52 protein-coding genes (1 of these 52 only partly in view) are annotated in these 55926 nt (G+C 64.6%); 26 read left to right on the plus strand and 26 right to left on the minus strand.

Translation table 11 applies throughout. The features are described 5' to 3' along the window. The first annotated feature begins 276 nt into the window (after positions 1–276). Together DK261_RS00130 and DK261_RS00135 are read left to right on the plus strand one after the other, a co-directional pair. Positions 277–1338, plus strand: coding sequence for an aromatic ring-hydroxylating dioxygenase subunit alpha (locus DK261_RS00130; protein WP_110175116.1), 1062 nt, complete (start codon positions 277–279; stop codon positions 1336–1338). Between the two features lie 108 nt (positions 1339–1446). Then, entirely contained in the window at positions 1447–2397 is a 951-nt protein-coding gene (locus DK261_RS00135; protein WP_110175117.1) for a PDR/VanB family oxidoreductase, read from the plus strand. A 6-nt stretch (positions 2398–2403) separates the two neighbouring features. Here DK261_RS00135 and DK261_RS00140 read toward each other — a convergent pair whose 3' ends face one another. From DK261_RS00140 to mdlC, 6 genes are all read right to left on the minus strand, one after another. After that, positions 2404–3117, minus strand: a complete 714-nt coding sequence (locus tag DK261_RS00140) for a GntR family transcriptional regulator (RefSeq protein WP_009048558.1) — start codon at positions 3115–3117, stop codon at positions 2404–2406. Between the two features lie 757 nt (positions 3118–3874). Next, positions 3875–5128 (minus strand): OprD family porin, encoded by a 1254-nt coding sequence (locus DK261_RS00145; protein ID WP_110175118.1) that lies wholly within the window; start codon positions 5126–5128, stop codon positions 3875–3877. Positions 5129–5254: 126 nt separating this feature from the next. After that, a complete protein-coding gene (locus DK261_RS00150) occupies positions 5255–6730 on the minus strand; it encodes an aldehyde dehydrogenase family protein (protein ID WP_009048556.1) in 1476 nt (491 codons plus the stop codon). 75 nt (positions 6731–6805) lie between these two features. After that, positions 6806–7744 carry a ketopantoate reductase family protein gene (locus tag DK261_RS00155; RefSeq protein WP_009048555.1) on the minus strand — a complete coding sequence of 313 codons (939 nt, stop codon included), beginning with the start codon at positions 7742–7744 and terminating at the stop codon, positions 6806–6808. A 9-nt stretch (positions 7745–7753) separates the two neighbouring features. Beyond that, complete coding sequence (locus DK261_RS00160; RefSeq protein WP_009048554.1) at positions 7754–9187, minus strand: MFS transporter; 1434 nt, start codon at positions 9185–9187, stop codon at positions 7754–7756. A gap of 91 nt (positions 9188–9278) precedes the next feature. Next, entirely contained in the window at positions 9279–10865 is a 1587-nt protein-coding gene (gene mdlC / locus DK261_RS00165; protein ID WP_110175119.1) for a benzoylformate decarboxylase, read from the minus strand. A gap of 108 nt (positions 10866–10973) precedes the next feature. Between mdlC and DK261_RS00170 the strand changes: the two genes are divergently transcribed. Continuing rightward, the gene (locus DK261_RS00170) at positions 10974–11876 is read left to right on the plus strand and encodes a LysR family transcriptional regulator (protein ID WP_016702624.1); all 903 of its coding nucleotides are present in this window, start codon (positions 10974–10976) and stop codon (positions 11874–11876) included. Here DK261_RS00170 and DK261_RS00175 read toward each other — a convergent pair. Next, complete coding sequence (locus DK261_RS00175; protein WP_016702625.1) at positions 11873–13204, minus strand: MFS transporter; 1332 nt, start codon at positions 13202–13204, stop codon at positions 11873–11875. The two genes, DK261_RS00170 and DK261_RS00175, sit on opposite strands and share 4 nt — an antisense overlap. 542 nt (positions 13205–13746) lie before the next feature. On the opposite strand from DK261_RS00175, the gene DK261_RS00180 reads away from it, so the two are divergent. The 7 genes from DK261_RS00180 to DK261_RS00205 all read left to right on the plus strand — a co-directional run bounded on the left by DK261_RS00180 (position 13747) and on the right by DK261_RS00205 (position 20175). Beyond that, the gene (locus tag DK261_RS00180; RefSeq protein ID WP_009048550.1) at positions 13747–14328 is read left to right on the plus strand and encodes a hypothetical protein; all 582 of its coding nucleotides are present in this window, start codon (positions 13747–13749) and stop codon (positions 14326–14328) included. 201 nt (positions 14329–14529) lie between these two features. After that, positions 14530–14664, plus strand: a complete 135-nt coding sequence (locus DK261_RS33445) for a hypothetical protein (protein WP_016702627.1) — start codon at positions 14530–14532, stop codon at positions 14662–14664. A gap of 191 nt (positions 14665–14855) precedes the next feature. Continuing rightward, positions 14856–15173, plus strand: coding sequence for a hypothetical protein (locus DK261_RS00185; RefSeq protein WP_110175120.1), 318 nt, complete (start codon positions 14856–14858; stop codon positions 15171–15173). A 265-nt stretch (positions 15174–15438) separates the two neighbouring features. Continuing rightward, positions 15439–16923 carry a tyrosinase family protein gene (locus DK261_RS00190; protein ID WP_110175121.1) on the plus strand — a complete coding sequence of 495 codons (1485 nt, stop codon included), beginning with the start codon at positions 15439–15441 and terminating at the stop codon, positions 16921–16923. 10 nt (positions 16924–16933) lie between these two features. Beyond that, the gene (locus DK261_RS00195) at positions 16934–17707 is read left to right on the plus strand and encodes a DUF2182 domain-containing protein (protein WP_016702630.1); all 774 of its coding nucleotides are present in this window, start codon (positions 16934–16936) and stop codon (positions 17705–17707) included. After that, a complete protein-coding gene (locus DK261_RS00200) occupies positions 17700–19781 on the plus strand; it encodes a hypothetical protein (RefSeq protein ID WP_110175122.1) in 2082 nt (693 codons plus the stop codon). Before DK261_RS00195 ends, DK261_RS00200 begins: the two co-directional genes overlap by 8 nt. A 58-nt stretch (positions 19782–19839) precedes the next feature. Further along, the gene (locus tag DK261_RS00205) at positions 19840–20175 is read left to right on the plus strand and encodes a hypothetical protein (RefSeq protein WP_009048545.1); all 336 of its coding nucleotides are present in this window, start codon (positions 19840–19842) and stop codon (positions 20173–20175) included. A 36-nt stretch (positions 20176–20211) separates the two neighbouring features. On the opposite strand, the gene DK261_RS00210 is transcribed toward DK261_RS00205, so the two are convergent. Further along, complete coding sequence (locus tag DK261_RS00210; RefSeq protein WP_110175123.1) at positions 20212–20880, minus strand: isoprenylcysteine carboxylmethyltransferase family protein; 669 nt, start codon at positions 20878–20880, stop codon at positions 20212–20214. Positions 20881–21185: 305 nt separating this feature from the next. On the opposite strand from DK261_RS00210, the gene DK261_RS00215 reads away from it, so the two are divergent. From DK261_RS00215 to DK261_RS00225, 3 genes are all read left to right on the plus strand, one after another. Further along, positions 21186–21656, plus strand: coding sequence for an arsenate reductase ArsC (locus tag DK261_RS00215; protein WP_038579708.1), 471 nt, complete (start codon positions 21186–21188; stop codon positions 21654–21656). Beyond that, the gene (gene arsH, locus DK261_RS00220; RefSeq protein ID WP_110175124.1) at positions 21656–22390 is read left to right on the plus strand and encodes an arsenical resistance protein ArsH; all 735 of its coding nucleotides are present in this window, start codon (positions 21656–21658) and stop codon (positions 22388–22390) included. The genes DK261_RS00215 and arsH overlap by 1 nt, the downstream gene beginning before the upstream one ends. Before the next feature lie 86 nt (positions 22391–22476). After that, positions 22477–23094, plus strand: coding sequence for a DNA-3-methyladenine glycosylase (locus DK261_RS00225; RefSeq protein WP_016702634.1), 618 nt, complete (start codon positions 22477–22479; stop codon positions 23092–23094). Positions 23095–23270: 176 nt separating this feature from the next. Here the strand turns inward: DK261_RS00225 and dctM are convergent, their stop codons facing one another. The 3 genes from dctM to dctP all read right to left on the minus strand — a co-directional run bounded on the left by dctM (position 23271) and on the right by dctP (position 26265). Further along, positions 23271–24554 carry a C4-dicarboxylate TRAP transporter large permease protein DctM gene (gene dctM / locus DK261_RS00230; protein ID WP_025809386.1) on the minus strand — a complete coding sequence of 428 codons (1284 nt, stop codon included), beginning with the start codon at positions 24552–24554 and terminating at the stop codon, positions 23271–23273. Then, complete coding sequence (locus DK261_RS00235) at positions 24554–25186, minus strand: TRAP transporter small permease (RefSeq protein ID WP_092418314.1); 633 nt, start codon at positions 25184–25186, stop codon at positions 24554–24556. Before DK261_RS00235 ends, dctM begins: the two co-directional genes overlap by 1 nt. A gap of 89 nt (positions 25187–25275) precedes the next feature. After that, entirely contained in the window at positions 25276–26265 is a 990-nt protein-coding gene (gene dctP, locus DK261_RS00240; RefSeq protein WP_110175125.1) for a C4-dicarboxylate TRAP substrate-binding protein DctP, read from the minus strand. 252 nt (positions 26266–26517) lie between these two features. Between dctP and DK261_RS00245 the strand changes: the two genes are divergently transcribed. The 3 genes from DK261_RS00245 (at position 26518) to DK261_RS00255 (ending at position 29486) form a co-directional block, all read left to right on the plus strand. Then, the gene (locus DK261_RS00245) at positions 26518–28092 is read left to right on the plus strand and encodes a DUF2235 domain-containing protein (protein ID WP_110175126.1); all 1575 of its coding nucleotides are present in this window, start codon (positions 26518–26520) and stop codon (positions 28090–28092) included. Then, on the plus strand, positions 28092–28751 hold the full coding sequence (locus tag DK261_RS00250; protein WP_009048536.1) for a DUF2931 family protein: 660 nt from the start codon (positions 28092–28094) through the stop codon (positions 28749–28751). Before DK261_RS00245 ends, DK261_RS00250 begins: the two co-directional genes overlap by 1 nt. Before the next feature lie 78 nt (positions 28752–28829). Next, positions 28830–29486: a DUF2931 family protein gene (locus DK261_RS00255; protein WP_110175127.1), complete on the plus strand. Its 657-nt coding sequence runs from the start codon at positions 28830–28832 to the stop codon at positions 29484–29486. Between the two features lie 22 nt (positions 29487–29508). On the opposite strand, the gene DK261_RS00260 is transcribed toward DK261_RS00255, so the two are convergent. From DK261_RS00260 to DK261_RS00280, 5 genes are all read right to left on the minus strand, one after another. Then, positions 29509–30324: a CoA ester lyase gene (locus DK261_RS00260; protein ID WP_110175128.1), complete on the minus strand. Its 816-nt coding sequence runs from the start codon at positions 30322–30324 to the stop codon at positions 29509–29511. Positions 30325–30541: 217 nt separating this feature from the next. Next, positions 30542–31747, minus strand: a complete 1206-nt coding sequence (locus DK261_RS00265; RefSeq protein WP_110175129.1) for a CaiB/BaiF CoA-transferase family protein — start codon at positions 31745–31747, stop codon at positions 30542–30544. 20 nt (positions 31748–31767) lie between these two features. Continuing rightward, the gene (locus tag DK261_RS00270) at positions 31768–33117 is read right to left on the minus strand and encodes an MmgE/PrpD family protein (protein WP_110175130.1); all 1350 of its coding nucleotides are present in this window, start codon (positions 33115–33117) and stop codon (positions 31768–31770) included. A gap of 10 nt (positions 33118–33127) precedes the next feature. Then, a complete protein-coding gene (locus DK261_RS00275) occupies positions 33128–34291 on the minus strand; it encodes an acyl-CoA dehydrogenase family protein (RefSeq protein WP_110175131.1) in 1164 nt (387 codons plus the stop codon). Between the two features lie 21 nt (positions 34292–34312). Further along, complete coding sequence (locus tag DK261_RS00280; RefSeq protein ID WP_177411698.1) at positions 34313–35155, minus strand: MaoC family dehydratase N-terminal domain-containing protein; 843 nt, start codon at positions 35153–35155, stop codon at positions 34313–34315. A gap of 136 nt (positions 35156–35291) precedes the next feature. Between DK261_RS00280 and DK261_RS00285 the strand changes: the two genes are divergently transcribed. Then, entirely contained in the window at positions 35292–36179 is an 888-nt protein-coding gene (locus tag DK261_RS00285) for a LysR family transcriptional regulator (RefSeq protein WP_110175132.1), read from the plus strand. Positions 36180–36311: 132 nt separating this feature from the next. Beyond that, positions 36312–36878: a GNAT family N-acetyltransferase gene (locus DK261_RS00290; protein WP_110175133.1), complete on the plus strand. Its 567-nt coding sequence runs from the start codon at positions 36312–36314 to the stop codon at positions 36876–36878. A gap of 6 nt (positions 36879–36884) precedes the next feature. On the opposite strand, the gene DK261_RS00295 is transcribed toward DK261_RS00290, so the two are convergent. After that, positions 36885–37175: a zinc ribbon domain-containing protein gene (locus tag DK261_RS00295; RefSeq protein ID WP_110175134.1), complete on the minus strand. Its 291-nt coding sequence runs from the start codon at positions 37173–37175 to the stop codon at positions 36885–36887. Positions 37176–37322: 147 nt separating this feature from the next. Between DK261_RS00295 and DK261_RS00300 the strand changes: the two genes are divergently transcribed. From DK261_RS00300 to DK261_RS00310, 3 genes are all read left to right on the plus strand, one after another. Beyond that, positions 37323–37808 (plus strand): GFA family protein, encoded by a 486-nt coding sequence (locus DK261_RS00300; protein ID WP_110175135.1) that lies wholly within the window; start codon positions 37323–37325, stop codon positions 37806–37808. 104 nt (positions 37809–37912) lie between these two features. Continuing rightward, positions 37913–38164, plus strand: a complete 252-nt coding sequence (locus tag DK261_RS00305; protein ID WP_016701832.1) for a hypothetical protein — start codon at positions 37913–37915, stop codon at positions 38162–38164. A 6-nt stretch (positions 38165–38170) separates the two neighbouring features. Continuing rightward, a complete protein-coding gene (locus tag DK261_RS00310; protein WP_110175136.1) occupies positions 38171–38986 on the plus strand; it encodes a MipA/OmpV family protein in 816 nt (271 codons plus the stop codon). Between the two features lie 166 nt (positions 38987–39152). On the opposite strand, the gene DK261_RS00315 is transcribed toward DK261_RS00310, so the two are convergent. The 3 genes from DK261_RS00315 to DK261_RS00325 all read right to left on the minus strand — a co-directional run bounded on the left by DK261_RS00315 (position 39153) and on the right by DK261_RS00325 (position 41922). Next, the gene (locus DK261_RS00315; protein WP_110175137.1) at positions 39153–40436 is read right to left on the minus strand and encodes an ATP-binding protein; all 1284 of its coding nucleotides are present in this window, start codon (positions 40434–40436) and stop codon (positions 39153–39155) included. After that, the gene (locus DK261_RS00320; protein WP_009048522.1) at positions 40437–41144 is read right to left on the minus strand and encodes a winged helix-turn-helix domain-containing protein; all 708 of its coding nucleotides are present in this window, start codon (positions 41142–41144) and stop codon (positions 40437–40439) included. It lies immediately after the preceding gene. 172 nt (positions 41145–41316) lie between these two features. After that, positions 41317–41922, minus strand: a complete 606-nt coding sequence (locus tag DK261_RS00325) for a tRNA-(ms[2]io[6]A)-hydroxylase (RefSeq protein WP_110175138.1) — start codon at positions 41920–41922, stop codon at positions 41317–41319. Between the two features lie 227 nt (positions 41923–42149). Here DK261_RS00325 and DK261_RS00330 point away from each other — a divergent pair, with 227 nt between their 5' ends. Next, on the plus strand, positions 42150–43013 hold the full coding sequence (locus tag DK261_RS00330; protein WP_009048520.1) for a universal stress protein: 864 nt from the start codon (positions 42150–42152) through the stop codon (positions 43011–43013). A gap of 100 nt (positions 43014–43113) precedes the next feature. Here DK261_RS00330 and DK261_RS00335 read toward each other — a convergent pair whose 3' ends face one another. After that, on the minus strand, positions 43114–43584 hold the full coding sequence (locus DK261_RS00335; protein ID WP_009043436.1) for a DUF1289 domain-containing protein: 471 nt from the start codon (positions 43582–43584) through the stop codon (positions 43114–43116). A 470-nt stretch (positions 43585–44054) separates the two neighbouring features. On the opposite strand from DK261_RS00335, the gene acnB reads away from it, so the two are divergent. From acnB to DK261_RS00355, 4 genes are all read left to right on the plus strand, one after another. Beyond that, positions 44055–46655 (plus strand): bifunctional aconitate hydratase 2/2-methylisocitrate dehydratase, encoded by a 2601-nt coding sequence (gene acnB, locus DK261_RS00340; protein WP_009048519.1) that lies wholly within the window; start codon positions 44055–44057, stop codon positions 46653–46655. A gap of 357 nt (positions 46656–47012) precedes the next feature. Further along, positions 47013–47894, plus strand: coding sequence for an alpha/beta fold hydrolase (locus DK261_RS00345; protein ID WP_110175139.1), 882 nt, complete (start codon positions 47013–47015; stop codon positions 47892–47894). Between the two features lie 340 nt (positions 47895–48234). Continuing rightward, positions 48235–48960, plus strand: a complete 726-nt coding sequence (locus tag DK261_RS00350) for an autoinducer binding domain-containing protein (RefSeq protein WP_009048517.1) — start codon at positions 48235–48237, stop codon at positions 48958–48960. Positions 48961–48990: 30 nt separating this feature from the next. Next, positions 48991–49650 carry an acyl-homoserine-lactone synthase gene (locus DK261_RS00355; RefSeq protein ID WP_110175140.1) on the plus strand — a complete coding sequence of 220 codons (660 nt, stop codon included), beginning with the start codon at positions 48991–48993 and terminating at the stop codon, positions 49648–49650. Here DK261_RS00355 and DK261_RS00360 read toward each other — a convergent pair. The 5 genes from DK261_RS00360 to DK261_RS00380 form a co-directional block, all read right to left on the minus strand. Further along, positions 49632–50912: a serine/threonine transporter gene (locus DK261_RS00360; RefSeq protein WP_009048515.1), complete on the minus strand. Its 1281-nt coding sequence runs from the start codon at positions 50910–50912 to the stop codon at positions 49632–49634. The two genes, DK261_RS00355 and DK261_RS00360, sit on opposite strands and share 19 nt — an antisense overlap. 334 nt (positions 50913–51246) lie before the next feature. Further along, on the minus strand, positions 51247–51474 hold the full coding sequence (locus tag DK261_RS00365) for a formate dehydrogenase subunit delta (RefSeq protein WP_009048514.1): 228 nt from the start codon (positions 51472–51474) through the stop codon (positions 51247–51249). Then, positions 51471–54347, minus strand: coding sequence for a formate dehydrogenase subunit alpha (gene fdhF, locus DK261_RS00370; RefSeq protein WP_038631833.1), 2877 nt, complete (start codon positions 54345–54347; stop codon positions 51471–51473). The genes DK261_RS00365 and fdhF overlap by 4 nt, the downstream gene beginning before the upstream one ends. Continuing rightward, on the minus strand, positions 54344–55903 hold the full coding sequence (locus tag DK261_RS00375; RefSeq protein WP_103331362.1) for an NADH-quinone oxidoreductase subunit NuoF: 1560 nt from the start codon (positions 55901–55903) through the stop codon (positions 54344–54346). Before DK261_RS00375 ends, fdhF begins: the two co-directional genes overlap by 4 nt. After that, positions 55897–55926, minus strand: partial view of a formate dehydrogenase subunit gamma gene (locus DK261_RS00380; RefSeq protein WP_009048511.1) — the final stretch only. The gene runs 453 nt beyond the window's last position; only the last 30 of its 483 coding nucleotides appear in the window; its start codon lies beyond the right edge, outside the window — the gene reads right to left on this strand; the stop codon is at positions 55897–55899. Before DK261_RS00380 ends, DK261_RS00375 begins: the two co-directional genes overlap by 7 nt.

Below are 55926 nucleotides of genomic sequence, written 5' to 3' on the forward strand. Positions count from 1 at the left end.
CCCCAAGAGATGCCCGCCGCATGAGCGGCTTCCCGCTCGCCAGTTCGGGTCGACGAACGTCGACATCCCCCACCTTTATCGCTGACGTTTTTTTGCCATTGGGAGTGTTTTACAACACTTACAAATGGATCCATTAAAAACGAAGACTACAACTAGAAGTCCGATAATCGCCCATAAATCCACCTAAAATCGCGCTTTTATCGTTGACACTCAAACACCACCGCCTCTCTAATGGATCCATTAAATAAAAACAATCACTCGCCTGGAGAGCCTTCCATGTACCCCAAGAACACTTGGTACGTTGCCTGCACCCCCGATGAAATCGCCGACAAGCCCCTGGGGCGGCAGATCTGCGGGGAGAAGATGGTGTTTTATCGTGGCCTGGAGGGCCGGGTCGCGGCGGTCGAGGACTTCTGCCCCCATCGCGGTGCGCCGCTGTCGCTGGGTTATGTGGAAAACGGCAACCTGGTGTGCGGTTATCACGGCCTGGTGATGGGCTGCGATGGCAAGACCGTGGAAATGCCCGGGCAACGGGTGCGCGGCTTCCCCTGCAACAAGACCTTTGCCGTGGTCGAGCGCTACGGCTTTATCTGGGTCTGGCCCGGCGACCAGGCGCTGGCCGACCCGGCGCTGATCCATCATCTGGAGTGGGCGGTCAGCGATGAGTGGGCCTACGGTGGCGGGCTGTTCCACATCCAGTGCGACTACCGCCTGATGATCGACAACCTGATGGACCTGACCCACGAAACCTACGTCCACGCCTCCAGCATCGGCCAGAAGGAAATCGACGAGGCGCCGCCGACCACCAGGGTCGAAGGCAACGAAGTAGTCACCGCGCGGCATATGGAAAACATCATGGCCCCGCCGTTCTGGCGCATGGCCCTGCGCGGCAACGGCCTGGCCGACGACGTGCCGGTGGACCGCTGGCAGATCTGCCGCTTCACCCCGCCCAGCCATGTGCTGATCGAAGTCGGCGTGGCCCATGCCGGCCAGGGCGGCTATGACGCGCCGGCGCAGTTCAAGGCGTCGAGCATAGTGGTGGATTTCATCACCCCGGAAAGCGACACCTCGATCTGGTACTTCTGGGGCATGGCGCGCAACTTCAATCCGCGGGACGAGGCGCTGACCGCGAGCATTCGCGAAGGCCAGGGCAAAATCTTCAGCGAAGACCTGGAGATGCTCGAACGCCAGCAACAGAACCTGCTCGCCCATCCCACGCGTAACCTGCTCAAGCTGAATATCGACGCCGGCGGCGTGCAGTCGCGGCGGGTGCTGGAGCGCCTGATCGCCCAGGAACGCGCCGGCGAAACGCAGCTGATCGCCACGGCCACGGCCTGATCCTGCGCGGCATTTCACCGGTGCCGCGCCCTGCCCTTTACCCAGCCTTTTACCCAACAAAAGAAACAGAAGTGACCGCCACGGGCGGCAGCACTCGGAGGACCGACGATGATCGATGTGGTGGTGGTATCCCGTAACGACGAAGCCCAGGACATCTGCAGCTACGAGCTGGCCAGTGCCGATGACAGCCCGCTGCCGGCCTTCAGCGCCGGCGCGCATATCGATGTGCACCTGCCCGGCGGCTTGATCCGCCAATACTCCCTGTGCAACCACCCCGAAGAACGCCATCGCTACCTGATCGGCGTGCTCAAGGACCCGGCCTCACGGGGCGGCTCGCTGGCCATGCACGAGCAGATCCACCCCGGCACACGGCTGACTATCAGCGAACCGCGCAATCTGTTTCCGCTGGCCCACGAAGCCCGGCGCCGCCTGCTGTTCGCCGGCGGCATCGGCATCACCCCGATCCTGTGCATGGCCGAACGCCTGGCCCACAGCGGCGCGGATTTCGAGCTGCACTACTGCGCCCGTTCGCGGGAGCGCGCAGCCTTTGTCCAGCGTCTATGCAGCTCGCCTTTTGCCGACCGGGTGTTCCTGCATTTCGACCAGGAACCCGAGACAACGCTGGACGCAGCCAAGGTCCTGGCCACGCCGCGCAACGACGTTCATCTATATGTGTGTGGTCCCGGCGGCTTTATGCAGCACGTGTTGGACACGGCCAAGGCTGCGGGCTGGCAGGAGCCCTGCCTGCATCGCGAGTACTTCGCCGCCACCCCCGTCGACACCCGCGCCGATGGCAGTTTCTCGGTAAAGGTCGCCAGCAGCGGCCAGGTCTTTGCGGTGCCAGCGGACAAGAGCGTGGTGCACGTCCTGGAGAGCCATGGCATCGACATTGCCATGTCCTGCGAGCAAGGGATTTGCGGCACCTGCCTGACCCGGGTGCTGGAGGGGGTGCCGGAGCACCGCGACCTGTTCCTCACCGAGGACGAACAGGCGCGCAACGACCAGTTCACCCCCTGCTGCTCGCGCTCGAAAACGCCGCTGCTGGTGCTGGATATCTGAAGGGATTCAGGCGGGGCGGAGAATGACCTTCATCCGCTCGTCCGCCGCCGCGCTGCTGAAGATCTCGGCATAGCGCAGGGTGGCGTTGGCGTGCTCGCGCATGATCGCCTCGGCCCGCGCGCCCTGGCGATTGACCAGGGCATCGAACACCGAATGGTGCTGCATATGGGCGTAGTTGAAGCGCCGGTATTCGCGGGCCATGTCCTGGCGATCCACCGCCAGAGCGGTCACCGAGGCGAACGGCAGATGATCGTTGCGCGCCAGGGCATCGGCGATCGCCGGGTTGTGGCTGCCTTCGACAATCACCTGGTGAAAACGCATGTTGAGGTCGTGATAGACCTCCAGGTCGTCCTCGGTCACATAACCCTTGGCGAACAGCTGGTCGCCCTGGGCCAGGCACAACTCAAGGGCCGCCCGCGCCTCCTGCGACAAACCGCGCTCGGCGGTCTGGCGCGCCGCCAGCCCCTCGAGCACACCCCGCACCTCGACCGCGCCGGCGATGTCCTCGGCACTCACCGAACGCACCTGGAACCCACGCCCGCCAAACCGCACCAGCAGGCCTTCCTGCTCCAGGGTACGAAACGCCATGCGCACCGGCATCCGCGACACCCCGAACAGCTCCGCCGTGGGAATCTCCATCAACCGCTCCCCCGCCGCCAGCTCGCCCGAGGCGATCATCTTGCGCAGCGCGACCAGCACCAATTGACCGGGCTTACTCATCCAGGCAACTTCCAGAAAACGTGGGCCGCCATAGTACCGCAAGCCTTGCGCCGACGGCATGCCGATACCGGCGTGGCGACCTCACCAACACCATCGCGGGCAAGCCTCGCTCCTACAGAAAATACGTAACCTACTGCCTCACAGCACACGCCTTCCTGTAGCCGTTGCCGAAGGCTGCGATAAGGCCGCAGGCCTTCAGCGACCTCAAGATCCTGCGCCCCCTTCGGGGTCGATCGCAGCCTCGCAGGCTCGGCAGCGGCTACAGGGAGCGACTCAGCCCCAGGCCGGCCGGTAGGCCGCCGTCTTGCTTTTGATCTGAAAGCCCCGTTAACCACGATGGCCGAACGCAGGCATTGAGCCGTGGGTAACCCGGCAGGGATGCCGGGTTAGCCGCCCCAGGCCATGGATGGCCTGTGGCGGCGGCCCACGGATCAATGCCTTCGTTCGGGCATGCCGAGCCTAGGCGAGGCACCGAGTGGTGGGGCAAGAGCGTTTTGCTTACTTTTGCGCTTTTCAAAAGTGAGCCGCCGTAAGGGCGGAACCCTAAGCCGCCGTTACCGCAGGAATGGATATGTACACCGTCCAAAAAATGCAGCGCCAGCACGGACGCCATCGCGGGCAAGCCTCGCTCCTACAGAAGCCTGCAAACGTGCCTGCCATGACATGTACGCCATCAAAACGGCAGCGCCAAAACAGACATCATCGCGGACAATCGAGCGTCGACCGGCCGCGCCTACCCGCGACGGAGCTGGAAGGTTCAGAACGACAACGGATAGCTGACAATCACCCGAGTCTGATCAAAGTCGCTGTTAAAGCTGCGCCGATTGGTAGCGTTATTCACCCGCACACTGAGATTCTTCAGACTCCCACTCTGAAAGGTATACCCCACCTCCGTATCCCGCTCCCACTCCTTGCCATTGCTCCCGGCCTTGGTCGTGGCATTCTCGCCATGCCCATAGCGCACCATGGCCAACAACCCCGGCACGCCCATGGCGGCAAAGTTGTAGTCATAACGCACCTGCCAGGAACGCTCGTCGGCATTGCTGAAGTTGCCGTTGAACATATCGTTGCCCAGGGTCCGGCCGCTGCTGCCGTACACCGACATCCACGGGCTGTCGCCACTGACCTTCTGCAAGCCCAGGTACAGGGTATGCCCGGCGGTTGAGGCCGAGAGCAAGGCATAGGCAGTGCGGCTCCGGATCTCGCCGATGCGCGCCTGGCCGTCATCCTTGTCGATGAAATAACCAAGGTTCGCCCCCAGCACCCAGTCGCCCACCGACTGCTTGTGCAGCAGGTTGAAGTAGCTTTGCTGATAGATGTCTTCCAACTGCGCATGCCAGGCACCGACCAGCGTGCGCTGCTGGTTGAAGCGGTACTCGGCGCCGGCATAGGTGAAGCCGTCGGAGGCCACCCCGGGCGCGGCCCAGGCCGAGAGGTCCTGCATGTCCGAGGAGTTGCGCAGGCTCACCGAACGGTACTGCCCGGCCTGCAACCCCAGCCCGGCGATTTCCCGCGAATCGAGCATCGCCCCGCGGAAGGTCTGCGGCAGCAGCCGGCCGTCGTCGTAGCGCAGCAGCGGAATGTCCGGCAGCAACTCGCCAACCTTCAATTCAGTGGCGGAAATACGCATTTTCGCCGCCACGCCGGCGCGGCCGTAGTTGTCCGCCGCGCGCCCATCGTCGTGCACTGGCAACAGCTCCGAACCACTGGTGCCGCGCCCGCTGTCGAGCTTGACGCCAAACATGGCGATGCCGTCCAGGCCGAACCCGACAAGGCCCGGGGTGTAGCCGGAATTGAACTTGAGGATAAAACCCTGGGCCCATTCCTCGACCTTGCTCTTGGCCGCCCCGGGATCGCGAAAGTCCCGATTGAAGTAATAGTTGCGCAGCACCAGGTCAGTCTTGGCGTCGTCGAAAAAGCCGCCTTCTTCGGCCCAGGCCGGCAGGCCCGTGCCCAGTGCCAATGAAGCCGCGGCCAGCGAGCGCGCGAGGATGCAGTGAGGGGTGTTCATTATTATTGTTCTCCGCTTTGCATAGGCGCAGCCGTTCCCCGACAGGCCGCTCCAGGCCCGCCTCCTATCGGCTGCAAGAATGCCCGGCCTTGTTCAGGGGCCGGGCGAGATCGTCAGCTCAACGCATCAGAAGGGATAACGACGCGCCGAGTGCTGCACGCTGATCCAGTGATCGCGGGTGAACTCATCGATCGCCCAGTCGCCGTTGAAGCGCCCGAGCCCCGAGTTCTTTTCCCCACCGAAGGGCGCGTTGGCCTCGTCGTTCACCGGGATATCGTTGATATGGGTCATGCCCGCGCGAATCTGCCGGGCGAAGTTCACCCCACGCTCCAGGTTGCGAGTGAACACCGCGCTGGACAGACCGAATTCGCTGGCGTTGGCCAGCTCCAGGGCATGGGTCTCGTCCCGCGCGCGCAGCAGCCCCACCAGCGGGCCGAAGATTTCATTGCGCGCCAGGTCCATGTCGGCTGTGACCTCGCCGTAGACATGGGGCGCCAGCAGGTTGCCCTGGGCCCCGCCCTCGTAGAGCGGCTCGGCGCCTTCGCGGCGGGCCAGCTCGATCTTCTCCCGCAGGCCTTGCAACTGCCGCTCATTGATCACCGGGCCGATGACCGTCTCGATCGATTGCGGATCGCCGACCTTGAGGCCCTTGACCCGTTCGACGAAGCGCGCGGCAAAGGCGTCGTAGAGGCTGTCGTCGACAATGATCCGGTTGACCGCCATGCAGATCTGCCCCTGGTGCAGGAACTTGCCGAACACCGCCGCGTTCACCGCCTGTTCGAGATCGGCGTCGGCCAGGACCACGAACGGGCTGTTGCCGCCCAGCTCCAGGGCCACATGCTTGAGGTGTGCGCCGCCACTGGCGATACGGCCGATGCCACGCCCCACCGGGGTCGAACCGGTGAAGGTGATCAACGAGGGAGTCGGATGCTCGACAAAGGCATCGCCGATCTCGCTGCCCGCCCCCACCACCACGCTGAGCACGCCCGCCGGCAGGCCGGCCTCCTCGAAGATCTTCGCCAGCAGCAGGCCGCCGCACACCGGCGTATCGCTGGCCGGCTTGACCACCACCGCGTTGCCCAAAGCCAGCGCCGGGGCGATGGAGCGCTGGGTCAGGTGCAGCGGGAAGTTCCACGGGCTGATGACCCCGACCACCCCCAGGGCACTGCGATAGACCCGGCTCTCCTTGCCCGGCACATCGGACTCGAGAATGCGCCCGTGAACCCGCGCCGGGAACGACGCCGACTCCAGGGCGATGGCCCGCGCCGCGCCCCACTCCAATTGCGCCTTGAGCCGGGTGCTGCCGGACTCGCGAATGATCCAGTCGACGATTTCCTCGCGGCGCCGGTCGAACACCGCCACCACCTGATGCAGCACCGCCGCCCGCGCCGACGGCCCGAGCGCCGCCCATTGCGGCTGCACTTCGGCGGCCTTGGCATAGGCGGCATCCAGGTCCGCGCGGTTGGCCTGGGCCAGTTCCAGCAACAGCGCGCCATCGAACGGGTTGCTCACCGCCAGGGTTTTGCCGGCGGCGCCGGCGCGCCACTCCCCGGCGATGGGTTGCAGGTGCAGATCGCTGTAGACAGCTGGGGACTCATTCATGACAAAACTCCTCGAAGGCAGGACTCACAGGAAAAATGGGCTCGCGACTCAGGCCGCCGAACCGGGTTTGCGTGGCTATTCATGACCGCCTCCGGTGGCCGCCCGCGCCTCGATCAGGCGCAGCAGCCCCAGCAGGGTTTCGGTGTACGGCACGGCGATGCCGGCCTGGCGCGCCCTGGCCAGGACCTCGCCATTGATCGCGCCGATTTCCGTGGGCCGTCCGGCCAGCACGTCTTGCAGCATCGACGGCTTGTGCGTCCGGTGGTGGGCGATGGCATAGGCCACCGTCTCCAGGCAGCGCTGCGCATCCGTTGCCACCCCCACCGACTGCGCGACGCTGAGCACCTCCAGCACGATGGCCCGGGCCAGCGCCACGCCTTCCGGCGCGGCATCCAGTTGCCCCACCGTGCAGCCGGTGACGGCGCACAGGCTGTTCAAGGCCGCGTTGAACGCCACCTTCTCCCAGATCGAGGTCCAGACCTGCGGGTCCACCGCGCATTGCAGCCCCGCCGCCTCCAGCACCGCGGCCACCTGGTTGCTGGCCTGGCGTTCGACACCCTCCAGCGACATCAGCCGGACCACGCCCTGGCCATGGGAGCGGACGTGGGCCGGCCCGGCCATGTCGGCGGGCCAGGTGGTCATGCCGATCATCACCCGTTGCGGGGCGACGTGGCGGCACAGCGCTTCGGCGTTGCCCAGGCCGTTCTGCAAAGTCAGCACCCGCGTGTGCTCGCCGATATGGCCGGCAACACTGCGCAGCGCACTGTCGGTGTGCTGGGCCTTGGTGAAGACCAGCAGCAGGTCAGGCTGGCCCGTTACCTGCTCTGGCCGGCAGGCGCTCAGGCCGCCGATGCGTCGGTCGCCGCTGTCGGTCTCCAGGCGCAATCCCTGGCGGCGGATCGCCTCCAGGTGCGCGTCGTTGATGTCCAGCAGCGTGACCTGCTGCCCGCTTTCCGCCAGCAGGCCGCCAAACAGCGAGCCCATGGCGCCTGCTCCGAGAATGCTGATGTTCATCGAACCTCCTTATGGCTGTGAGGGTTGATCGGCAAGGTGCTGCTTGTCGGCCCGGGCTGATCCAGGCACCCGCCGGGGAATATGGCGGCGCACCAGCACCAGGGCGATCAGCGCCAAGACCATCACCGTTCCGAGCAACGTCAGGTAAGCGTGGGCGCCGCCCTGGGTGATCACCGTGGCGCCGACGAAGGCGCTGAGGATCGCGCCCATGCGCCCGAAGGCCAGGGCCGATGCGGTGCCGGTGGCGCGCACGGCGGTGGGATAAATGAAGGCGCACAGCGCATAGAGGGTGGACTGCACGGCGTTGACGAACAGGCCATGTACACCAAAGCCGAAGATCAGCAGGCTGGTGTTCTGGTCGACGTCCACCGCCTGCATGGCGAAGGCGCTGGCTGCGCCGCCGGCGCAGCAGATCAGCAGCGGCCAGAACGAACCCCAGCGGGTCATGGCGACCGCACAGACCAGCGCGCCGATCACCCCGCCCAGGTTGTAGGCGGTAAGGCCCGAACTGGCCAGCGCCAGCGGCAAGCCTTCGGCCAGGAGCATGGTCGGCAGCCAGCTGAAGGCGCTGTAGACGGCGGTCAGGCACATGAAGAACGCCACCCAGACCGCCACCGTATCGCGCCCGTAGCCGGGGGCGAACAAGGCACGGAAGCCGCCCTGCTGCTCGCTCTTCTGCTCCAGCGCATCGGTGTAGCGCACGCCCTCGGGCATGGGTCGGCCCATGCGTCCCAGCAGCGCGGTCAACTCGCCCCAACGCTGCGGCCGGCGCGCCAGGAAACGCGGCGACTCCGGCAAGGTCGCCAGCAGCAACAGGCCCAGGACGATGGGCAGGCTGCCGCCGATAAAGAACAAGGTGCGCCAGCCATACAGCGGCAGTACGTGGGAGGCGAACAGCCCCGCCAGCATCCCGCCCAGGGGCACACAGACGATGGTCGCCGTGACCGCCAGGGTGCGGCGGCGCGCCGGGGTGAATTCGGCGGTCATGGTGGTGGCGCTGGGCAAGGCACCACCGATGCCCAGCCCGGCGATAAAGCGCAGCGCCGCTACGGTCAGGGCATCCGGCGCCAGGCCGATGGCGCAGGTCGCGGTGCCGAACAGGATCACGCTGGCGATGACCGCCATGCGCCGGCCGAAACGGTCGGCGAACAGCCCGGCGCAGGCACTGCCGATGCCCATGCCGATCAGCCCGGCGGCCACCGCGGGGGCGAAGGCCTCGCGGGTGATCCCCCATTCCTTGATCATCAGCGGTATGGCGAAACCGATGAGCTGACCGTCGAAACCGTCCATCACGATCGACAGCGCGGCCAGCAACACCACGATCTTCTGCATCCCGGTGTAGGGCCCGTCATCGAGCAAGGTGCCGATATCGGCACTGCCGGCAACAGGCCGCGATTGCCGGGGCGTCCCCTCCATCACTTCACTGACCGAAGTCGTGTTCATAGCCACCTCTTTTTATTGTTGTGGTGAGTGTGCGCAAGGCGCGGTTGGCATTGCCGGGCCTGCAGCCCGGCGCAAGCTCAGTCCTTGAGAATCAGGGTTCGATGGTCAGGGTCGGCACCTCGATCAGTACCGGGCGATCGCCGGCCAGGGCCGCGCTGAAGGCGGCGGCGAACTCGGCGCCGGTGGCGGCATGCACCGCCTGCACGCCGTAGCCCTGGGCGATGGCGCAGAAATCCAGGCCCGGCACGTCCAGCCCCGGCGCATCGCTGACCTGTAGCACATCGGCGAACCAGCGCAGTGCGCCGTAGGTGCCGTTCTTGAGAATGATGAACACCACCGGGATGCCGTACTGGGCAGCGGTCCACAGCGCGGTGATGCCGTAGTTGGCCGAGCCGTCGCCGATGATCGCCACCACCCGCCGCCCGGGCGTCGCCAGTTGCACGCCGACCGCGGCCGGCAAGCCGAAGCCCAGACCGCCGGCGGCGGGAAAGAAGTAACTGCCGGGCTCGCTCATCTCCACCCGCTGCCAGAACGCGCCGACGGTGGAGGTGGATTCCTTGACGTAGATCGCGTCCCGCGGCGCCAACTGGTCGATCAGGTCGAACACCGTTTCCGGGCGCAGCAGGCCGCCCTCCTCGCGCACCGGCGCCGGCAGCGGCAAGGCGCTCGGCAGCGGCCGTTCGCTCTGTGGCAGCACGTTGACCAGGGCTTCGAGGGTCAGGGCGATGTCGCCCACCAGCGCATCACCCATGGGCGCCCGCGCCGCCTCGCCCGGATCGCAAGTCAGGTGCACCAGTTCACAGTTCGCCGGCAGGTAATCGCCCGGGGCGTATTGGTGGTAGCGGAACACCGGGGCGCCCACCACCAGGATCAGATCGTGCTCGGCCAGGCAGCGGCTGATCCCGGCGATGGCCGCCGGCAGCACGCCACGGAAACACGGATGACGGGTGGGGAACGGGCAACGCGAAGCGGAAGGCGCGACCCAGGCCGGCATCCGCAGTTTTTCCGCCAGCTGCACCGCCAGGCCGTTGCTGCCGCTGCCGTCGACATCCGGGCCGAGCACCAGCACCGGACTGCGTGCCGCCGCCAGGCGCTCGGCCAGCGCTTGCAGTTGCGCCGCCGAAGGCAGGCCGGCGTTGGCCACCTGGCGCCGCGCCAGATGCTCGACCCCGGCCGGCGCCGCGCAGGCCCAGTCGTCATAGGGAATCGACACATACACCGGCCCGCGTGGCGCCAGGCTGGCCATATGGATCGCCTGGCTCAGGGTGCGCGGCACGTCCTGGGCCGAGGCCGGCTCGTGGCTCCACTTGACCAGGGGCTTGGGCAGTTGCGCCGCATCGACGTTGGCCAGCATCGCTTCCACGCCGACCATCGAGCGCACCTGCTGCCCGGCGGTGATCACCAGCGGGCTGTGGGAGTACCAGGCATTGGTCAGCGCGCCCATGCCGTTGCCGGTACCGGCGGCGGCATGCAGGTTGACGAAGGTCGGCTTGCCAGTGGCCAGGGCATAACCGTCGGCCATGCCGACCACCGCGCCTTCGTGCAGGCCGAGGATGTAGCGGAAGTCCTCGGGAAACCCCTTGAGAAACGGCAGCTCGTTGGAGCCAGGATTGCCGAAGATGGTGGTCAGGCCTTGCTCGCGAAGAATCTCGTAGGACGCAGAGTGAACGGTTTTCATAAGGACCCTTGTTATTGGATTTCGGGTTACTCTTGCAGCCGCTACAAAATTGATCAAATCGATACTATCTCTATCAAAAATAAGACCTGTCTATATCCCAGGGGCACCATGAGCCACATCGATCTGAACCTGATCCGCACCTTCGTCACCCTCTACGAAGCCCGCAGCGTGACCCTGGCCGCCGAGCGCCTGTTCGTCACCCAGCCCTCGGTCAGCTATGGCCTGGCGCGCCTGCGCGAGCTGTTCGACGACGCCCTGTTCAGCCGCACCCGCGACGGCATCCAGCCAACCTTTGTCGCCGAGCAGTTGTATGGCCCCTTGCGCGAATCCCTGACCCGCATCGAAAGCACCGTGCAGGGCTGTCGCCACTTCGACCCGGCGAGCACCGAGCGGCGCTTTCGCATCGCCCTCTCCGACCTCGGCGAAATCGGCTTTCTGCCGCTGATCCTCGCGCGCTTGAACCAGGACGCGCCGCTGGCCGAAGTCGAGGTCCTGCCCCTGCAGGTGGACCAGGTCGGCGAGTGGCTGGCCAGCGGCAAGGTCGATGCCGCGATCTGCCGCCAGCCGGTCCCCGGCGTCCGCAGCCGAGTGCTGATGCACGAGCGTTATGTGTGCCTGCTCAGCACCGGCCACCCGCGCATCGACCAGCAGTTGAGCCTGGAACAGTTCCTCGCCGAACGGCACGTCGCCGTGACCCGCACCACCGGCCACGGCAATGTCGAAGACGTGCTGAAAAACATGAACGTGGAACGGCGCATCAGCCTGCATGTGCCGCACTTCTCGGTGCTGCCGAAAATCATTCCCGGCACCGACCTGCTGGCGGTGCTGCCGGCACAGATCGCCCGGCTGTTCATCCACGAAGGCGAGCTGAAGCTGCTCGAACTGCCGTTCCCGGTGGCCGAGTTCGCCGTGTCCCTGAACTGGCATCCCAACAGCGACAGCTCCGCCGCCTTGCGCTGGTTCTGCGACACCATCGCCGACGCCATCATCAGCGGCCAGGGCCAGAACTAGACGCCGGCCATCGCCGGCTGCGCCCGGGCCCGGGCCGGCTTGAGCAGCAACAGGCAGCCGGCGGCGATCACGAACACGCTGGCAAACACCCCGTACAGATGCAGCGGCTGCCAGCCACCATCCAGCAGGAAGCCGGCCACGGTCGGCGAAAGGATCGCGCCGATGCGGCCGATACCGATGCCCCAACCAACGCCCGTGGCGCGCACCGAGGCGTCATAGACCACTGGCGACAGCGCATAGAGACCGGCCACGCAGCCATTGGAAAACAGCCCGATCAGCAACCCCAGGCCGAGCGCCGCGGCAATCGACGAGGCCGAGCCGACGAACAGCACCAGCAGGCCGGCGGTGATCAGCATGAACAGCGCCAGCACCCGGCCCAGCGGCCAGCGCGAGGCCAGGCCGCCGATCAGCGCCGCGCCGAAGATCCCGCCGACGCTGAGCAGCACCCCGCCGGTGATCCCCTGCTGCGCCGAGAGCCCAGCGGCCACCAGCAGTTTCGGGGTCCAGCTCATGACGAAGTAGAAGCCGAACATCACCAGGAAAAACAGCAGCCAGATCAGCAAGGTGGTGCGGCGCATGGCCGGCGCCAGCAACTGGCCGAAACCGCTGGGCGCGCCGGGTTGCCTGGGCACCTCTGGCGGCAACTGTTCAAGCTCGGGCTGCTCCAGGCGCCGGGCCAGGCGATTGACCCGCGCCAGGGCATTGCCGGGGCGACGGGCAAGCAGGAAGTCCAGGGATTCGGGCAGCCACAGCAGCACCAGGGGAATCACCAGCCAGGTCACCGCACCGCCGAACAGGAACACCGAGCGCCAGCCCCAATGGCCCAGCAACCACACCGCCAACAGCCCGCCCAGGGTGGCGCCCAGGGCATAACCGGTGGATTGCAGGCTGACCGCCAGGCCGCGCCAGCGCTTGCTGGAATACTCGCTGGCGATCACGTTGCTGCTGGCCAGGATGCCGCCAATACCGAGTCCGGTCAGGCCGCGCAACAGCGCCAGTTGCAAGGGAGTCTGGCTCAGGGCCGAGAGCAGCATGCCGAGCCCGGACAGCGCCAGGCAGAACAGGATCAGCGGACGCCGGCCGAACCGGTCGGCCCAGGGCGCGATAAACAGCGAACCCGCCGCCATGCCGAACAATCCGGCGCTGAGCAGCAGGCCGACCTGCGCCCCGTTCAGCCCCCACTCGGCCGAGACCGAGGCCGCGGTGAAAGCCATCACCAGCACGTCGAAACCGTCGATCATGTTCAAGACAATGCAGATGCCGATGGCCAGGCATTGGAAGGCGCTCATCGGGCCGCTGTCCACGCGGCTCTTCAGGTCGAGCGTCATGACCGCACCTCCCCAGCGCATAGCGGCGACAGCGAGAGGGAAAACAGCAGCGTGCACACAGACAGACGGCGGACGGAACCCAGGCAGTTCCGCGCCCTTGATAAGCCATTCATGACGAGACCCTTCTTGTAGTTTTTATCGGGGACGGTCGGGAGGGACCCGCCATCGCCAGGTGGCTAATCAACCATCCAATGGATCCATTAACAATAGGTGAGATTGAACCAATCCCTGGAAAGACGACTGAAATCCATGGAGAAATTCTGAGGTTTTTTATTTACTCAATAGAAATCAATCATTTATTAAAACAATCATCTATAGATTTTTTCGGGCGATTATCGACCAGACTCAGCCGGCACAGACTGTTGATGATCTTGTGGCTGTGTGCGGCTAAAGAATCCCGATTTATTGGATCCAATAACCTCAACGTTATGTAGGCAACCCGCACAATCCGTCATCTACCGAATGACAGTCCGCCCGAGGTGCGCGACCATGCCCATCGCTGCTCCCAGGCGCATCATCCACTGAAAGGAATCTCCCGCCCCATGACTAGCCGTCCGCTGTTCGCCCTGCTGCTTGCCCTGCCCATGTTGCTGCTTGGCGGTTGCGACCGCCCCATCCGCTGGATGCACCCCGATCCGTCCAAGGAGCTGCTGATCCGGGCCATGACCGAGCTCAACGGCTTTCACGCCTACGACAGTAGCGGTCATGAAGACAACAGCCTGATCACGGGTGTCGAAGCCATGCGATTGCTGGAAGACAGCACGAAAATCACCGAGAAGACCCCGGACTTCATGTTTGTCGAGATCAAGGGCCGGACCCTGACCATCATCGGCTACTCGCAGACCTACCGCCCCCGGGGCCAGGACCACCAGACCCCGATGATCTACAGCTATGTCGGCGAGCTGAAGCGGGCACGTTATGCTCTGCCCCATATGGCACCGAACATTGACGACCTGAAGTTCACCTCCAGCCCGCAAGAGAAACTCAAGGTGGCGCTGCTGCCGCTGTCCAGCGGGCGAGTGATCTATCCCGATTTCAATGGCGACCTGAACATCGGCTCCGAAGGTGGCCGCTACAGCCAGATCAGCGCCTTTACCCGCAAGGACTGGGACGTGATCTTCTGACATCCTCGGCCGGGATTGGCGAGTCGACGCCGCAGCACCGGCCCGGGTGCCGACCAGCTGAACCCCGAACCAGCACCGTTGCCGTTACGCCCTCCTGCATCAGCAGGATGACCTCGTCCTTAGACAACCTGTAACAACTCCGGCTGGCCCCGGCACCGCTTAAATGAGATGGTCCGCTGTTGATTGTTTTGGAGGCATGTCATGACTACATTTCAATTCATCGCAGGCATGGTCTTTTGTCTGGCGGGACTGGGCGTGAGGGCCTACCTGACCGTGCAGCATCCAGGGGAAGAAAAGGCCTGGCGTTCGTCCAGCGTGCGAAAGTCCGCCAAGTAAGCCTTGCCCCCTTCTTTGAATACCGCTGATGGCCTTCCGGCCAGCCCCGCCTGGACCAGGTGGAGGCCCATGAAAAATGCCCGTCTCTCGCGATACGGGCATTTTTTTCCGCTCAAGAAATCAGTCATCCCGCCCGATGCTGGCCGGCAACAATGGCAAAATAGCCGCCGTCCATGCCCGAGATCGTCTCTATGCAAAGCACTCCCACCCTCACCGCCCGGGAAATCTGTCAGGTACTCAGGGAACTGGCGCTCGGCACCCGCACCCTGGGTCCATCGAGCCACCGCGTTTTGCTGGCGGACGATATCTGGCAGGTGCGGCTCGATATCGAAGGCTGGACCCTGACCCTGGTCAACCATGGCCAGACCCTGAGCCATTGCGAGCAATGCCATTCGCCGGATGGCCGGGTCGAGATGCTCGACGCCTGGCAGCGCTACGGCACCGACCCGGTCAAGCTGCTGAGCATCTGGGAACACCAGCAGTTGCAGCGCCTGCTGCAGGCGTTGTGAACAAAGGTTCCTTCCATTACACCCAGGCCAATCCCCCGCCCGTCTGCTTAAGGAGCCAAAACCCGTGTCGTTCATCGGGATAACGGGAATCGGCCATGGCGTTTTTGCCGGGCTTCTATACTCATTTTCGCAGAGGCGCGCACCAGCACAGCGGGCCTCATGAGCGCAGTTCCGCCGTGAACATGAAGTCGCCAGCGGCAAAGGATTGCGAGGGGTGTGGCGCCACACGCGCCACCTGGCCTGATGCTGCAAGGAAGGTGCATTCATGAACACGATTCGACAGGATGTGGCAACACTCGGCTCCGGATGGAACAACAAGGTCCTGCTCAATTACGCGCTGGCCATGCGCGAACTGGACAAACTACCGATCACCAACCGCAACAGCTGGAAGTTTCTCGGCGCCATCCACGGCTTCGATCGGCAGTTGTGGGTCGAGGTCAATGTCCTGGGCGATTCCGATCCGGTTCCCAAGGACCTGACCAACTTCACCTACGGCAGCCAGTGCCAGCACGGCAGCTGGTACTTCCTGTCCTGGCACCGCGGTTACCTGGCGGCCTTCGAGGCGATCGTCGCGGCCAAGGTCAAGGAACTGACGGGCGACGACTGGGCGCTTCCGTACTGGAACTACCTCAATAGCAAAAACCCGGACGCGCGGCGGGCTCCGGAGGCGTTCCTGGCGGACACCCTGCCGGACGGCAGCCCCAACCCGCTGAAGAAATACCCTCGCCGGCAGGGCTTTACCACGCTGCGGCCGAACTCCCTCGATGCCTTCAGCCTGGCGGCGATGCAGGAGAACGATTTCCAGGTCGGCAATGACGGCAGCATCGGCTTCGGTGGCGGGGTCACCGGCAATTTCGCCCAGTTCGCCCGCTGGACCGGCGACCTGGAGAACAACCCGCACAACACCGTGCATCGCCTGATCGGCGGTGGCGAAGGCTTCATGGCCGATCCGTACCTCGCCGCCCTGGACCCGATCTTCTGGTTGCACCATTGCAACGTCGACCGGCTCTGGGAAGCCTGGATGAACACCCCGGGCAAGACCATGGTCCGCGATCCGCGCTGGCTCGACGGTCCGGCCGACCGCCGTTTCATCATGCCGGCGGTCGGTGGCAGTGACCCTGGCATGAAATTCACCGGCCGCGACACGTTGAAGGATGGCAAATTGCATCCGCGTTATGCCGACTTGAGCATCGGCACGGGCGTGAAACCAGGAGTAGAGGCTGTGACACGGGTCAAGATGGGTGCGCCGGAACAACAGAACATCGAACCGATCGGCGCCAACCGATCGGTGGTCACGGTCGGCGGCTCGCCAGTACGCACCCAGGTCGACCTCGACCGCCAGGCCACCAGCACCGGCATCGCCGCGATGGGCGCGACGGACCTGGGCCAGCCGGTGACCCGGCTCTACCTGGCGCTGGAATCGGTGCGCGGCTCCGCGCCCTCGCCGCAGCTTGCGGTCTACATCAACCTGCCGAAAGACAGCGATCCGCAGCAGCATCCCGAGTGCCATGCCGGCAGCCTGACGCTGTTCGGGCTGAACGTCGCCTCGCGCCCGGACGGTGGGCACGGCGGCCACGGCCTCGGCTATACCATCGACATCACCGACCTGGCCCAGCGCCTGACCGATGCCGGCGACTTCAACCCGGACTATCTGCGGGTGACCCTGGTCCCGGGCGAGCAGGTCTCGGCGGATAAACCGGTGACCGTGGAGCGGATCAGCGTGCTCAAGCGCAGTGGTATCGTCAGCTGAGTAACGCCTCATGCAACCCGGACCGGTCTTGCTCAGCTTCACCCGGGCGCCCTGGCCGTTGCTGTTCGCGACGGCCGGGCTGGGCCTGGCCCTGTGCCTCTACACCGCCGGGCACCGCAGCCTTCCCGCCTTCTGCAGTGCTGTAGGTGGGCTGTCCATCGTCACCAGCTGGCCCACCGCGCTGAAAGCGGAACTGGCGCTGAACCCGGCGCAGCAGATGCTGGCGGACTGGGCCCTGATGCTGCTGGCGATGATGCCGCCCCTGCTGGCGATGCCGCTCCTGCATGTCTGGCACTCCAGCCTGCCGCGCCGGCGCATCCGTGCGGCGCTCGGCTTCCTGCTCGGTTACACGATCTTATGGATGGCCGCCGGGCCGCTGCTGATGGGGCTCGCCTTGCTGCTGCAACTGAGCGTCGCCGGCGCGGCGCTGGCCACGGCCCTGCTGGTTGCCCTGCTGTGGAGTGCCAGCCCGTGGCAACGCGCGGCGCTCAACCGTGGCCACCGCCTGCGCCGGATCGGCCTGTTCGGCTGGGCCGCCGACCGCGATTGCCTGGTGTTCGGCGCAACCCACGGGGCCTTGTGCATCGCTTCGTGCTGGGCCTGGATGCTGGTGCCGCTGCTGGGCGGGGCCTGGCACATTCCACTGATGCTGGTGGCCGGGGCCATCATGCTGGTCGAACGCCTGGCACCGGGCGATCGGCCGCGCTGGCACTGGCCAGCGATTCTCCCTCGACTCGATCTCTGGCTCCTTATGACGCGCAAGGTGGCGCACGCCCATGACTAGACGGACCTGCCTGACGATCGGCGTGAGCACGCTGACGCCGCTACCCAACCAGACACTGCGTTTCGCCTACCTGGACGGCGCCGTGCTTGCCGCCCGTTCGATCGGCGACTGGGCGTTGCGCTCGGGCTTCGGCGCCGACAACGTCAGGATCGTCGACGACGGCCCCATAGACGGCCAGGGCAATCCGGTCACCCGCGAGCGGGTGCAGCAAGCGGTGGACGAGCTGTTCCCCGCGGGCGCCGAAGTGGTCGAGCAATTGATCCTGGCGTTTTGCGGCCATGGCCTGACCGACGCGAATATCGGCTCGATCTCCTGGCTGTTCAGCGACTCGCTGCGCCAGAAATACCGGGTCCTGGCCGACTCGTTCTACACCGAGTTGCTGCTGCACGGCGTGCAGCGCATCACCCTGATCACCGATGCCTGCCGCGAAGCGCCGAAGAACCTCGACCTGACGCGACTGGATGCGGTGCGCGGGATCGTCGTGCAAGGCACGCAAGTGGAAAACCCCAGGTTCGATCGCCTCGCTGCCTGCCAGGACGGGCAGCTGGGTTACATGGTGTCCGAGCCGATGTCCGGCGCTCCGGGCAAATGCGTGTTCTCCGGGGTGATCGCCGATGCGCTGTGGGGCATCGAGCCGACCGCCATCAGCAATGGCCTGATCACCACCGCGACCCTCGGCATGTGCGTGCGCTCGCGCACCACCGAGCGGGCGAAAGAATATCGCCTCAAGCTCAACCCGCAGTGCCTGGTCGATCCGGAACCGGCCGTGCTCTACAACACCGCCCAGCCGTTGCCGGGCCCCGCCGGGTTGCAGCCCTGGCCAGCCGCGGGCAACGCCGCCACCATGGGGCCGTCCCCGGCGGCCGGCCCGGTGGATTCCGCCGAGCATAACCTTGAGCGGGTCCACAGCGACGCGGCCTTTCGCGAGCGCATGCTCGGCGCCGATTTCGGGCTCAAGCAGCACGACCTGACAGTTCCCGCCGACCAGATAATCAGCATTCCCGACTCCAGCAAGGAGCTGCTGCAGGACCTGGTGGTGCTCCGCCAGCAGAGCCCGCGCTTTCCCGAGAAGAGACAGAAGGTCAAGGCGCTGGTCCAGCGCCTGGAAGCGGATGCCGCCGCCGAGATGCGCCAGTCCGCGGCCACCGAGGTTCGCCGCAGGATGAAACAGATCGGCGACCCCGGCGAGGCCAACCTGATCATCTACGGCGAGGGCGCGAAGCTCTTGTCCCGCAACCCGATCGAGCGACTGGACAGCACTTCGCTGTTCGAGACGTTCCACGCCCCCAGCGATCCCCAGGGGATGCCGGTCCTGGTGGCGCTGGCCGACGGCACCTTCACGCCGGTGGTGCCTTATGCGGGTCAGTACGCCGTGGTGATGCCCAGCCCCCTCGGCGATATTTTCCAGGCCTACGGAATGCCCAAGGCCCCCGACAGATACCTGGCGATGCTCGGCGCGATCGACGATTTCGCCGCTGGCCGGCTACAGGCCGAAGACATCGACCAGTTCGCCGCCGGCGTGTGCCATAAAAAGCATGCCGACCCCATGCTGGGGGTGATCTGCGCCTACCTGTACCGCGCCGTTGCCGACTACGACAGCATCCGGCGCCTGGCGTATTTCTATGCCGCCCAGGGCCAGCCGGTGCCTTTCGACATCGCCTTGCTCGGGGCCATGCGGGTGACCCGGGAGCCAGACCGCACCCCACAGCTGCAAATACCGGCCGTCAAGGCGCGCGCGCTCCGGCCCAAGGCGGCCAAGGCCCCCGACTATATCCGGCGCGCGACACCCGCGGTGCAGGCCTGGATCGGTGGGCGTTGCCCCTGGCTGGGGCTGGGCTGGGACTATGTCAACGACCCACGGCCGGAATGGGCCGCACTGGTCGAAGGGCTTGCCGAGCATGCCAAGGCGGTGCGGCACAGCGGATCCACGGTGCTGCCAGAAAAGGCTGCCCGCAAGCTGGCAAAAGCCTGGCGCCTGCAGCCATCGGCCTGCGAAGACCTGACGCGACCCGCGGTAGCCCGCCAGGCGCCCGCCAAGGAAACGAACCGGCCCGCGCGGCGGTCTGAACAGTGATGGCATTGAGAATGGGGCAGCGCCACAAAGCCCCGACATTCACAATGGAGGTCTCGTCATGAGCGCCCTGACGATCGAAGGCTGGTGCAAGTCCAGCGATGGGCAAAAATCCATGCCGCTGGGAGAGATCCATTTCTACGTCGATGGTCCCCTGCACCTGCGCCTGGAAGAAGCCGAGGAACGTCTGCAGAAAACCCATGAACAGGAGGCCATGGTCGACGTCGACATGGACACCATGGAGCTGATCATGCCCGAGGGGTACACCCCCCTGTCCGACTGCCGGATGCGCGTCTACCTGCAGCACGGCCGCGGCCAGTTCCACCTGGTGGGGCATCGAGCCAGCGATGGCAGCCTGATCTATAGCAATGCGGTGTTGATCGACCAACTGCTGTAGACCCGACATTGCCCTGGCCTTACCGCGGAGGCGCCATTACCAGAGGCCGGGGAACAAGCGCCAGCGCACCCGTTGGCAATAGTCGGCATAACCGGGCAACTCGGCCTGCAACAGCTGGTCCTCCCATGACGTGCGCAGGACCAGCAGCGCCGCCGCCAGCGCGGCGGGAAGCAGTGCCCAGAACGAAGCCAGCGCCATGCCGAAGAACAGGCACAGCGCGGCGAGATACCCGGGATGCCGCACAAAGCGGTAAGGCCCGCTATCGATGACCCGCTGCTGCCGCTCGGACTGGATCCGCACGCCCGGCTCGAAGAACGGATTCACCGCCTGCGCCCAGCCGGTCACTGCGATGCCCGCCAGCACCGCCAGATAACCCGCCAGCACCAGCCAGGCCGGAACAGCCGAGCCCTGCAGCCGCCCGGCATCGAGCGCGGCGACCGGCAGCACGGCTGCCATCGCCGGCAGGATGATCGCCAGCAGTTTTTTGTCCCAGCTTTTGGTGCCCGCCTGGAAGCGGCTGCGCGCGCGGTAGATCACCGGGTTGACCCGGGCGAGCACCAGGGCCGAAACACCAAAGCCCAGGGTCATGACGGCGAGGAATATCCAGCCGGGCCACCAGGCGATCGTGCCGGCTGGCAGGAAGATCAATCCCAGCAGCGCCAGCGGCAGGCCGATCGCATAGGCGATGGCTGTGCCGCGCGACATCGGGTCCGGATCCCGAGGTGTGGAAGGGGTTTGCATAGCGTTCACCCATAGGCAGAGAGATGAAGCCTGGCCCGGTAAACCTCATGGACAGGCCTGGCCTCTTCAGCCTGCGCCGAACCTGAAGCATAGACACCGGGTAAATCCCCTGCCCGATCCGGACCGAGACACGCAGCCTGCGTTCGGTCGCCCGGCCCTATCGGCAGCTTGGCAACGCGCCTTCGCATCCGTATATTCGAATAACCATATATTCAAGCCAGTGACGCCTGTTTAACCCCATGGCTCAATCCTTCTACCCGGAAGCCCCGATGAAAATCCTCTTCATGTGCACCGCCAACAGCTGCCGCAGCGTTCTTTCCGAAGCCCTGTTCAACCATCTGGCGCCGGCCGCTCATCAGGCGGTGAGTTCGGGCAGCTTCCCCAGTGGCACGCTCAACGCCCGCGCCCTGGCCACCCTGGAACAGGCCGGCGTCAGCACCAAAGGCCTGTACAGCAAAGGTTCGGAAGTCTTCGCCGACAATCCGCCCGATATCGTCATCACCGTCTGCGACAAGGCCGGCGGCGAGCCCTGCCCGGTGTATTTCGGCCCGGCGCTGAAAAGCCACTGGGGGCTGGAAGATCCTTCGGAAGTCCAGGGCGATGAGCAGGCGATCCAGGCCGCCTTCGAGCAGACCGTGCAGAAAATCCGCCAGCGCTTCGCCGCCTTCTTCGCCCTGGACCTCGACCACCTTTCGCCCACCGAGCTGAAAAATGCCCTCGACCGCATCGGAGCGCTGTGATGAGCGACGACCAAAAGCACAGCGAAGAACAGCTGTCCGCCCTTGACCTTGAACTGCTGCAAGCCTTGGCGCCGGAGCATCTGGAAACCCAGGCAACCGCCGCGCACAAACCGCGCATCCTGCTGCTCTACGGCTCCACCCGCGAGCGCTCGTTCAGCCGCCTGCTGACCCGGGAAGCGGCGCGCATTCTCGAATTCCTCGGCGCCGAAACCTACATCTTCGACCCCAGCGGCCTGCCCCTGCCGGACGATGCGCCGGTGGATCACCCCAAGGTCCAGGAACTGCGCGAACGGGTGCTGTGGTCCGAGGGCCAGGTCTGGTGCTCGCCGGAACGCCATGGCGCGATGTCGGCGGTGTTCAAGGCGCAGATCGACTGGATCCCCCTGACCCTCGGCGCGGTACGCCCGACCCAGGGCAAGACCCTGGCGGTGATGCAGGTCTGCGGCGGCTCGCAGTCGTTCAACACGGTCAACCAGCTGCGTGTGCTGGGCCGCTGGATGCGCATGTTCACCATCCCCAACCAGTCCTCGGTGCCCAAGGCCTTTCTCGAATTCGATGACCACGACCGCATGAAGGCCTCGCCCTACTACGACCGGGTGGTGGATGTGATGGAAGAACTGATGAAGTTCACCCTGCTCCTGCGCGGCCGCGCCGACCTGTTGGTAGACCGTTATTCGGAACGCAAGGAAAGCGCCGCGGCACTGTCCAGCCGGGTCAATCAGCGTTCGATCTAGCTCAGGCAATTCCAGCGCAAGAGACCGAGTGCAGCGCCGGGCATTGCTGGTTAATCTCTGGCGACGCCCATTGCCCAGGACTTTCCATGCCCGATCCATTGCTTGAGGCCCGCGCCTTTCTGGCCGGGCTCGACCCTGACTGGGCTCGTCATGTCGAGGCGGTCGGCCCGTGCCTGCACCAGGCCAAGCCGGCCCGCGAGCCCTGCGAGGCGCTGGTGCGGGCGATTGCCTATCAGCAGCTGCACGCCCGCGCTGGCGATGCGATTCTCGGGCGTTTTCTTGGCCTGTATGGCCCGGCGGCCTTCCCCTCCCCCGAACAAATCCTCGCCACCGATTTCGAGCAGTTGCGTGCCTGCGGTTTTTCCGCCGGCAAGATCGCCACCATTCGTGGTATTGCCGAGGCGACCTTGCGCGGTGTGGTGCCGGATTACGAGACGGCCCGGGCCATGGACGATGAGGCGCTGATCGAGCGCCTGACCAGCCTGCGCGGCATCGGTCGCTGGACCGTGGAGATGCTGCTGATCTACAGCCTGGAACGCCTGGACATCCTGCCCGCCGACGACTTCGGCGTGCGCGAAGGCTACCGCCGCCTGAAAGGCCTGGAGCGGCAGCCGACGCGCAAGCAGATGATCGAGATCGGCCTGTCCTTGCGCCCGCACCGCACGGTGGCGGCCTGGTATCTGTGGCGGGTGCCGGCGCGTTGAACGAGGGTTGATCACGGCAAGCCTGGCGCCCACAGAAACGTGTCCATCTCGATTCCGCACCACGCCCCCGTAGGAGCGAGGCTTGCCCGCGATGACGGTCTCAAGAACAGCATCGCCCCAAAGGCCCTCATCGCCAGCAAGCTTGGCTCCTACAGAGACCATGTACGCCCAGCGTTTCAGTTCATCCCCAACCAGTTCGGCAGCGCCAGGGAAATGAACGGCACGTAGGTCACCAGGATCAGGAACGCCAGCAGGATCATCAGCCACGGCAGCGCCGCGCGGATGGTCTGGCCCAGGCTCAGGCCGGTCACCGCCGAGGTGACGAACAGGTTCAGGCCCACCGGTGGATGCACCAGGCCGATCTCCATGTTGACCACCATGACGATGCCCAGGTGGATCGGGTCGATGCCCAGCTTCATGGCGATCGGAAAGAAGATCGGCGCCAGGATCAGCACGATGGCCGAGGGCTCCATGAAGCTACCCGCCACCAGCAGCACCACGTTGACCATCAGCAGGAAGCCGATGGGCGACAGCCCGGCATCCATGACGAAGGTGGTGATCTGCTGCGGGATCTGCTCGGTGGTCAGCACATGGGCGAAGAGCATGGCGTTGGCGATGATGAACATCAGCATGATCGACAGCCGGCCCGACTCCACCAGCACTTTCGGGCAGTCGCGCAGGCGCATGTCCTTGTAGACGAACAGCGCGACGAAGGCCGAATACACCGCCGCCACCGCCGCCGCTTCGGTCGGGGTGAACAGGCCGCTGTAGATGCCGCCGAGGATGATCACCAGCAACAGCAGGCCCCAGAAGGCCCGGCGCGCGGTGCTCAGCCATTCGCGGAACGACACCCGCGGTTGCGCCGGCAGCTTCTTGATCCGCGCGACGATGTAGATCACCACCATCAGGATCACGCCCAGCAGCAGCCCCGGGACGACCCCGGCCATGAACAGCTTGCCCACCGAGGTTTCGGTGGCCGCCGAGTACACCACCATGACGATCGACGGCGGGATCAAGATGCCCAGGGTCCCGGCGTTGCAGATGATCCCGGCGCCGAACTCCCGTGGGTAACCGGAACGCACCATGCCGGCCACCGCAATCGAGCCCACCGCCGCCACCGTTGCCGGCGACGAACCGGACAGCGCGGCGAACAGCATGCACGCCAGCACCGCGGCAATCGCCAGGCCGCCGCGGATGTGCCCGACGCAGGCATTGGCGAAATCGATCAGGCGCTGCGCCACGCCGCCGGTGGTCATGAAGGCCCCGGACAGCAGGAAGAACGGGATCGCCAGCAAGGTGTAGGCCTCAGAGGTTTCGAACAGCTTGATCGCCAGGGAACTCAAGGAGTCCGGGCTGAACAGCAGGATCGAGGTGGCGCCGGCGAGTCCCAGGGAAATGGCGATCGGCACGCCGAGGAACATGAAGACGAACAGCATCAGAAACAGGCAGAGAATGGCCATCAGTGCTGATCCTCGTGGTGACTGGCAAGCTTGCTGGCCTCGGCCGCCTCATCGGCCAGGCCCAGGTTGATCTGCCCGCGCATGAGGATGCGCCACATGATTTCCAGGTAGCGGATCAGCACCAGGGCAAAACCGAAGGGCACGATCATCGCGATATGCGACAGGTGAATGCCGAACTGGTCCAGGTCCTCGGCTTCGATGCCGGCCTGGATCAGCGCCATCAGCCACTTGAAGCTGGCGACCATGAACAGCCCGGCGTAGACCATGCAGCACAGGCAGGCGATCACCGCCAGCAGGCGCTGGGCCGGGCGCGAGGCCAGCTTGACCAGCGCGTCCACCCCCAGGTGCCCGGCGGTGCGCACACCGTAGGAAATCCCGAAGAAGATCAGCCAGCCAAACAGCATCTTGGTCAGCGCCACGCTCCAGACCATCTCCTGGGCCAGCTCCATGAGGAAGTCGCCGATCCCCAGGAACAGCGCGCTGCCCCCTTCCCAGGCGTCGCCGATGGCATAGAACAGCGGGTACAGGTTGTTGAGCACCACGTAGACGAAAGTCACCAGCGTCATGGCCGCCAGCAGGAAGGCGATGAACGCCTCTTCAAAATGTTCCCAGAACCGCCTCAGCCTGTGCATTGAGGTTCTCCGCGAAAGTGCCAGTGGAGTGCAGCCCGATAACGGCTGCCGATGGGCCGCTGCGAGCGCAGCGGCCGGGATGCAGGGCGTTATTGCGCCTGGTTGGCGGCTTCGGCGGCCTGGATCAGGTCGGCGCCGATATCGCCCTCGAATTTCTTCCACACCGGGCGCATGGCTTCGCGCCACTCGTTACGCTGCTCGGGGGTCAGGGCGACGATTTCGCTGGTCTTGGCATCGATGATCTTCTGCCGGGAGGTCTGGTTCAGGGCTTCGGCCTGCTTGTTCACCTCCACCGAGACCTCGGCCATGATTTTTTCCAGCTCGCCGCGCACATCCGGCGGCAGGCCGGTCCAGAACTTGGCGTTGGTGATCACCATGTAGTCGATCAGGCCGTGGTCGGTCTCGGTGAAGTACTTCTGCACCTCGTGGACCTTCTGGCTTTCATAGTTCGACCAGGTGTTCTCGGTGCCATTGACCACGCCGGTCTGCAGGCCCTGGTAGACCTCGGCGAAGCTCATCTTGCGCGGGTTGGCGCGCACCGCCTTGAACTGCTCCTCCAGCACGCTGGAGGCCTGCACACGGAACTTCAGGCCGCGGGCGTCCTTGGGTTCCACCAGTTTCTTGTTGGCCGACAGCTGCTTGAGGCCGTTGTGCCAATAGGCCAGGCCGAGGATGCCCTTGTCCTGCATGGCGGTCAGCAGTTGCTTGCCCTCGGCGTGCTGGAAACGGTCGACGGCGGCGAGGTTGTCGAAGAGGAATGGCAGGTCGTAGATCTGGATCTTCTTGGTGTACTGCTCGAACTTGGCCAGGGATGGCGCGAGCAACTGCACGTCGCCCAGCAGCAGCGCCTCCATTTCCTTGCCGTCGCCGAACAGCGAGGAGTTCGGGTACACCTCGACCTTGACCCGGCCCGGCAGGCGCTCCTCGGCCAGCTTCTTGAACAACAGGGCGCCCTGGCCCTTGGGGGTGTTTTCCGCCACCACGTGGGCGAACTTGATCACGATAGGGTCGGCGGCCTGCGCGAGACCGGCGCCCAGCAATGCGGCGGCACAGCACAACGCCCGGGAGAGCTTGAACATGGACTTCACCTTCTTATTGTTGTGGTTGATCGCAGAGTGCCTAAGGGCACGCGTATTGAGAATTTTGAATTTTTGATACCCGCGTTCGCCTCAGCCGAACGCCGCGCGCGCTCGGCAATCCCCCTCTGAAATTCCATTTCCCCTACGCCGGAATCAGCACCTGCCCAGCCTCTTGCAGATTCCTCCTAAATCCATCGCCCGCCATTCCCGGTACGGTTTCCAGCGCCCCTTTCGCCTGAACCAGGACCACCCATGGCCAGCAACGGACCCGGGCCAATGCCCAGCCTTCTTCGGCCCGCCAACCCCAACCAGCACTCTGCTGAACGCTCCGCCGAGACCGAACAACCCAGCTACGGCGAACAGCTCTGGGCCCAGTACGAGAAATACGCCAAAGAGCCCGCACCACCGCCTGAAAAGGTCCAGGTGGCGCTGCGCATCGGTGTGTTCTTTGATGGCACCGGCAACAACGCCAGCAACTCGGCCATGGGCCAGATTTGCGGGGCGCAGAATCCTATCGAAGCCAGGGATATTGATGGCAGTTGCAAGCCGTATATGAGGGATCCGGAGAGCAGTTATGGGAATGATGTGAGTAATGTTAAGCGGTTGAGTGATTTGTACTATTCCAACCGGAAAGTCGAAGGTGGAGAAATACAAAATCTAGCCTTTCGCTCAATCTACATCGATGGGATCGGCACACAGCCAGGTGAAAAAGACAGCCTGATCACCTCGGGTACAGGGCGTGGCGACACAGGAATCTCAGGATGCGTGCGGAAAGCATTTCGTGCGATCGAGGAACGTATCCGTGAAGTCCACGAAGATAATCCCGAAAGTGAAATCACTTCGCTGACCTTCGATGCCTTCGGCTTTAGCCGAGGCGCCGCAGCAGCCCGACATTTCGCCAATGAAGTCGTGCGCTGGCTTGGCCCGCTTGAACTGATTCTGCACGACCAGTCCAAAGCCTTCAGCCCTAACTTCAATCGACAGTACGGCCACGATGTCGACATGGGTTTTATTGGTCTATTCGATACGGTGCCGTCGGTTGCCGGCGTGAGTAATCTGGGTAACGTGCGCAGCGCCATTACCCCAGGAATCAAACTGCACCTCGACCGTCGATACTTTCGCTCAGTAGTCCAGTTGGTCGCCCGCGACGAGTACCGCGCCAACTTTGCCCTGAGCCGGGTCAAACCCGACCACATGGAAATCACCCTGCCCGGCGCACACTCGGATGTCGGCGGCGGTTATCTGGATGAGGTGCAGGAGTGTGTCCTGGTCAGTCCGATGCAAGCGCTGGAAGTGCCAATCAATACTGACGTGACCCAGACCTCGATTTACCGGGAAGCGGCCCAGACAAGAAAACGCTGGTTGGCCAAGGGCTGGCCCGCACAATGGCTGGAGATCGTCACACCAGAACCGATGTTGCTACCTCAGGATTCACAGGACCGCCTCGGCTTACGACAAAATCGGGTGTATGTCGGTGTACAGCTCAAGAGGCCTATGAGCAACAAGCTGGCGAAGGTGTATCTACGTGTCATGTATGAACTGGCCAAGGAGAACGGTGTGCAGTTCGAGGACATCCCAGAAACAACCGAGTATGCGATTCCATTGGAGCTTCAAAAGCTTTGTGACAGGTTTATCGCTGGTGACTACAGTACGACTCCAGCCGAGGAGACCATGCTCAAGCTGCGTTATATCCATCTCTCGGCCCACTGGAACCACCCGCTTGGCAAACAGGATGGCGGCAGCCTTAAAGTCGTTTATATCAACGCCCCCACGGCAGATGCCGTGCGGGTGCAACACCCTCACGTACCTGACTGGACGCTTTGGTAATGAGAGTATTCATCGCCCTGCTGGGCGCACTGCTGTTGACTGGCTGTCAGGCCAGCGACCCCCTATCCGGAAAAAACGACCCCAAAGATCCCTGGTGGGAGCTTGGCTTCGTCGAGCCGTACTACATGAAGGTTTGGGTCGAGGACAGCGCCGTTGAGGACGTCAACGGCAAACTATTCACTCGTACCGGTGGCGGCTCCGCTGCGGGTGGCGACATGGGTTACGACAAAGAGTGGGCCAGAGGATGGAGTGGTGGAGTTGGAGGCAACGGTAAATCGGTAGTTGGCGCAGACCTTCCCAAGCGAATTTATGTCCGCTGGCAATCCATCGTAGAGCCACAGACTTATCGCGCCTGGGTCGATATCCCGGAAGAAGCCCGAAAAATCATGTGGACCTCGACTAACCGACGCTGCCCGGAGACTCCGCATCAGACTGCCCGCTATATGGCATCAGTCTATTTAGGCCTGGCCCCTGGCGGCATCGTTCAGGTGTGGGTAAGGGATGAATGCCGTCACCCTGTCAAAGTAGCCCGGGCCCAAGCAGAAGTTGAGCCATTAGGACCGGACCAAGGAAAAAACAATGGGCGTTACGCCTATAAGGTCAGCGAGAAGTCCAAACGCTATATAGAGAAATACGGAATTCCCTATGACAGTTGGTAAGCAACTTCCCTTCTGTATATGAAGAGCGCTTTGCTAATAAGCCCTGTCCTCTCATGCGCCTGGCTGGACGCTTTGGTAATGAGAGTATTCATCGCCCTGCTGGGCGCACTGCTGTTGACTGGCTGTCAGGCCAGCGACCCCCTATCCGGAAAAAACGACCCCAAAGATCCTTGGTGGGAGCTTGGCTTCATCGAGCCGTTCTATATGAAAGTTTGGGTTGAAGACAGCGCCGTTGAAGATATCAACGGCAAGCTATTCCGTCGTACTGGCGGCGGTTCCGCTGCGGGTGGAGATATGGGTTACAACAAAGAGTGGGCCAGAGGATGGGGTGGTGGGGGTGGAGGTAGCGCTAAGTCAGTGGTTGGCGCTGACTTGCCCAAGCGCATTTTCGTACGCTGGCAATCGGTCGTAGAGCCACAGGCCTATCGGGCATGGGTGGATATTCCGGAAGAGGCCCGGAAAATCATGACCACCTCGACTAACCGACGCTGCCCGGAAACTCCGCATCAGACTGCTCGCTATATGGCATCGCTCTATTTAGGCCTGGCCCCCGGTGGCATCGTACAAGTCTGGGTCAGAGATGAATGCCGCAACACAGTCAAAGTCGCCCGTGCGCAAGCTGAGATTGAACCGCTGGGGCCGCACCTGGGTAAATCAAACGGGCACTACTACCCGCTACCCGAGAATTCCAAGCGCTACATAGAGAAGTACGGCATTCCCTATGGCAGTTGGTAACGCGCCGACCAGGTTGCGGCTGTCACGGGTTCAGCGCCAGCAGTCGCTGCGCTCGCAGCAATACCGGCGCATCGACCATCTGGCCGTCGATCTGATAGGCGCCGGCGCCGTGGCTGCCGGCGTCCACCACCCGTTGCGCCCAGGCCAGGTCCTCGGCGCTGGGGGCCAGGGCCTGGTGGATCACCGGCACCTGTTTCGGGTGGATGCACAAGGCGCCGCCGAAGCCCATTTCGTAGGCGTGGCGGATGGAGTGGCGCAAACCTTGCGGATCGTCGATGGCCGGGTGCACGCCATCCAGCGGCGCGACCAACCCGGCGGCGCGCGAATGCAGGATCAGCGCCAACCGCGCCTGGTCCAGGGCGAACTGCGCCGCCGCCGAACCGCTGCTGAGGTTAAGGTCCAGCGCCAGGTCCAGGCCGCCGAAAGACAGGCGCTGCACCGCAGGAGCCCGGGCGATTTCCGCCAGGGCCAGTAGCCCGCACGCGCTTTCGATGATCGGCCAGATCTGCTTGCCAGTAGCCGCCACGGTCGCCACCTGGGCGGCGCTTTCGACCTTGGGCAGCAGGATGCCGACGACCCCGGCGTGACGCTTGCAGAACACCAGGTCGGCGGCATGCTCGGCATGTTCCGGGGCATTGACCCGTACCCACAGCCTGACCTGGGGCTGGCTGCTGAGGAACTGCTCGAGGTTGTCCCGGACCTGGCGCTTGAGCGGCTCTTCCACGGCGTCCTCGAAATCGACGATCACCGCATCGGCGCCGCTGGCCAGGGCCTTGCCGAAACGCTCGGGACGGCTGCCCGGCACGAACAAGGCAGAACGGACAATAGGGTTGGGCATGTTGAATTCCTTGTAATAAATACCAGGTCCACAGACCGTGTTATCGCGCCCCGGACACCAGGCCACGACAGATTTCCTCTTCTGTAGGAGCGAGCGGGCGGCGATCCGACTTGCCCGCGATGAGGCCCGCAAGATCGATGCAACCCCCAAGGGCCCCATCGCCAGCAATCGAGCGTCGACCGGCTGCTCCTACAGAAGCCGTACAAGCCTGCAGGTCTCAGATCACGCCGTTGGCCTGCAGCTGTTCGATGGCCTCGGCGGACAGGCCCAGTTCGGCGAGGATCGCGCCGCTGTGCTGGCCCAGCGCCGGGACGCCGTCCATGCGCGGCTCGAACGCGGCGTTGCGCGCCGGCGGCAGCAGCGACGGCAGCTTGCCGGCCGGGCTGTCCACCTCGCGCCAGCCGTCGCGGGCCTTGAGTTGCGGGTGCTGCCACACGCCCTTCATGTCGTTGACCCGGGCACTGGCGATCTGCGCCTGCTCCAGCCGCTCGATCACCGCCTCCACCGTCAGCCGGGCGAAGCTGTCGACAATGATCTGGCGCAGCGCCTCGCGATTGGCCGAGCGCTTGAAGTTGGCCGAGAAGCGCTCGTCGCCCGCCAGTTCCGGCAGCAACAGCACCTTGTCGCAGAACGCCGCCCATTCGCGCTCGTTCTGCAAGCCGAGCATCACGGTGCCGCCGTCCCCCGCCGGAAACGGCCCGTAGGGGTAGATGGTCGAGTGCGCCGCGCCGGCCCGTGGCGGTGGCGGCGCGCCGTCGAAGGCGTAGTACATCGGGTAGCCCATCCATTCCACCAGGCTTTCCAGCATGCTCACGTCGATGCGGCTGCCCTGCCCGGTCCTGCCGCGCAGCAACAGCGCCGAAAGGATGCCGCTGTAGGCGTACATGCCGGCAGCGATGTCGGCGATCGAGCAGCCGGCCTTGGCCAGTTGTTCCTCGCCCGGGCCGCCGGTCACCGACAGGAACCCGCCCTCGCTCTGGATCAGCAGGTCATAGGCCTTTTTCTTCTCATAGGGGCCGCCCTCGCCATAACCGGAAATGTCGCAGACGATCAGCCGCGGAAAACGCTGATGCAGCGCCTCGAACGACAGGCCCATGCGCGCCGCCGCGCCCGGCGCGAGGTTCTGCACCAGCACGTCGGCCTGGGCCAGCAGGCTTTGCAGAATGTCGCCGGCGGCGTCCTGCTTGAGGTCCAGGGTCAGGCTTTCCTTGGAGCGGTTGGTCCAGACGAAATGCGAGGCCAGGCCGCGCACGCGCTCGTCGTAGCCGCGGGCAAAATCGCCGCTGCCGGGGCGCTCGACCTTGATCACCCGGGCGCCCAGGTCGGCCAGTTGGCGGGTGCAGAACGGTGCGGCGATGGCGTGTTCCAGGCTGACCACGGTGATGCCGTCCAGCGGCCGGGGTTGTGTTGTATTGAGTGTCATAAAGCGTCCTCGGGGCGGGCTCAGAGCAGTTCGTTCAGTCGCGCGGTGTCGCGCAGGTTCCATACCTGGCGGATCAGGGCCGCGCCCTGCTCCGCCGTGCGTGCGCCGGAGAAGCGCAGCAGGCGCTGGAACTTGTCTTCCAGCTCCGCCCGCGACAGGCCATTGCCCGGATCGCCCTTGGGCTCGTCGATGGCGCCGTGCAAGGTACGACCGTCGTCGGTGCTGACCACTACCCGGCCAAGCCAGCGTTGCGGGTAAGCGCGGTCGACCTCGGGGTCGAGGACCATCGACACCTTGTCGCGAAACGCCGCCACCGCCGGATCGTTCAGCGCCAGCTCATGGAACTCCGGCAGCCCGGCCTTGCCATGCACGGCGATCAGGCCGAGCACGGTGCCCATGGAGAACTTGGCCTGGTGCACGGTCTGCGGCACGCTCACCCGCCCCAGCACATCGATGGCGCCCTGGTGCACGCGGGTTTCCACCCGGGCGATCTGCCCATGGCTCAGGCCTTCGCGCTGCATCAGCGCCAGCAAGGCATCGGCGGCCGGATGGGTATGGCGGCAGGAGGCGTGGAACTTGAACGAGGTCTCCAGCAAGGCCCAACGCGAACCGAGCCGATCGGACAGCCTGCTCGGCTCGGCATCCCAGGACATGCCCGCGGCCAGGCCCTGCTCGCCTTCGAGAATATTGCGCGCGCCGGTCAGCCCGTCGCGGGTCAGGTAGGCGGCGAGCAGCCCGTCAGCCGCGGCCTTGGCCGTGTGCAGCTGCTTGGAGTCCGCGGCGTCGCGCAAGAACTCCCAGAGCCCGGCGGCCTGGGTCCCGGCGCTGCCCAGCAGGTTGATGAACTGCGCCTGGTCGAAGTCCATCAGCTTGCCCACCGCGACGGCCGCGGCGAGGGTGCCGACGGTGGCCGTGGTGTGGAAGATCCGGTAATGGGAACGGCCCATGAACTCGCCGATACGGATCCCCGCCTCGTAGCCGGCCACCGCCGCCAGCAGCAGCTCGCGGCCGGACTTGCCCAGGTCCTGGGCCGCCGCCAGGGCCGCCGGGAACACCACGGTGGCCGGGTGCAACACCGAGCTGTTGTGCAGGTCGTCCTGCTCCACCAGATGGGAAGACGCGGCGTTCACCAGGGCGGCGAAATAGGCCGAGCTACCCCGGCCGTTGACCAGGATCCGCGCCGGGCCATCGGCCGGGCCCATATGCCGGGCGTAACGCTCGAACAACGGAATCGGATGCGCGCCCTGGCTGGCCAGGGCGGAACCGAGCCAGTCGAGGAACAGCTCTTCAGTGCGCGCCAGCACGCTGTCGGGCAGCTGCGGGTAACTCAGGCCGGCAAGGAACCCGGCCAAGGCTTGGGTATGGCTCATGCTCGGTTCCTCAGAAGCTGCGCGGCAGTTCGAGCAGGTGCTCGGCGACGTAGGACAGGATCAGGTTGGTGGAGATCGGCGCCACCTGGTACAGGCGGGTCTCGCGGAACTTGCGCTCGACGTCGTACTCATTGGCGAAGCCGAAACCGCCGTGGGTCTGCAGGCAGGCATTGGCCGCCTCCCACGAGGCCTTGGCCGCCAGGTACTTGGCCATGTTGGCACTGGCCCCGACGTTCAGGCCGCTGTCGTATTCCTCGCAGGCGCGCCAGCGCATCAGGTCGGCGGCCTCGATCTCGATATGGGCTTCGGCGATGGGGAACTGCACGCCCTGGTTCTGCCCGATCGGCCGGCCGAACACCACGCGGTCGCGGGCGTACTGGCTGGCCTTCTCGATAAACCAGCGGCCGTCGCCGATGCACTCGGCGGCGATCAGGGTGCGCTCGGCGTTGAGGCCGTCGAGGATGTAGCGGAAACCCTTGCCTTCCTCACCGATCAGGCTGTCGGCGGGGATTTCCAGGTTGTCGAAGAACAGCTCGTTGGTCTCGTGGTTGACCATGTTGGCGATCGGCTGCACGGTCAGGCCGTGGCCGATGGCTTGGCGCAGGTCGACCAGGAAGATCGACATGCCTTCGGACTTCTTCTTGACCTCGGCCAGCGGCGTGGTGCGCGCCAGCAGGATCATCAGGTCGGAATGCTGGATGCGCGAGATCCACACCTTCTGCCCATTGATCACGTACTTGTCGCCGCGCTTGATCGCGGTGGTCTTGATCTTGGTGGTGTCGGTGCCGGTGGTGGGCTCGGTGACGCCCATCGATTGCAGGCGCAGTTCGCCGCTGGCGAGCTTGGGCAGGTAACAGCTTTTTTGCGCTTCGCTGCCGTGCCGCAACAGGGTGAACATGTTGTACATCTGCCCGTGCACGGTGCCGGAGTTGCCGCCGCAGCGGTTCACCTCTTCCAGGATCACCGAGGCTTCGGCCAGGCCCAGGCCCGAACCGCCGTACTGCTCCGGGATCATCGCCGAGAGCCAGCCGGCGTCTGTCATGGCTTTGACAAAGGCTTGCGGGAAACCCTTCTTCTCGTCGATCCGGCGCCAGTATTCGGCGGGAAAGTCCGCGCACAGGGCTCGCACGCCTTCACGGATGGCATTCAATTGTTCATTGCTGCTGGGGTTCATCGAACGGCTCTCCGCCTGTGGTTATTGTTGTGGGATCGGGTCGAACAACACTTCGCCGCGCTGGGCCAGGCCGGCGTCGTTGCCGGCCCAGAGTTCGGCGACGCCGGGGCGGACGATGCGCCCGCCGACCTCGAACGGCTGCGGCGCGATCAACGGCCGCAGGCCGCGATAAGCGAAGCGCCGCAACCGGGCCCCGGGATGGGCGCGGCAGAACGCCCGCAGGCTGAGGGTGGCGATCAATGGGCCGTGCACCACCAGCCCCGGATACCCTTCGGTCTCGGTGACGTAGGGAAAGTCGTAATGGATGCGATGGCCGTTGAAGGTCACGGCGCTGTAGCGGAACAGCAGGGTCGGGCTGGGCTCGACAGGCTCGCGCCAGTCGCCCTGGATCAATGGCTCGCCGCTGGCTTGCTTGGGCGGGGTCGGCTCGCGGTAGACGATGTCCTGCTCTTCGCGAATCGCCAGGCGACCGTCCTGGGAATACTCATGGCGCACCGTGACGAACAGCAGCGCGCCGGTGCGCCCGGTCTTTTCCTCGACATGGCTGATGGTCGACACACAGTCGGCGGCGAAACCGGCGCGCAACGGCTCGAAGAACTCCAGCCGGCCACCGGCCCACATGCGGTTGCGATTGGCCGCCGGCGGCAGGAAGCCGCCACGGGCCGGATGGCCGTCGCCGCCCAGGGCGCTTTCGGCCAGCGGCTCCTGGAAAAAGCACCATTGCCACAGCGGTGGCAAGGCCTCGCCATGGGCCGGCACGGGTTCGCCAAAGGTCGCGGCGATGCGCTTGAGCAGGTTGTCGCTGAGCAGGTCTCGGGCTTGCTGGCTTCGGCCTATCCAGGCGCTGGGGTCGGTCACGCTCATCGGGTCGGGTCCTGTTGCAGTGGTGGTGCGCCCGATCATGCAAGCCGCTGTGCGTTCTGAGAATTTGCATTTCAATAAACCGGCGTTCGGTTATGCTGAACGCCGCTTTGCCCCTCTTCCCTCCCAGGAGCCGCCCATGCATTTCGATCTGGCCGACCTGCGCCTGTTTATCCATATCGCCGAATCGCCGAGCCTGACCCAGGGCGCCAAGCGCGCCTTTCTCTCGCCGGCGGCGGCCAGCGCGCGGATCAAGGCCCTGGAAAGCCAGCTCGAGACCCGCCTGCTGTACCGCGACAGCCGCGGCGTCGAAGTCACTCCGGCGGGCGAGCGCCTGTTGCAGCATGCGCGGCTGATCATGCGCCAGGTGGATTACCTGAAAAGCGAGTTCGCCCAATACGGCGGCGACTCCACCGGGCATATGCGCATCTTCGCCAACACCACGGCGGTCACCGAGTTCCTCCCGGAGATCCTCGCCGGCTTTCTGTCGAAACGCCCGGGGGTCACGGTGGACCTGCAGGAGCGCCTGTCCCGGGACATCGTGCGTGGCGTGCTCGACGGCACCGCCGACATGGGCATCATCGCCGGCCCGGTGGAAGCCAGCGGCCTGCAGGTCCTGCATTTCAGCACCGACCACCTGGTGCTGATCCTGCCGGTCGACCACCCGCTGGCGACGCAGCCGGCGGTGACCCTGGAGCAGACCCTGGCCTACCAGCACATCGGCCTGCACGAAGGCAGCACCTTGCTGAGTTTTTTGCGCGAACACGTGGAGCGCACCGGCAAGCAGCTGTCGCTGCGGATCCAGGTGTCGAGCTTCGAAGCGGTGTGCCGCATGGTCGAGGCCGGCGTCGGTATCGGCATCATTCCCGAGTCGGCCGCCATCCGGCACAGCCGCACCATGCAGCTGGTGACGGTGAAACTCGACGAGGCCTGGGCGGTGCGCGAGCGCAGCATCATCGTCCGTGAGCTGGAGGCCCTGCCCGGCACCGTGCGGGCGCTGATCGCCACCTTGATGCCCGAGGCCTGATGGTCGCGGCCAACCTGCCTCCTGGCGCAAAACCCTCCGCGACACCGCGGCGCGTTGACCTGAATCAAGGGCCTGGCGCCTGACAGGTGTGAATGTTCAGGCAATCCTCTGCACCTTCACGGAGACTTGCCCATGACCAGCACCGCCATCCATACGCCTGCCCTGGCCGCCTTCGCTCAACAGAAAGGCGAACACTGGATAGACGCCCTCAACGACGGCAGCCCGGTGCTGATCCGCCCGCTGCGCGCCGAAGACCGCGACCGGGAAAAGGCCTTTATCGAGAACCTCTCGCCAACCACCCGGCACCACCGGTTCCTGGGTGAAGTCAAGGAAGTCGGCGAGGCCCTGCTCAGCCAGCTGATGGACGTCGACGGCAGCGAACGCGTGGCTTACGTGGCCCTGGTCCACGACAACGGCTTGCTGCGGGAAATCGGCATCAGCCGCTACGCCACCATCGGCGCGGACGCGGACACCTGTGAATTTGCCGTGACCGTGGCCGATGAGTGGCAGCACCAGGGCCTCGACGCCTTGCTCATGCGCCACCTGATCGCCCGGGCCAAGGACCAGGGCTTCAAGCAGATGTACTCCCTGGATTGCCCGGCCAACCACCGCATGCGCGAACTGTCGGCGACCCTGGGCTTCAGTCGCGCCATCGACCCGGACGATGCAACCCAGGTCCGCTACCACCTGGCGCTGTAACCGGCTTCAGCCCGCCGCCCCGCCACACTGCGGGCAAAACCGCGCGCCGGCGGCCAGCGTGCTGCCGCACTGGCGGCACGCGGCGGGCTGCAACGAAGTCCCGCACTGCTGGCAAAACCGCGCCTTGGCCGCGTTGTTCGCCCCGCAGTCCGGGCACAGCGGGCCGCCCGCTGGCGGCGCTCCACCGTCTGCGCGCTGGCCATGCCCGCTGCCATGCACATTACTGTGGTGCCCACCCTGATAACCGCCATGCCCACGGCCCCGATGGCCGCCCAGCAAACGTTCGAGAAAGCTCATGTCGATCACTCCTGATAAAGAGAGTCGAGAGTAAAAAGCCTGAAGTAGCTACAGGGTCAACCCGGCGCCGACCAGCGCCCATGGCGAACGCTCCAGCCGACAGCGGCTAGGCTGACGGTCATAGCCCATGGATCGTCGGAGGTCGTCATGCAACTCGAAGGTTCCTGCCATTGCGGCGCTGTCCACTTCAGCCTGAACAGCGCCCACCCCTACCCTTATCAACGCTGCTACTGCTCGATCTGCCGCAAGACCCAGGGCGGCGGTGGGTATGCGATCAACCTCGGCGGCGATGCCGCCAGCCTGAAAGTCCGCGGCCGCCAGCACATCTCGATCTACCACGCGCTGCTCAGGGAACCCGGCAAACGCGCCCGGCGCAGCAGCGCCGAACGGCATTTCTGCAGCCGCTGCGGCTCCGGGTTGTGGCTGTTCAGCCCGCAGTGGCCGGAACTGATCCATCCCTTTGCCTCGGCCATCGACACACCGTTGCCGATACCGCCGGAACACACCCACCTGATGCTCGACTCCAGGGCGCCCTGGGTGGAAATCGACTGGCATCCCCACGACCTGCAATTCGCCCACTACCCCGAGGAGTCCATCGCCCAGTGGCATGAGCGCCTGGACCTGGAACGCTAAGCGCCGGGCATTCACAGTCTTTGACAGTTTTGCGACAAAGCTGCCAAAGATTGCCCGCGCCCGCGTCCCTAGCATGAGCGCATCCATTTCCCCACGGGTGCGTCATGTACGGTCGGTTCTTCACGCTCTTCATCGGTGTGCTGCTCGGTGGCCTCAGCTGCCAGGGCACGCCGCCCACGGCCCCCACGCCCAGCGTCGAACCGCCGCCTGAAATCGCCACGCCACCTAAGACCGCCCTGCGTGCCGAACCGGCTCCTGTCGCCCCGGCGCGCAAGGTCGCCCAGCGACCGCGCGATGGCCTGGGCAGCTCCTATTCCACCCCCAACGACCATTCCCACACCCTGCTGAGTTTCTAGCCGCCGATGAAGACCTCGATCCGTCCGAAAACCTTGTGCCTGTCCCTTGCTGCGCTGCCTCTGGCTTCGCTGTGCCTGCTCACGTCCAGCGGCCCGCTCTACGCCGCGGACTGGCAATACCAACTACAAGCCGGCGCCGCCAGCCTGCCGCGCTACAGCGGCAGCGACGAACGCAGCGTCGCGCCGATCCTGGGCGGCGCAATCGTCAGCCCCTACGGGGTGTTTCTCAATACCGAACAGGGCCTTGGCTGGGGCCATGAATGGGGCGACCTGGCGTTCAGCACCTGGGTCGGCCCCAGCGAAGCACGCAAGGACCGCAAGAGCGGCTACAAGGGTTCGGACCATCTGGCCGGCATGGGCTCGATCAAGTCCCGTGCGCAGTTCGGCGCCCACCTGGGCTACACCCTGGGCGCCGTGGAGCTCGGGGCCACGTTGCAGCACGCGCTGAAGAAGAACGACGACCCGGACACCGGCTCGGCCTACAACCACCTGCAACTGAGCATCGGCAGCACGCTGTATGAAGGCCGCTACGGCCGCCTCGAAGGCAGCCTCAACAGCCAGTTCGGCGACGGCGACTACCTGCGCACCTGGTATGGCGTCAGCACGGCCCAGGCTGGCAGGACCCGTTTTGCAGCCTATCGGCCCAAGGGCGGTTTTCTCAGCCGTGGCGGCGACCTGACCTGGACAGTGCCGGTCAGTGAACAGATGAACGTGTCGACGGTGCTGGCGCTGCAGTACCTGGGGCGGGAAGCGGCGGACAGCCCGATTGTCGAGCGGCGGATGCAGACGTCGCTGGCGACCACGCTGGAGTACAGCTTCTAAGCGGCGTTGGTCGTTCTGACGCTATCGCGGAACATCAGGTACACCACGTTATCGTTCATCGCGGGCAAGCCTCGCTCCTACAGAAGCACGCCATTCTGTAGGAGCGAGCGGGCGGCGATCCGACTTGCCCGCGATCGGTGCGACACGGACCATCAGGTGTTCCGGGTTATTCGAGCTGCGCCCAGGTCATGCGAAACGACGCGCCGCCCCACTGCGAATCCGTCACCTCGACCTGGCCGCCGTGGGACTGCGACACCCGCCGCACCAGCGCCAGGCCAAGGCCGAAGCCGCCGGTGCGGCGGTCGCGGCTGGCGTCGAGCCGGGAGAACGGCTCGAAGATTTTCTTGCGTCCTTCCACCGGCACGCCCGGGCCGTCGTCGTTGACCTGGACTTCATAACCCTGCCCGACCCGCACCAGGGACACCTCGACGCGCCGTTCGGCGTAGCGAATGGCGTTGCGCAGCAGGTTGATCACCGCCCGCGCCATGAACCGCGGCTCGATGCTGATGCACTCGACCTCGCAGGCGCGGATCAGGATCTGTACCCCCGCCGCTTCCGCCTCCAGGGCGACACTGCCGACCACGCTGTCGAGCCAGCTGTGGGCCTGGATAGTCTCGCGGTTGATCACCGTGGCGCCGTGTTCCAGGCTGGCATAGGTCAGCAGTTCGGAAACCATTTCCTCCAGCTCGCCGAGGTCGGCGTACATGTCGGCGATCAGCTCGCGGTTGTGTTTCGGATCGGATTGCTTGAGCTGGTCGAGTTCGAACGACAGGCGGGCGATGGGCGTGCGCAGCTCATGGGACACCGCGTTGGTCAGCTCGCGCTGATTGGCGATCAGGCCTTCGATGCGGCTGGCCATGCGGTTGAAGTGCTCGGCCAGCTCGCGAATGTTCGAGCGCCGCGACAGGTGCAGGCGCGTACTCAGGTCGTTGTCGCCGAACCGTTCGGCCGCCAGCCGCAGTTGCTCCAGATCGCGCCAGTGCGGGCGCACCCAGAAATACAGGACGATGCCCACCAGCGTAGCGAGGAGAAAATAGGCCGCGGTGGTATAGAAGCGGGTCAGCGAGGGCTCTTCCGGCAACTTGATGCTGAGCAATTGCGGACCCTGGTCGATGCTGGCGATAAACTCGGTGAACGCTTGCCGCACCACCAACTGGTTGGAGGCCAGCAAGGCCTGTTCCCGGGCGCTCAGGCCCAGCGCGTCGGCGTTCACCAGGCGCAACTGCAAGCCGTAGTGCGGCTGCAACGCCTGCAATTGCCGTTCGCGCTCGGCGCTGTCGAACGGCCGCAACTGTTCCACCAGGCTATAAGCCGGCCCGCGCACCGCATCGCGGTTGTAGGCTTCCAGCGGGTCTTCGAGGATGGCCGTGAAGATGTGATCGACCGCGGTGATCGCCCCGGCAAAACCTATGGCCAGGACAATGTACAAACCCAGAAACAGCCGCAGCATCTAGAGCTCCCACGCGAACGGATTGAACAGATAGCCCTTGCCCCAGATGGTCTTGATGCACACCGGCTCGCGAGGGTTGTCCTGGAGTTTGCCGCGCAGCTTGCTGATGTAGACATCGACGCTGCGGTTGAGGCCGTCGAAGGCGATGCCGCGCATGCGGTTGAGGATGTCGTCGCGGGAGAGGATCTTGCCCGCCGAACTGGCCAGCAGCCACAGCAGCTCGAACTCCATGGTGGTCAGCTCGATCGGCTCGCCGGCCAGGCGCACTTCGCGGCAACTGCGGTCGAGGGTCAGGCGGCCGAATTCCAGCGCGCCGCGCACCGTCGGCTCCGGCAACTGGCGCCGTTGCAGGGCGCGCAGGCGGGCCAGCAGCACCGCCGGCTTGATCGGCTTGATCACGTAGTCGTCGGCGCCGGACTCCAGGCCCAGGATATGGTCCAGGTCGTCTTCCTTGGCGGTGAGGATGACGATGGGCGTGTCCGCCACGTTGCGGATCTCCCGGCACACGTGCAGGCCGCTCTGGCCCGGCAGCATCAGGTCGAGGACGACGATTTTCGGCTTGAACTCGAGAAAGGCCGCCAGCGCCACATCGCCACGATGTACCGTCAGGACCTCGAAACCGTGTTGGGACAGGAAGTGCGCGATCAGCCCGGCGAGCTTCTCGTCATCTTCCACCAGCAATACTTTGCCAAGACCCGGGTTATCCATAAATACCAGTCTGAGTGCGCACAATTGGGGCGCGCATTATAGGCGGCATCGGATAAATCTGAGACCAGGGCAGACAGCAAAAACCGGCCCAGATGGCCGGTTTTCAATGATGTTTCATGCTTTTAAGAGTTTTTTACAATTTGCCCGTAGTTTTATACCGGCGTCGGCCGTTCTACAGAGCAGGCACGCCGCTGTGGAAACGGAACTCGACGTCCGGCGACTCGATCAGTTCGCGCTCGGCGGCGCGCACCTTCTCGATCACCTGGGCGATGTCCTTGGCGTCGCCGTACTGATAGGCCAGCTTCAGGTAACCCTGGAAGTGCCGGGCCTCGCTTTTCAGCAGGCCGAAGTAGAACTTGCCCAGTTCTTCGTCCAGGTGCGGCACCAGCGCCTCGAAACGCTCGCAGCTGCGGGCCTCGATAAAGGCGCCGACCACCAGGGTGTCCACCAGCTTCACCGGTTCGTGGCTGCGCACCACCTTGCGCAGGCCCGAGGCATAACGCCCGGCCGACAGCTGGCGCAGTTCGATCTTGCGCCGCTTCATCAGGCGCATGACCTGTTCGTGGTGCACCAGCTCTTCCCGGGCCAGGCGCGACATCATGTTGATCAGGTCGACATGGGAGTGGTACTTGGCGATCAGGCTCAGGGCCGTGCTGGCTGCCTTGAATTCGCAGTTCTTGTGGTCGATCAGCAGGGTTTCCTGATCCGCCAGGGCCGCCCGGACCCAGGCATCCGGCGTGCGGCAGCCGAGGAACTCATGGATTTCCGGCAGGTTCATGGCTGCCCCCCTGTTACGGCAGCGGGCGCGCAAGACAGGACGGTGGCGACTTCAGGGATAGATAACATGGGGCTCACGGCATAAGGGTTCACGGCGAAGGGCGCCGATTATACCGGCCACGCCGCAGACCACCAGCCGCGGCGCTTGATGTGCGTCAACAGCCACGGTGACGCGCAGCAACTATAGTTGTGCAACGTAGCCTTCATCCCTCTCTGGAGATCCCGACCATGCAAGCCATCCGCAGCATCCTGGTGGTCATCGAGCCCGAGCATTCCGAAAGCCTTGCGCTCAAGCGCGCCAAGCTGATCGCCGGGGTGACCCAGGCCCATCTGCACCTGCTGGTGTGCGACAAGAAACACGAGCATTCGGCGCTGTTGAGCGTGCTCAAGAGCAGCCTGCTGAGCGAGGGCTACAGCGTGACCACCGAGCAGGCCTGGAACGACAGCCTGCACGGCACCATCATCGACGTGCAGCAGGCCGAAGGTTGTGGCCTGGTGATCAAGCAGCACTTTGCCGACAACCCGCTGAAAAAGGCCCTGCTCACCCCCGCCGACTGGAAACTGCTGCGCTACTGCCCAAGCCCGGTGCTGCTGGTGAAAACTGCCAAGCCCTGGACCGGCGGCGTGATCCTGGCGGCCATCGACGTCGGCAATGTCGACGGCGAGCATCGCACCCTGCATGCCACCATCGTCGACCATGGTTTTGACATCGCCAGCCTGGCCAAGGCGCAGTTGCATGTGATCAGCGCCCATCCGTCGCCGATGCTGTCGGCGTCCGACCCGGTGTTCCAGCTCAAGGAAACCATCGAGGCGCGCTACCGCGAGCAGTGCAAGGCGTTCCAGGCCGAATTCGACATCGACGATACCCACCTGCATATAGAAGAAGGCCCGGCGGACGTGCTGATCCCGCACACCGCCCATGAATTGCAGGCGGCGCTGACCATCATCGGCACCGTGGCGCGCACCGGGATTTCCGGGGCGCTGATCGGCAACACCGCGGAAGTGGTGCTCGATGCCCTGGAAAGCGACGTGCTGGTGCTCAAGCCGGAGGTGATCATGGACCACCTGGAAGAGGTGGCCAGCAAGCATTGAGTGATAGGTTTACTGATAGAACGCCATCGCTAGCAAGCTCGCTCCTACAGGTTGCACATACCTTGTAGGAGCGAGCTTGCTCGCGATGCTTTTTTAGCGGTCAGGCGCCAAAGGCGTCCTTGAGAAACCCCGGGGCGATATACCGCTGGTAATGGGCTTCCGACAGGAGGAAAAACTCCCGATCGATGGCATCACGCAACTCCGGCAGTTCCCAGTCGCGAAACTCCGGCAGCAACACCATCCCGTAGGCCTCCAGCTGGTTGATCACCCGCGCCCCGCGGGCGATCAGCTGATAGGCCCAGCAATATTCCGACTGGTGCGGCACGAAGCGGATCTTGCGCTGCTCCAGTTGCTCGCGCAGCCGCTGGGGATCGAAGACTTCCAGCTTGGCCGCCATCACCTGCACCAGCAATTGCTCGAGACGCAGCCACACCGCGTGCTTTTCTTCCTCGTTGTAGCCGTTCCAGTGGATCACTTCATGGTGGAAACGCTTGCAGCCACGGCACACCAGGTCACCGTAGACAGTGGAGCAGAGGCCGACGCAGGGGGTCTTGATCGTCTGATTGGGCATAAGTAGGCAATTGGCGGAAAAAAGCGAAACAGGCCCGCATGTTAGCCCTTTGTCTAACATTGATCACCCCTCAAACTTCAGGGGCTGAGGGTCTATTGGACTTTGGTGGCGGCCGCGACGGCGGCCGCCACCAAAGTCCAATAGACCCTGTCTTACCTTTAATTTTTTTTTGCCGTAGAATCAGCCAGCCTTTTTAGGCGCCAATGTCCGTTAGAAGCTGTTTTCAAAGCGTCACGAGCACAGTCGTTCCTTCAGAGCGGTGTTGGCGATGGGTCTTTCCAGCGGGGAAAGCCCAGCGCCAACCCTCATCAGCTCCCGTTCTGCAGGCGTAAAACTTTGAAAGCAGCTTCTGTAAGGAATTGTCGGTAATTCTGGCTAAGCGACCCAAAACGTCACGCAGCGCATGAGTACGGCAATTTCGGGATGAGCGTCCCGGACACCCATTTGGGACCACTGATGAGGGTAATACTGTGCTTGAAGCCTACCGCAAACATATCGAAGAGCGTGCAGCCCTGGGTATCGTTCCCCAGCCGCTAAACGCCGAACAAACTGCAGGCCTGGTCGAGCTGCTGAAGAATCCCCCCGCTGGCGAAGAAGCCTTCCTCGTTGACCTGATCACCAATCGCGTTCCGCCAGGAGTCGACGAAGCCGCCTATGTAAAGGCCGGTTTCCTCTCCGCGCTGGCCAAAGGCGAAGCCAAATCCCCTCTGCTGGACAAGAAGCGCGCCGTTGAACTGCTGGGCACCATGCAGGGCGGCTACAACATCGTGACCCTGGTCGAGCTGCTGGACGACGCCGAGCTGGCGCCGGTCGCGGCCGCACAGCTCAAGCACACCCTGTTGATGTTCGATGCCTTCCACGACGTCGCGGAAAAAGCCAAGAACGGCAACGTTCACGCCCAAGCCGTACTGCAATCCTGGGCCGACGGCGAGTGGTTCAAGAACCGCCCGGTACTGGCCGACAAGATCAGCCTGCGCGTGTTCAAGGTGACTGGCGAAACCAACACCGACGACCTGTCCCCTGCCCCGGACGCCTGGTCCCGTCCTGACATCCCGCTGCACGCCCTGGCCATGCTGAAAATGGCCCGTGACGGCATCGTTCCGGACCAGCAAGGCGCCATCGGCCCGATGAAACAGATCGAGCAGATGCGCAACGACGGCTTCCCGATCGCCTACGTCGGCGACGTGGTCGGTACCGGTTCGTCCCGTAAATCGGCAACCAACTCCGTACTGTGGTTCTTCGGCGACGACGTTCCTTACGTGCCGAACAAGCGCGCGGGCGGCTTCTGCTTCGGCAGCAAGATCGCACCGATCTTCTACAACACCATGGAAGACGCCGGCGCCCTGCCGATCGAATTCGATGTGTCGAAGATGAACATGGGCGACGTGATCGACCTGTACCCGCACGCCGGTAAAGTCACCAAGCACAACAGCGACGAAGTCCTGGCCACCTTCGAAATGAAGACCCCGGTCCTGCTCGACGAAGTCCGTGCTGGCGGTCGTATCCCGCTGATCATCGGCCGTGGCCTGACCGAGAAGGCGCGCACCGAACTGGGCCTGCCACCTTCGGACCTGTTCAAGAAGCCGGAAGCTCCGGCCGAAAGCACCAAGGGCTTCACCCTGGCGCAGAAAATGGTCGGCAAGGCGTGCGGCGTCAAAGGCGTGCGTCCAGGCACCTACTGCGAACCGAAGATGACCACCGTCGGCTCCCAGGACACCACTGGCCCGATGACCCGTGACGAACTGAAGGACCTGGCTTGCCTGGGCTTCTCCACCGATCTGGTAATGCAGTCGTTCTGCCACACCGCGGCCTATCCGAAGCCGATCGACGTCACCACCCACCACACCCTGCCTGACTTCATCATGACCCGTGGCGGCGTGTCCCTGCGTCCGGGCGACGGCATCATCCACAGCTGGCTGAACCGCATGCTGCTGCCGGACACCGTCGGCACCGGTGGCGACTCCCACACCCGTTTCCCGATCGGCATCTCGTTCCCGGCCGGTTCCGGCCTGGTGGCCTTCGCCGCCGCCACTGGCGTCATGCCGCTGGACATGCCGGAATCGATCCTGGTCCGCTTCAAGGGCAAGCTGCAGCCTGGCGTCACCCTGCGTGACCTGGTCCACGCCATCCCTTACTACGCGATCCAGAAAGGCCTGCTGACCGTCGAGAAGAAAGGCAAGAAGAACGCCTTCTCCGGCCGCATCCTGGAGATCGAAGGTCTGGAAACCCTGACCGTCGAGCAAGCCTTCGAACTGTCCGACGCCTCGGCCGAACGTTCGGCTGCCGGTTGCACCATCAAGCTGTCCAAAGAGTCGATCGCCGAATACCTGCAGTCGAACATCACCCTGCTGCGCTGGATGATCGGCGAAGGCTACGGCGATGCCCGTACCCTGGAACGTCGCGCTCAAGCGATGGAAGCCTGGCTGGCCAACCCTGAGCTGCTGGAAGCCGACAAGGACGCCGAATACGCCGAAGTCATCGAGATCGACCTGGCCGACGTCAAGGAGCCTGTGCTCTGCGCGCCGAACGACCCGGACGACGCTCGCCTGCTCTCCAGCGTGGCTGGCGAGAAGATCGACGAAGTGTTCATCGGTTCCTGCATGACCAACATCGGTCACTTCCGCGCTGCCGGCAAACTGCTGGATCAGGTCAAGGGCCAGCTGCCAACCCGCCTGTGGCTGTCGCCGCCGACCAAGATGGACGCTCACCAGCTGACCGAAGAAGGCTACTACGGCATCTACGGCAAGGCTGGCGCGCGCATGGAAATGCCGGGCTGCTCGCTGTGCATGGGTAACCAGGCACGTGTAGAGCCGAACTCCACCGTGGTTTCGACTTCGACCCGTAACTTCCCGAACCGTCTGGGTGACGGCGCGAACGTCTACCTGGCTTCGGCCGAGCTGGCGTCCGTTGCGTCCATCCTGGGTCGCCTGCCGACCGTCGAGGAATACATGGAATACGCCGGCAAGATCGACAGCATGGCAGCGGACGTGTACCGCTACCTGAGCTTCGACCAGATCGCCGAGTTCCGTGAGGCTGCTGCGAACGCCAAGATTCCGGTGGTTCAAGCCTAAGGCTGCAAGGCAATGAAGAACGCCGCGTATCCCACGACGATACGCGGCGTTTTTTTATCCCGGCGATCGCCTCGCTAGTCGCTCTGGCAGCAGAACGCCAGGCGTCTTTGCCTACCAGATCTGGTAGTTGTTAGCCCTCCCCGCCCTTGCTAAAAATCACGCCACTGCCAACGGCACCCGACGCTCGCCCGAACGTCGAACGCTGCCCGCTTGCCACGGCCTTGGGATGACAGCTGTCAACCCGCGCCGATCGCTCAAAGCGCTCACACGACTATAAAAACATCCCGCGCACGACAGCTGGATCTCAGCTGCCGCGGACTCTTTCGCCCCGTCAAAAGCAACAAATGGAGGTGTGCTATGTGGCGTAACCATTGTGTGATCGAGAAAGCGTTCAACGACTACTGTGTGCATGTCGAACAATTGGGCAGCGACCCGCAACGCAAGACGGTGTTGCTGGTCAACGGTGCCATGGCCACCACCACCGCCTTCGCCCGCACCAGCCGCTGCCTGGCCGAACATTTCAATGTGGTGATGTTCGACCTGCCGTTCTCCGGCAACTCGCGGCCACACAACCCGGACCAGCGCCTGGTGACCAAGGACGACGAAGTGGCGATCCTGCTGGCGCTGATCGAGCGTTTCAAGGTCAACCATGTGGTGTCCACCTCCTGGGGCGGCCTGTCGACCCTGCTGGCCCTGACCCACAACCCGGGCACCGTGGAAAGCTCGGTGGTGATGTCCTTCACCCCCCTCCTCAACCCGCCGATGCTCGATTACATAAGCGGCGCCCAGGCCTTGCTGGAGCGGCAGGACAGCGGCGGGATCGGCCACCTGCTCAACGACACCCTGGGCAAGCACCTGCCACCGCGCCTGAAGGCCGCCAACCAGTTGCACATGGCCACCCTGGTGGACGCCGAGCGGCACCAGGTGCGCTTTCATATCGAACAGGCGCTCAGGCTCAACCAGGGCACCTTCGTCCAGCGCCTGGCAGCGATCGACAGCCATGTGCACTTCATCAATGGCGCGTGGGACGAATACACCCCGGCGCAGGACGCCCGGCAGTTCCGCCGTTATGTGCGCGATTGCAGCTTCGCGGTGGTCGAGGGCAGCGGGCACTTTCTCGACCTGGAATCGAGAACCGCCGCCGACGGCGTACATCGCGCCCTGCTCGCCCAGTTGCTGCCGAGCGCCCGCGAGCCGGCCACCGCTGTGGAACCCATGACCCGCCTGCGCTCTGCCTGAAACTGCCCCATCCCCCTGGCCGGAGACAGCCAGAACACTCAAGGAAAAGAGTTATGTGCATGATCGCCAGCGGTTTTGCCGGGGACGTCTTTTGCCCTTATCGGCCTGGCCAGCGCCTTTACGGCACGCGGCCACAGCGCGACATATTGACGCAGTCCAGCCTTGGTCATGAGCCCCCTTGCAGAGTGCCACCGTCCGAATTGCCGGCCCCGCGCCCGGGCGGCCCGATGAAGGACGCCGGATCAGGGCAGTTGCGGGGTTTTCTATGAACTTCATGAATATTGACAGCGTATTGCCCTGGACTAGATTCCCTGACGTGCAAGGAATCAAGGCAAACGCCATGGAGAAACGACAGGATTTCATGCACTGGTGGAACGACCTGCGCATGGAGATACTCAAGCAACAGGAGAGCGCACAGGTATTCGCGCTGCTGGAACGGGAAGTCCGGTCCCTGGGGTTTGATTTCTACGCTTACGGAGTCAGGCATTCGATCCCCTTCACCCGCCCGAAAATCGATATCTATGGCTCCTATCCGCAAGCCTGGATAGAGCGTTACCAGCAACAGAACTACGCCGCGATCGACCCGACGATCCTCAACGGCCTGCGCTCCACGGAAATGGTGGTCTGGAGCGACGCCTTGTTCGGCAAAGGCTCGGTACTGTGGGGCGAGGCCCGGGAATGGGGTTTGCGGGTGGGCGCCACCTTGCCCATCCACACGCCCGACAGCGCCCTGAGCGTGTTGTCGGTGGCCCGCGAATGCACGGCGATCAGCGCCGTGGAACTGGGCGAAATCCGCCTGCGCCTGCGCTGCATCATCGAACTGGCGACCACGCGCCTCGGCGAACTCGGGCACCCCAGCAGCCAGGTCGAACAGCTGGAGCTGAGCGCGCGCGAGCGGGAAATCCTGCAATGGACGGCCGACGGCAAGAGTTCCGGGGAGATTGCCCTGATCCTGGGCATCTCGGTGAATACCGTGAACTTCCACCTCAAGGTCATCCAGAAGAAATTCGGCGCGGCCAACAAGACCCTGGCCGCCGCCTATGCCGCCGTCCTGGGGCTGATCTGACGCTTCATTCGACGATAAGGATATCGACCCATGATCACTGTGGTTTCACGGCATGAAAGCCAGCTTTCACCGACCCTGCGCGACGACCTCGGCCGCTATCGCCATGCGGTCTTCATCAAGCAATTGGGTTGGCGACTGCCCGCCGGCACCGGCCAGTGCGGGCACGAGGTCGATCAGTTCGACCATGCCGACACCCGCTACACCCTGGCGCTGGACAGCGAGGAAAAGATCCACGGCTGCGCCCGCTTGCTGCCGACCACCCAGCCCTATCTGCTGGCGGACGTGTTCGGTTTTCTCTGCGACCGGCCCTTGCCGCGGCAACACGACACCTGGGAAATCTCGCGTTTCGCCGCCTCGGCCCTGGAAAACGGCAAGCTGCCGATGCGGGTGTTCTGGCACACCCTGCACACCGCCTGGACCCTGGGCGCGAACTCGGTGGTGGCGGTGACCACGCCGGCGCTGGAGCGTTACTTCCTGCGCCATGGCGTGGCGCTGAGCCGGCTCGGCCAGCCGCAACGGGTCAACCGCGACCACTTGCTGGCCCTGGACTTTGCGGCCTACCAGAAAAACGGCCGCGCCGCGCTTTACACGCAGTCAGCGGCCGTGGCTTCGCTGAATCAGGCATTTCTGCGCGGCAACCCACCGCCAACACGCGGTGGGCCGCCGGCGGGTCAGGCGCTCAGGGAGTAGACCAGCGCGGTGATTGCCACCAGGCCGACCAGGGTGACGAACACGTTGGAGGCCTGGCCGCGGTAGCGGGCCATGGCCGGCACCTTGCGGATGGCGTACATCGGCATCAGGAACAGGATGGCCGCGATGATCGGGCCGCCCAGGGTTTCGATCATCCCGAGGATGCTCGGGTTGAGCGTGGCGACTATCCAGCACACCACCAGCATGAAGGCCGCGGTCATGCGGTCCAGGGCCTTGGCGCCCGGGCGGCGGCCGCTTTTCACGATCAGCCCCTTGAGGCCTTCGCTGGCGCCGATGTAATGGCCCAGGAACGACTTGGCGATGGCCACGAACGCGATCAGCGGCGCGGCGAAAGCGATGGTCGGGTTGCTGAAGTGGTTGGCCAGGTACGACAGGATCGACAGGTTCTGCGCCTTGGCTTCGGCCAGTTGGGCCGGCGACAGGGTCAGCACGCAGCTGAAGACGAAGAACAGCACCATCGCCACCATCAGCAGGTGCGCGCGGGAGAGGATCTGCGAGCTGCGCTCTTCGGCGTGTGCGCCATAACGACGCTTCTGGTCCACGGCAAAGGCCGAGATGATCGGCGAATGGTTGAACGAGAACACCATGACCGGGATCGCCAGCCACAGGGTGTGCAGGAACGCCGAAGGTTCAGGCAGGGTGCTGGCGGTGCTGAGGATGCCGCCGTTCCAGTGCGGAACCAGGAACACCGCGAGGAACAGCAAGGCGACGATGAACGGGTAGACCATCAGGCTCATGGCCTTGACGATCACCTGCTCGCCGCAGCGCACCACGGCCAGCAGGCCGAGGATCAGCACCAGCGACAGCACGGCGCGCGGCGGCGGCATGATGTGCAACTGGTGCTCCATGAAGCTGCCCACGGTGTTGGTCAGGGCCACGCTGTAGATCAGCAGGATCGGGAAGATGGCGAAGAAGTAGAGCAAGGTGATCAGGGCGCCGGCCTTGATCCCGAAATGCTCTTCCACCACTTCGGTGATGTCCGCGCCGTCACGCCCGGAGAGCACGAAGCGGGTCAGGCCACGGTGGGCGAAGAAGGTCATCGGGAACGCCAGCAGCGCCAGGATCAGCAGCGGCCAGAAGCCGCCCAGGCCGGCGTTGATCGGCAAGAACAGGGTCCCTGCGCCGATGGCGGTGCCGAACAGGCCCAGCATCCAGGTAGTGTCTTGGCGATTCCAGCTCGCGAGGGTCGCTGGGGCTGCCGCTTCAAAGCGTTGATCAACGCTGTTGGCCTGATCATTCATCCGGTGGGATCTCCACATTCCGGTCATTTGCCACTCGGCCAGGACGCGTCGGAATACCCGACAGACAGAGCCCTCGCCGAAACAGGGGCGCGATTGTCCGGGATTACTCGACAGAAGCAAAGACTTAGCTGAGGAACGGTTTGCCGGTGCAGATGTCTGGAGCGCGGTTTTGCGGGGTCAGGCGCAGCCTTTCATTGATCTGCGGCAAGCGCTGGATTCAGGTCCAGGCCTGGCCTTCGTGCTGGATGTAACGCAGAAGCCAGGGCAAGGCCCTGGCTTCTGGTTGGTTGCAACAAGGCGGTCCGGTTCAAGGTTTGCCCGCCATCGGCAGACGCTAGGTCTGCCCTTGCGTTTCCTCCTCCTTCAACGCCGCCTGCACCAGGGGGTGCAGCGCCGCGCCGGGGTGTGTCACCTCCCAGGCGGTCAACTCTCTGCGCATGGCCGGCGTCCAGAAGCTTTTCAGGTGCTGGCGCACGCTGCGCACTGCCTGGGCCTTGTCCGGTTCGCTGGCGAAGAACTGGGCAATCTGGTTGGCCATCTTGATCAGGCTTTCGCTGCTCATCGGCGTACCTCGGCTTTCTCGGCATGACGACGTTCCCGCAGCAGGCGCCCCTGTTCATCGCTGAACGCCTGATAACGCTTCTGCCATTCGGAAGGCTGGTTGACCCGCACCACCTCCACCGCCGTCACCTTGTATTCCGGGCAGTTGGTGGCCCAGTCGGAGTTGTCGGTGGTGATCACGTTGGCGCCCGATTCCGGGAAGTGGAAGGTGGTGTAGACCACCCCCGGCGCCACCCGCTCGCTGACCTTGGCGCGCAGCACCGTCTGCCCGGCGCGGCTGCCGATGCCGACCCAGTCGCCATCGACGATGCCGCGGTTCTCGGCGTCGGTCGGGTGGATTTCCAGGCGGTCCTCCTCGTGCCAGGCCACGTTGTCGGTGCGCCGGGTCTGGGCGCCGACGTTGTACTGGCTGAGGATGCGCCCGGTGGTCAGCAGCAACGGGTAGCGGCTGTTGACCTTCTCCTCGGTGGGCACGTAGCCGGTGAGCATGAAGCGGCCCTTGCCGCGCACGAACTCATCGATGTGCATGGTCGGCGTACCGTCCGGCGCGGCATCGTTGCACGGCCATTGCAGGCTGCCGTGGCGGTCCAGCTCGGTGTAGCTGACGCGATGGAAGGTCGGGGTCAGGCGCGCGATCTCATCCATGATCTCCGATGGATGGCTGTACTGCATCTTGTAGCCCAGGGCGTCGGCCAGGGCGATGGTGGCTTCCCAGTCGGCCTTGCCGGCCAGCGGTTCCATGACCTTGCGCACCCGCGAGATGCGGCGCTCGGCGTTGGTGAAGGTGCCGTCCTTCTCGAGGAAGGAGCTGCCCGGCAGGAACACATGGGCGAACTTGGCCGTCTCGTTGAGGAAGATGTCCTGCACCACCACGCACTCCATGGCCGTCAGGGCGGCGGTCACGTGCTGGGTGTTGGGGTCGCTCTGGGCGATGTCCTCGCCCTGGCAGTAGAGCGCCTTGAAGGTGCCGTCCAGGGCCGCCTCGAACATGTTGGGGATGCGCAGGCCCGGGTCAGGTTGCAGGGTCACGTTCCAGGCCTGTTCGAACTCGGCGCGCACCGCCTCGTTGGAAATATGCCGATAGCCAGGCAGCTCATGGGGGAAGGAACCCATGTCGCAGGAGCCCTGGACGTTGTTCTGCCCGCGCAGCGGGTTGACCCCGACACCCTCGCGGCCGATGTTGCCGGTGACCATCGCCAGGTTGGCGATGCCCATCACCGAGGTGCTGCCCTGGCTGTGCTCGGTGACGCCCAGGCCGTAGTAGATGGCCGCGTTGCCACCGGTGGCGTACAGCCGCGCGGCCTCGCGGATCTGTTTGGCCGGCACCCCGCAAATCGGCCCCAGGACCTCGGGGGAATTCTCCGCCAGGCTGACGAAATCGCGCCAGCGGGCGAAGTCCGCCGCTTCGCAGCGCTGATCGACGAAAGGCTGGTTGACCAGGCCCTCGGTGACGATCACATGGGCCAATGCATTGAGCATGGCCACGTTGGTACCCGGGCGCAGCTGCAAATGCAGGTCGGCACGGGCATGGGGCGAATCCACCAGGTCGATGCGCCGTGGGTCGATGACGATCAGCCGCGCGCCCTGGCGCAGGCGGCGCTTGAGCTGGGAACCGAATACCGGGTGCGCGTCGGTGGGGTTGGCGCCCATCACCAGGATGACGTCGGCCTGCATCACCGAGTCGAAACTCTGGGTACCGGCGGACTCGCCCAGCGTCTGCTTGAGGCCGTAGCCGGTGGGCGAATGGCAGACTCGGGCACAGGTGTCGACGTTGTTGTTGCCGAAGGCGGTGCGCACCAGCTTCTGCACCAGGTACGTCTCTTCGTTGGTGCAACGGCTGGAGGTGATGCCACCGATGGAATCGCGTCCGTATTTCAACTGGATGCGGCGCAACTCGCTGGCCGCGTAGGTGACCGCCTCTTCCCAGCTGACCTCTTGCCACGGATCGCTGATGTGCTTGCGGATCATCGGCTTGGTGATGCGGTCCGGGTGGGTGGCGTAGCCCCAGGCGAAGCGGCCCTTGACGCAGGAGTGGCCGTGGTTGGCCTGGCCGTTCTTGTCCGGGACCATGCGCACCAGTTGCTCGCCTTTCATCTCGGCGCGGAAGGAGCAGCCCACGCCGCAGTAGGCGCAGGTGGTGATGACGCTGCGCTCGGGCTGGCCGATTTCCACCACGCTCTTTTCCATCAGGGTCGCGGTCGGGCAGGCCTGCACGCAGGCGCCGCAGGACACGCACTCGGAGTCGAGGAAATTGTCGCCGCCGGCCGCCGCCACTCGCGAATCGAAGCCGCGCCCGCTGATCGTCAGGGCGAAGGTGCCCTGGGTTTCCTCGCAGGCGCGCACGCAGCGGTTGCAGACGATGCACTTGCTCGGGTCGTAGTCGAAATAGGGGTTGGAGACGTCCTTCTGTTCGTCCAGGTGGTTGGCGCCCTCGTAGCCGTAGCGCACTTCCCGCAGGCCCACCTGCCCCGCCACCGTCTGCAACTCGCAGTTGCCGTTGGCCGAACACGTCAGGCAGTCCAGCGGGTGGTCGGAGATGTACAGCTCCATCACGTTGCGCCGCAGGCTGGCGAGTTTGGAAGTCTGGGTGTGGACGACCATGCCCTCGGTCACCGGTGTGGTGCAGGAGGCCGGATAGCCGCGCATGCCCTCGATCTCCACCAGGCACATGCGGCAGGAGCCGAAGGCTTCCAGGCTGTCGGTGGCGCAGAGTTTGGGGATGGTGGTGCCGAGCAGTGCCGCGGCGCGCATCACCGAGGTGCCGGAAGCGACGCTGATCTCACGGCCGTCGATGGTCAGGCTGACCTGCACCGCGCTTTCGCGGGCCGGGGTGCCGAGGTCGATATCACTGGTTGGGTCGAAGATATTGATCATTGGTCGGCCTCCGTGGTCGCCAGACCGAAGTCGGCGGGAAAGTGCTTGAGGGCGCTGGCGACAGGGTAGGAAGTCATCCCGCCCAGGGCACAGAGCGAGCCGTATTGCAGGGTGTCGCAGAGGTCTTGCAGCAGCAGCGCCTGTTCCTCGCGGGCCGCGGCGTCGGTGCTGGCGATCAAGCGGTCCACCACCTCTACCCCGCGGGTCGAGCCGATCCGGCACGGCGTGCACTTGCCGCAGGATTCCTCGGCGCAGAACTGCAAGGCGAAACGGGCCATCTGGGCCATGTCCAGGCTGTCGTCGGCGACCACCACGCCACCGTGGCCGAGCATCGCGCCCATGGCGGCGAACGCCTCGTAGTCCAGCGGCGTATCGAACTGCGCGGGGGGCACCCAGGCCCCCAGCGGCCCACCCACCTGCGCCGCCTTCAATGGCCGGCCACTGGCGGTACCGCCGCCATAACCTTCCACCAGCTCGCGCAGGCTCAGGCCGAAGGCGCGTTCGACCAGGCCCGCCTGGCGGACGTTGCCGGCCAGTTGGAACGGCATGGTGCCCAGGGAGCGTCCCATGCCGAAGTCGCGATAGAACTGCGCGCCCTTCTCCAGGATGATCGGTACCGAGGCCAGGGTCAGCACGTTGTGCACCAGCGTTGGCAAGCCGAACAGGCCCTGCAGGGCCGGCAACGGCGGCTTGGCGCGAACCGTGCCGCGCTTGCCCTCGAGGGACTCCAGCAGCGCCGTTTCCTCACCGCAGATGTAGGCGCCGGCCCCCACCCGCACGTCCAGCTCGAAGGGGCGGCCACTACCGCCCACGTTCGCCCCCAGGTAACCGGCCTCGCGGGCGATGCGCAGGGCCTCGTTCAGGGTGCCGATGGCGTCCGGGTATTCCGAGCGCACGTAGATATAGCCCTGGCTGGCGCCCACGGCGATGCCGGCGATGATCATGCCTTCGATCAACAGGAAGGGGTCGCCCTCCATCAGCATGCGGTCGGCGAAGGTGCCGGAGTCGCCTTCATCGGCGTTACAGACCACATATTTCTGGGCACCCGCGGCTTCGCGCACGGTGCGCCACTTGATACCCGCCGGAAAGGCCGCGCCACCCCGGCCGCGCAGGCCGGAGTCGAGCACGCTGGCGACCACCTCATCGCCCGCCATCTGGATGGCCCGGGCCAGGCCCCGGAAACCGCCCTGGGCGCGGTAGTCGTCCAGGGACAGTGGCTGGGTGATGCCGGCCCGAGCGAACAGCAGGCGCTGCTGGCTCTTCAGATAGGGGATCTCTTCCACCGGCCCCAGGGCCAAGGGATGGCTGACAGGGTCTGCCGCCAGGGCGTCGAGCAGGCTCGGCACGTCCTCCGCGGTCAGGGGGCCGAAACCCAGGCGGCCGTCGGCGCTGTCCACTTCCAGCAGCGGCTCCAGCCAATAGAGGCCACGGGAGCTGGTGCGGCACAGCTCCAAGGGCAGTTGTCGACGTTCGGCCTCACGCACCAGCGCCACGGCCACCTTGTCCGCGCCCACGGCACGGGCCACCGAATCACGGGGGATATAGAGCTTCAGCATGCGCCATCCTCCAGGCAGCCACT

This window comes from Pseudomonas sp. RW409 (assembly GCF_003184125.1).
GTDB lineage: Bacteria > Pseudomonadota > Gammaproteobacteria > Pseudomonadales > Pseudomonadaceae > Aquipseudomonas > Aquipseudomonas chlororaphis_I.

What these genes read in the sequence shown, in the direction of transcription:
- DK261_RS00135 (WP_110175117.1), top strand. Translation starts at nt 1,447, where the DNA reads ATGATCGATGTGGTGGTGGTATCCCGTAACGACGAAGCCCAGGACATC.
- DK261_RS00270 (WP_110175130.1), bottom strand. Translation starts at nt 33,117, where the DNA reads ATGAGCCATACCCAAGCCTTGGCCGGGTTCCTTGCCGGCCTGAGTTAC.
- DK261_RS00360 (WP_009048515.1), bottom strand. Translation starts at nt 50,912, where the DNA reads ATGAATGATCAGGCCAACAGCGTTGATCAACGCTTTGAAGCGGCAGCC.
- DK261_RS00295 (WP_110175134.1), bottom strand. Translation starts at nt 37,175, where the DNA reads ATGAGCTTTCTCGAACGTTTGCTGGGCGGCCATCGGGGCCGTGGGCAT.
- DK261_RS00245 (WP_110175126.1), top strand. Translation starts at nt 26,518, where the DNA reads ATGGCCAGCAACGGACCCGGGCCAATGCCCAGCCTTCTTCGGCCCGCC.
- DK261_RS00140 (WP_009048558.1), bottom strand. Translation starts at nt 3,117, where the DNA reads ATGAGTAAGCCCGGTCAATTGGTGCTGGTCGCGCTGCGCAAGATGATC.
- DK261_RS00375 (WP_103331362.1), bottom strand. Translation starts at nt 55,903, where the DNA reads ATGCTGAAGCTCTATATCCCCCGTGATTCGGTGGCCCGTGCCGTGGGC.
- DK261_RS00250 (WP_009048536.1), top strand. Translation starts at nt 28,092, where the DNA reads ATGAGAGTATTCATCGCCCTGCTGGGCGCACTGCTGTTGACTGGCTGT.
- DK261_RS00325 (WP_110175138.1), bottom strand. Translation starts at nt 41,922, where the DNA reads ATGAACCTGCCGGAAATCCATGAGTTCCTCGGCTGCCGCACGCCGGAT.
- DK261_RS00215 (WP_038579708.1), top strand. Translation starts at nt 21,186, where the DNA reads ATGAAAATCCTCTTCATGTGCACCGCCAACAGCTGCCGCAGCGTTCTT.
- DK261_RS00150 (WP_009048556.1), bottom strand. Translation starts at nt 6,730, where the DNA reads ATGAATGAGTCCCCAGCTGTCTACAGCGATCTGCACCTGCAACCCATC.
- DK261_RS00225 (WP_016702634.1), top strand. Translation starts at nt 22,477, where the DNA reads ATGCCCGATCCATTGCTTGAGGCCCGCGCCTTTCTGGCCGGGCTCGAC.
- DK261_RS00350 (WP_009048517.1), top strand. Translation starts at nt 48,235, where the DNA reads ATGGAGAAACGACAGGATTTCATGCACTGGTGGAACGACCTGCGCATG.
- DK261_RS00300 (WP_110175135.1), top strand. Translation starts at nt 37,323, where the DNA reads ATGCAACTCGAAGGTTCCTGCCATTGCGGCGCTGTCCACTTCAGCCTG.
- DK261_RS00345 (WP_110175139.1), top strand. Translation starts at nt 47,013, where the DNA reads ATGTGGCGTAACCATTGTGTGATCGAGAAAGCGTTCAACGACTACTGT.
- dctP (WP_110175125.1), bottom strand. Translation starts at nt 26,265, where the DNA reads ATGTTCAAGCTCTCCCGGGCGTTGTGCTGTGCCGCCGCATTGCTGGGC.
- DK261_RS00330 (WP_009048520.1), top strand. Translation starts at nt 42,150, where the DNA reads ATGCAAGCCATCCGCAGCATCCTGGTGGTCATCGAGCCCGAGCATTCC.
- DK261_RS00315 (WP_110175137.1), bottom strand. Translation starts at nt 40,436, where the DNA reads ATGCTGCGGCTGTTTCTGGGTTTGTACATTGTCCTGGCCATAGGTTTT.
- DK261_RS00355 (WP_110175140.1), top strand. Translation starts at nt 48,991, where the DNA reads ATGATCACTGTGGTTTCACGGCATGAAAGCCAGCTTTCACCGACCCTG.
- DK261_RS00145 (WP_110175118.1), bottom strand. Translation starts at nt 5,128, where the DNA reads ATGAACACCCCTCACTGCATCCTCGCGCGCTCGCTGGCCGCGGCTTCA.
- DK261_RS00130 (WP_110175116.1), top strand. Translation starts at nt 277, where the DNA reads ATGTACCCCAAGAACACTTGGTACGTTGCCTGCACCCCCGATGAAATC.
- DK261_RS00310 (WP_110175136.1), top strand. Translation starts at nt 38,171, where the DNA reads ATGAAGACCTCGATCCGTCCGAAAACCTTGTGCCTGTCCCTTGCTGCG.
- arsH (WP_110175124.1), top strand. Translation starts at nt 21,656, where the DNA reads ATGAGCGACGACCAAAAGCACAGCGAAGAACAGCTGTCCGCCCTTGAC.
- DK261_RS00335 (WP_009043436.1), bottom strand. Translation starts at nt 43,584, where the DNA reads ATGCCCAATCAGACGATCAAGACCCCCTGCGTCGGCCTCTGCTCCACT.
- DK261_RS00190 (WP_110175121.1), top strand. Translation starts at nt 15,439, where the DNA reads ATGAACACGATTCGACAGGATGTGGCAACACTCGGCTCCGGATGGAAC.
- DK261_RS00365 (WP_009048514.1), bottom strand. Translation starts at nt 51,474, where the DNA reads ATGAGCAGCGAAAGCCTGATCAAGATGGCCAACCAGATTGCCCAGTTC.
- DK261_RS00320 (WP_009048522.1), bottom strand. Translation starts at nt 41,144, where the DNA reads ATGGATAACCCGGGTCTTGGCAAAGTATTGCTGGTGGAAGATGACGAG.
- DK261_RS00260 (WP_110175128.1), bottom strand. Translation starts at nt 30,324, where the DNA reads ATGCCCAACCCTATTGTCCGTTCTGCCTTGTTCGTGCCGGGCAGCCGT.
- DK261_RS00280 (WP_177411698.1), bottom strand. Translation starts at nt 35,155, where the DNA reads ATGAGCGTGACCGACCCCAGCGCCTGGATAGGCCGAAGCCAGCAAGCC.
- DK261_RS00185 (WP_110175120.1), top strand. Translation starts at nt 14,856, where the DNA reads ATGCAAAGCACTCCCACCCTCACCGCCCGGGAAATCTGTCAGGTACTC.
- fdhF (WP_038631833.1), bottom strand. Translation starts at nt 54,347, where the DNA reads ATGATCAATATCTTCGACCCAACCAGTGATATCGACCTCGGCACCCCG.
- DK261_RS00275 (WP_110175131.1), bottom strand. Translation starts at nt 34,291, where the DNA reads ATGAACCCCAGCAGCAATGAACAATTGAATGCCATCCGTGAAGGCGTG.
- DK261_RS00155 (WP_009048555.1), bottom strand. Translation starts at nt 7,744, where the DNA reads ATGAACATCAGCATTCTCGGAGCAGGCGCCATGGGCTCGCTGTTTGGC.
- DK261_RS00265 (WP_110175129.1), bottom strand. Translation starts at nt 31,747, where the DNA reads ATGACACTCAATACAACACAACCCCGGCCGCTGGACGGCATCACCGTG.
- DK261_RS00160 (WP_009048554.1), bottom strand. Translation starts at nt 9,187, where the DNA reads ATGAACACGACTTCGGTCAGTGAAGTGATGGAGGGGACGCCCCGGCAA.
- mdlC (WP_110175119.1), bottom strand. Translation starts at nt 10,865, where the DNA reads ATGAAAACCGTTCACTCTGCGTCCTACGAGATTCTTCGCGAGCAAGGC.
- DK261_RS00285 (WP_110175132.1), top strand. Translation starts at nt 35,292, where the DNA reads ATGCATTTCGATCTGGCCGACCTGCGCCTGTTTATCCATATCGCCGAA.
- DK261_RS00210 (WP_110175123.1), bottom strand. Translation starts at nt 20,880, where the DNA reads ATGTCGCGCGGCACAGCCATCGCCTATGCGATCGGCCTGCCGCTGGCG.
- dctM (WP_025809386.1), bottom strand. Translation starts at nt 24,554, where the DNA reads ATGGCCATTCTCTGCCTGTTTCTGATGCTGTTCGTCTTCATGTTCCTC.
- DK261_RS00180 (WP_009048550.1), top strand. Translation starts at nt 13,747, where the DNA reads ATGACTAGCCGTCCGCTGTTCGCCCTGCTGCTTGCCCTGCCCATGTTG.
- DK261_RS00170 (WP_016702624.1), top strand. Translation starts at nt 10,974, where the DNA reads ATGAGCCACATCGATCTGAACCTGATCCGCACCTTCGTCACCCTCTAC.
- DK261_RS00175 (WP_016702625.1), bottom strand. Translation starts at nt 13,204, where the DNA reads ATGACGCTCGACCTGAAGAGCCGCGTGGACAGCGGCCCGATGAGCGCC.
- DK261_RS00195 (WP_016702630.1), top strand. Translation starts at nt 16,934, where the DNA reads ATGCAACCCGGACCGGTCTTGCTCAGCTTCACCCGGGCGCCCTGGCCG.
- DK261_RS00255 (WP_110175127.1), top strand. Translation starts at nt 28,830, where the DNA reads ATGAGAGTATTCATCGCCCTGCTGGGCGCACTGCTGTTGACTGGCTGT.
- DK261_RS00305 (WP_016701832.1), top strand. Translation starts at nt 37,913, where the DNA reads ATGTACGGTCGGTTCTTCACGCTCTTCATCGGTGTGCTGCTCGGTGGC.
- DK261_RS00205 (WP_009048545.1), top strand. Translation starts at nt 19,840, where the DNA reads ATGAGCGCCCTGACGATCGAAGGCTGGTGCAAGTCCAGCGATGGGCAA.
- DK261_RS00290 (WP_110175133.1), top strand. Translation starts at nt 36,312, where the DNA reads ATGACCAGCACCGCCATCCATACGCCTGCCCTGGCCGCCTTCGCTCAA.
- DK261_RS00200 (WP_110175122.1), top strand. Translation starts at nt 17,700, where the DNA reads ATGACTAGACGGACCTGCCTGACGATCGGCGTGAGCACGCTGACGCCG.
- DK261_RS33445 (WP_016702627.1), top strand. Translation starts at nt 14,530, where the DNA reads ATGACTACATTTCAATTCATCGCAGGCATGGTCTTTTGTCTGGCGGGA.
- DK261_RS00235 (WP_092418314.1), bottom strand. Translation starts at nt 25,186, where the DNA reads ATGCACAGGCTGAGGCGGTTCTGGGAACATTTTGAAGAGGCGTTCATC.